Source organism: Caballeronia grimmiae (genome assembly GCF_000698555.1).
Lineage (GTDB): Bacteria > Pseudomonadota > Gammaproteobacteria > Burkholderiales > Burkholderiaceae > Caballeronia > Caballeronia grimmiae.
This window is the reverse complement of sequence record NZ_JFHE01000007.1, coordinates 1-57163: the sequence shown is the minus strand read 5'-3', so window position 1 is coordinate 57163 and position 57163 is coordinate 1. Positions and strand designations below refer to the sequence as shown.

Sequence of the window (57163 nt, the reverse complement as noted above, 5' to 3'; positions counted from 1 at the left end):
ACGGCCACGCCGTCAATCCGCTCACCAAGCAGGAAACGTTGGGCTTTTCCGCCGATGGGCATTTCAGCCGGGCGCAGTTCGGTTTGACGACGTGGTACCCGGCGGTCGGGGATGATGTGCACGTCGCGATTCAGGCGGAGTTCGAGAAGGGGCGCGAGTGAAGGCGAGCGGTGGCCGTGCGTGGCCGCAATGGGTTTCAGGCGCGCTTGCGCGCGTCAGGCCGAGAACATCTTCGGCCCGGGACATGCGCTGCGCAAACCCAATGGCGTGTGCGACGTCGGGCGGAGCATCGCGCCGATTAAAGCTTAAACGCCAGTCCAGTCGAGAACGACCTTGCCGCTGTTGCCGGAGAGCATCGTTTCGAACGCGCGCTGATAGTCATCGACTGGGAAGGTGTGCGTCAGAATCGGCGACAAGTCCAGGCCGCTCTGCAACATGGCGACCATCTTGTACCAGGTCTCGAACATCTCGCGACCGTAAATTCCCTTGATCTCGAGCCCTTTGAATATGACCTGATTCCAGTCGATGGCGGTCTGCGCGGGCGGAATGCCGAGCAGTGCGACTTTGCCGCCGTGGTTCATCGCTTCGAGCATCGACGTGAACGCGCTCGGCACGCCCGACATTTCGAGGCCGACGTCGAAACCCTCGGTCATCCCAAGCTCGTGCATGACGTCGCGGAGGCCCTCGCGCGTTACGTTGACGGCGCGCGTGGCGCCCATCTTGTGCGCGAGGTCGAGTCGATAGTCGTTGACATCGGTGATGACGACGTTGCGCGCGCCGACATGCCGCGCGATAGCCGCCGCCATTACGCCGATGGGACCGGCTCCCGTAATCAGCACATCCTCACCGACGAGGTTGAACGAAAGCGCCGTGTGGGTTGCATTGCCGAAGGGATCGAAGATCGCGGCAAGATCGTCGGAAATGTCGGGTGGAATCTTGAAGGCGTTGAACGCGGGAATGACGAGGTATGCGGCGAAAGCTCCTTCGCGATTGACACCCACTCCTACCGTATTGCGGCAGAGATGTCGCCTTCCAGCGCGGCAGTTGCGGCAAAAGCCGCACGTGATGTGACCTTCGCCCGACACGCGATCGCCAATGGAGAACCCGCGCACTTCCTGCCCGATCTCGACGATCTCACCGACATACTCATGCCCGACATGCATCGGCACCGGGATGGTTTTCTGAGCCCAGTCATCCCACTTCCAGATATGAATGTCAGTGCCGCAGATCGCGGTCTTGCGGATGCGGATGAGGACGTCGTTGTGGCCGACTTCCGGACGCGGTACGTCTGTCAACGTAAGGCCGGGGGCGCGTTCGAGTTTTGCAAGGGCTTTCATGCTGGCGTTCCTGAAGGTTGCTCGTTCACTACTTGGCCGTCCGTCAGGTCGGCCGACTTTATGCGCATAAAGGCCTCAGCGAATGACGCCTTGCGCCCGCCCCACCCGCGCAAACGCGTCCACCGCTCGATCGATATGCTCGGGCGTATGCACTGCACTCATCTGCGTGCGGATGCGCGCGCGTCCCTTCGGTACGACGGGGTACGAGAAGCCGATCACGTACACGCCTTCGTCGAGCAAGGCCTCGGCCATTTTCGATGCGACTTGCGCATCGCCCAGCATGACCGGAATGATCGGATGTTCGCCGGGCACGAGGTCGAAGCCGAGGGAGGTCATCGCCTGCCGAAAGCGCGCGCCGTTCGCGCGGACGCGCTCCCGCAAATCGGCGCCTTCGTCGCTCGCGAGCAGTTCGAGCACCTTCAGCGACGCCGCCGCGATGCTCGGCGCGAGCGTGTTCGAGAAAAGATATGGCCGGCTTCGCTGCCGCAGCAGTTCGACGACTTCCTTGCGAGCCGCGATGTAGCCGCCCGATGCGCCGCCCAGCGCTTTTCCGAGCGTCCCAGTGATGATGTCCACACGATCCAACACGCCACAGTGCTCCGGCGTGCCGCGTCCGTTTTCGCCGATGAATCCAACGGCGTGCGAGTCGTCGACCATCACCAGCGCGTCGTAGCGGTCGGCGAGATCGCATATGCCGGCGAGGTTGGCGATGATGCCGTCCATCGAGAAGACGCCATCCGTCGCAATCAGCTTGAAACGCGCGCCTGCGGCATCGGCTTCCTTAAGACGCGCTTCGAGGTCAGCGAGATCGTTGTTCTTGTAGCGCAGTCGTCGAGCCTTCGAGAGACGAACACCATCGATGATGCTCGCATGGTTCAGTTCATCGCTGATGATGGCGTCTTCGTCAGTCATGAGCGTTTCGAACAGGCCACCGTTCGCGTCGAAGCAACTCGAGTAGAGAATCGCGTCGTCGGTTCCAAGAAAGTCCGCGATCGCGCGTTCGAGTTGCTTGTGCACAGTCTGTGTACCGCAGATGAAGCGCACCGACGCCATCCCGAAGCCGTCCGCATCGAGCCCCGCCTTCGCGGCTTCGACGAGACGCGGATCGTCCGCCAGTCCTAGGTAGTTGTTTGCGCAGAAATTAAGCACTTCTGCGCCGCTGTCCAGCCGAATATCCGACGACTGCGGACTCGCAATTACGCGTTCGGTCTTGTAAAAGCCGGCCGCGCGAATCTCGTCGATGGTCTCGCTCAAATGTCTCAGAAATCGGTCGTTCATCAGCAGCATCCTTTGGTTGCGGGAATCGGTGCGCAGCCCCTAGCCCTGTTATAGTCCATGCATCGCATTGAACGTGTTCGATATTTCGAACACGTTTCCGATATGCCGAACACTGTAAAGGATCGAAGAAGTCATGGCAAGCGTTCGCTCCGCGCACGTGACCGGAGAACCAGCATCGTCCGCGACGGCGCCGCCGCGTGTCGGCGAGCAGATTCAACGGTTGCGAAACGAAAGAAAACTGACGCTCGATGACCTGTCGCGGGCAGCAGGTGTATCCAAATCGATGTTGTCGGAGATCGAACGCGACAAGGCGAATCCGACCATAGCGGTCGCGTGGAGACTGACAAATGCGCTCGGCATCAGCCTCGACCAGTTGTTCGCGCAACAACGGCCACCAGAAGCGATTCGCGTGGCCGGTCCTCACGAAATCCCGACGCTAAGTGGGGATAACGGAGGGTATCAATTGCGCGTCTGGGGACCGATCGAACTGGCAGGCAAGTTCGAATGGTACGAACTCACCTTGCAGGCGGGCGCCGCGCTCAGATCGAACGCACACGAACCGGGCACGCGAGAACACGTGACGGTCCTGAACGGGACAATAGAAGTGGAGGCGTCAGGTACGACGCGGCGTCTGAAGTCAGGCGAGACAGCACGCTACGCCGCAGACGATGGACACGCCATCCGGAATGCGGGCAGGTCAGAAGCGAAGGCGCTGTTGGTGGTCATTCACGGTTGAGCCGGCTGACTGCCGGACTGCGGCTGGCGGAACTTTATGCGCATCAAGTTGAGCGGTGCGCCGCCAAGAAGTAAAAACGGGACGCCACTGGGCGTCCCGTTATAAGCGAAGCGACGTTCGCCGCTTCGCTAACCCATTACGGGTTCTTTTTCACGCTGTCCTTCAGATCCTCGCGGACATCGCCCGCACCCTTTTGGATCTTCCCGGCTGCTTGCTGCATGTCGCCCTTGGCTTCCTGCGCCGGGTCATCGGTTGCGTTACCGACGACTTCGTTGATTTTCCCCTTCACCTGCTTGCCAACGCCTTCGACTTGGTCCTTATTCATCCTGTTTCTCCTTTCGTTTCGCGCTGAGACTGCGCGCGATGCTTCGTTTAAGATGCCCGCGTACTCGACGCGGGATGTCGCGTAAGCATGGCTCTAGAATGCGCCTCCCAAGCGCACCCGCGTAGCGGCGGATGTCTGAATCGCACGTAGGCGGAATCGCACATACACGGCGATCGAACGGCGCGACGCTATTTTCATCGGAGCTAGTACTGTATATTTATACAGTACTAAGAGACCGTTGGAAGGGGTGACTATGGATTCGAATGGCGAACATCTCAGCAAGAAGCAGTTCGAGCGTGCAGTTCGTGACCTCGAGCGCATCACGCGACAGATTGCAGGGCGCTATATCGAGAAGGGCGTGCCGCTCACGTGGCGGCTGCTGCACGCGATCGAGGCCGAAGCCGTTGCGGACCTTGGGTTCGCCGGGCGGCACGAGGCCGCGCTGCGCGAACTCTTCGCTCGGCCAGACGGTTTCCAGTTCCCGGAGACCGACGATGTCGTCGACGTCGCGTCGTCCGATGCATTGCCTGCCGTATTCGCGTTTGCAGTCGATGCCTACGAATGCGCCGCCCGGCAGGGCAAACCGAAACTTTCCATCGCTGCACACTGAGGCGTCACGGCTCGATCGCGCGTTATCGGCCGTCGAGCGACGCCATTAGACGGCGAAGTCGGCGGCCATATCGGCGTCGGTGCGCGCGTGCAGTTCCCCGGTTCGGCATGCGCGGCGGAATCGCTCGTAGTCTTTCTCGACCTGATCCGCATAAGCGCGGCCGTAGGACACGAGCGCTTCCGGCAAACGCGGGCCGTTGCCGATATAGCCCGATATCTCCAGCGAAAGGCCGCTAGCCTTGGCGTGCGCCCGGGCGAGCGCCCAGCCGCATAGCGCGGCGTAACTGCGCAGCGCCTCGTCGTCGAATGTGTCGATCTGGACGGAAAGCTTCATGTCGCGCAGTTGACGGATGTAGAACGTGCGGCCGAGCGCACCGGTTGCGAAGCCGAGAAACGGATCGCTGGCCGCCTGCATCAGGCGTTGCCCGTGCACGACGCGCTGACCATCGTGCTTGTTTTCCTCGGCGGCTCCGTGTGGACGCGTGTAGCGCGCGACGACCGACATCGACGCCTCCTTCAACTGCAGGAACAGCGGCCTGCCATGATGATCCGTGAAGAGCAGCACCACACAGCGCGTGCCGACGCTGCCGACACCGACCACCTTGAACGCAACGTCCTGCAGTTGAAACTGCGAAAGCAGCGCCGCGCGTTCCGGCGTCAGGGACGTCATGTAGTCCGCCATCAGCGATCCGAGAAGCGTCGCCCGATCGCCCGACAGTGCCGCCCACTCGTCCGCGCGGTCGATCAGCGTGCTCTTGCCGCGGATGTGAAATACGGCCGGCGGCGCATCGCGGATGCGCCAGCCATCGCTGTGTTTGTCTGCGAGCTTCAGCAGCACACTGTCGTGCGTTCGGCGCGACGCGCGTTCGATACTTCGACGGATGCGGCGCCGAGCCGCGTCGCTCTGAACCAGACCGTACAGTTGCGCAAAGGTGATCCGCTCGTACCAGAGGTCGAGCACACCCATCTCGGCGTACTCGCGCATGTGCCGCTGATAACTTTCGGCGGCCCGGTACGCGAGTTCGTCCGCGGCCAGGTCGCCCATGCCCAAGTGTCTGCCTGCGACGGTGAAGCTTGCGATCAGGCGCTTGAGATCCCACTCCCAAGGCCCGCGCGCGGTCTCGTCGAAGTCATTGAGATCGAAGATGAGCGTACGCTCGGGCGTCGCGAAGCCGCCGAAGTTGGCGAGATGGCAATCGCCGCAAATCTGGATCGGAATGCCGCTATCGGGTGTGCCGGCCAGATCGTGCGCCTGCACGGTCGCGCTGCCGCGATAAAACGCAAACGGCGATGCGAGCATCCGCCCGTAGCGCAGCGGAACCAGCGTCGCGACGCGTCGTTCGCTGCTGACACGCAGCAATGCGATGGGGTCGCGATCGACGTCTCCAATCATTGCGTGAGCGCCGCGCGAGGTGTGCCGTCGAGCGGCCCGTCCGTTGGCACGCCGTTCCGGCCATGACTGAACGTCCCGTGAATGCGCCATCGATCGCCCCTCGCTGCCCTCGGTCTTGTATCGAACGGAAGCTTCCGCCCAGACAGTAGACGATCGGTCGCGTACGCGGCAAGACAATCCTTCTGACACTTCGACACATTTGCCCGCCGGTGTGCTCTTGACGTCGGCCGCACGAAGCCCGACTCTTTGCCCAATGCAATACGGCGCTGTCAGACGCCTTCCGAACACCATGCCGAACACTTCCGATCTCTTCGACCAACACCGCGCCGACTGGCAGGCCGATCCGCACGCCGCCTTCGATGCATGGCTCGCCCAGCAGGACTTCCGGGCCTCATCGGCCGATGTCTATCGCGCGCAGTGGGGAAACTTCCTCGAATGGCTGAGCGCGAAACGGACGACGCTGCATGCGGTGCAACGGCCCGTCATCGAGCAATTCATATCGCAGCTCGATATCCGGCGCCCGCAGCGCATGCGCTATCTGCGGTTGATCGAGCGCGTGCTGGATTATGTGCGTGAGGTCGAATCGGCGGCAACGAATCCCGCGCGATTCATCGCGCAAGACGGTGATGCTGCTTGGCGCAAGGCGCGCGACAACGAGCCAACCGGATTTCTCACGCATGACGAACGCGGGGCGCTGATCGCGCATCTGTTTTCTCCGCTCGGCGACCTGGCGACCGGCCAGCGCTGGAGGGAGCGGCGGGATCGGGCGCTCGTTGCCGCGTTTCTCGGCGCGGGCGTGAAAACGGGAGAGGCGGCGCAGTTGACCGTCGACTGTTACGCGCCCGGTGCGCCGTACGTCACCGTGGACGCGTCGAACCCGTTGCAGATCCGACAGGCGCGGCTTGCACCGTTCGCCGTCGAGTTGCTGGACGGCTGGATCACGGAACGCAAGGCCGTCGGGCTCGCCGGCACGCTGCTGTTCCCGGCGGCGCCGTCCGGCCGCCCGATGCACAAGGCGACGATGCTGCGCGCCATCGATGCCGTCGTCGCGGCTTCCGGCATCGCGGCATCGCGGGTCGCGCGCGCGAGTCCCCAGACGCTGCGCAATACGTACGCTGCCGAATTATTCGACGATGGCACCGACCCGGAGCGCGTCGGCCAGTGGCTAGGTTTCCAGCAATCGATCTCGGTTCATCGGCTGCATCGGGCTTGGCAAGAGTGGATGGGTGAGCAAATACGGGAGCGCGATGTCGCCCAAGCCCGCGCGGATACGGACGACAATTCGGGTCCCGAAAACGCTCACCTTCCGCATTGACGGCAGCGGCGACCGTCGCAGCGGTACGGATCAGGCTCGCACGGCCGCTGTTTTGAGGAACGCCTGTACCGCAGCCAGCTTAGAGGCCACTGCACCCGAGCTTCGCTCGCAGTTCGGGCACGACAGTTCAAATTCGTCCTCATGCCGCTGCAATTCCGGTTCGGCGCTCTCGCAAGCCGGACAGTCCAGCGGCGCAGCGACGTACGCGTCGACTTGCGTGCCAAGCGTCTCGATTTCGGCTGCAGTCAGCCGGCCATCCAGCGCCAGCGACGCGATCAGGCCGCCCAACTCGGCGCTCATGCCGACGCGGACGCGATGCGCATCGCGTTCACGCGTCAGTGCGTCGATCTCGTTGGATTGCTCCCGCACCTGCGATTCCAGCCGGTTCGCACGCGTTTGTGCCGCACTAATTTGTTGAAGGAAATCGAATTCCTTCTGTCCGGCTTCTCGCACCTTCGTCTGATACGTTGCGGCCATGCCGCGCAGTGAGTCGAGCTCGACGAGCATCGGTTTGACGCGGCGTTCGGCATCCTTCACGGCGTCTTTGATCTGCTGGGCGTAATGCTCGGTGTTGTGTCGCAGTTCGCTTTGTAGTTCGTCGATCCGATCGCGAAGACGCGCGGCATCGGCCTGTTCGCGGGCAATGCGCTCGGACAACGCCTTGTTTTCTGCCTCCAGCCGCATGACGACGTCGCGTAAGTCGTTTTGCACGTGCGACTCGCGGGCACGCGAAGCCTTCAACTCGGCCTCCAGCGAGGCAATCTGTGCGACGGCCGCTTCCGCACGAAGCTCGGCGCGCCGCTGCGCCTGCTCGATGGCCTGGCAACGGATCTCGGCATCACGGGTTGCGGCCTGGGCGGCCACCACGCTTACATCGACCTTGGCTCGGTCGGCGCTTAGTGCGGCATCGGCGTGTCGACGGGCTTCTACGAAGAGTTCAGCGAGCAATTCGCCGGCGCGCTGTCGTAATGCGTCAGGGATTTCGCCGGCTTCCACGCGGACATGCAGCGTCGACCTTACTGTTTCCCAGAAAGATTCGATATCGCGAGGGATATCGCTCGCGCTGCCCGTTTGAGTCAATTCGCGCACGGTAGTGACCGAGGGACGCAGCCCTAGATCAAAAAACAGTCGTTTGCAGGCATGATGCGAGAGTTCTTGGCGACGCGCACCAGCGTTGCGCATGACGTCGAGCTCTTGGCGGAGCGTATCGCGGAGTTGTGTGTCCATAGTCTATCGATGCGTTGAGCGTATCCATCATAACGCTTTACGTTTCGGGGAAGACAGAATTGCTCGTGAACTGTGCGCACTCGGTAGCTTTAGCGCTAGCTTCGATAACAGTTGCAAATCCACCAAAGTTATAGTCGATTTCTGTGAAACGTGTTTAGGTGCTGACGATAAATAGTTGTCGGGGAAGTGTTTTTTCTATAAGCCGTCGCTTTGGAGTTGTTTCACGATCTGCGGACTAGTGTCCTTCCCAGATGAACATGTTGAGGTGGGTTGAATGTTCTGTGATGGGAATCTCGCTGGGCTCCTAGAGAGTAGTAAAAGTTAACACCTTTGAACCTTATTAAAACCGTTAACGCTCTACCACAGCCTTATGCAGCAAGGGTTTCAGAGCCATTAGGTGAGACGCTTCGGGATATATGGTGAGGCGTTGCAGGACACCGCGGTGACGGCTTTCGGGATCATGCGTGAGGACCATCGGGATAGGTAGTGAGCGGATTCGGGGCGCTAGCGTTTTCGATGAGTGAGGAGATCCGGGACGCGCCCGCGCACAGAGCCTTTGCGGGCTTGAGTTGTGATCCTGTGTCTCCGTCCCGGAAGGTGAGCGATTACAGGAAGGTCAATCCGACCGCAAATTACGCCGAAATATCGTCAATTTCACTGGATGGTGAGGCTATTCAGGTAAGAATGCCGACCGGCGGTGAGGTTATTCGGGAAGTGGACCGCCTTATGCCGCATTTCTCGTGTGCTCGAGCCGCTAAAGGTGAGCGTTTGCGGGAGCACTGCCAGAACGTGCCGTGCGTTGAGGAATGGTCGATCTCATTGCAGCTTGTGTTGTGACTTCGAAAGCCCAAAAGGTGAGCCTTTGCAGGAGCCGATTCGGGAGGCAGTCGCCCGACAGGGCCGCTGCAAGCCCTTGGTGAGGTTTTTCGGGACCTCGCGTGCCAATAGATGAAGCCCGTTTTGGGACGACGGGCATTACGGTCAATCGCGCGAGAAACGCACCGCTGACGCAGGTTGGTCGCTTCATAGGTGAGCGAATTCGGGACCCCATCGACTCGGTAACCGTAGAGGTGAAGCTTTTCGGGAAGCTATCGGCCTAGGGCGATGACTAACGATGCGCCTAAGTGGCTGTAAATCATAGCTTTCTGTGGGCGCTTCACGAAAGGTGAGTCTTTTCAGGAGCATATAAGTGAGCTTGTACGGGAACCGCTGGCAGACCCGCTGGGGCGATAAGGTGAGCGTATGCGGGAGCCCACCGTCAGAGCTATTAAACGTTCAAAGGCCGCCAAGAGGTGACGCGGCTATGAACGATGCACGACAACGTGAGCCTTTGCAGGAGAAAGCACGACGGAGAAAGTCTGGTAGCTGTCGGAAGGGATCTCATAGCCATAAGTTCGTGTCTTGCAACTGGCGAAAAAGACAGGCTAAAGGCGGCGTCTTCGCTGCACAACACCTCGAGTTCAACCGAAAAAAATTTTCGGGTGAGCGTTTTCGGGAGCAAATCTCCGCTCCAGAATCAGGCGCGTTAACCATCCAAAACCGTTAACCCGCACGGCTTCTAGGTATATGAGACAGCCGGCTTCGGTGAGCGGTGAGGGTTTACAGGAGCGCACTGCAGTGAGTACAAGCTGTTCCACCACCGTCACCGTCCAATGGTGAACGCGGCCCCGTTTACTCGCTTCACCGCGCCCGGTATGCTCTCTCGCAATATCGTTCCTCTCAGACGCATGGCTACCAAGCGCGCCAAGAAAACCGACGTCGTTAGCCCTAGCTCGGCCGAATTGCGCAAAGCCGTCGAAGCCATTGCCATTCAGCCCAAGAGCGGGAAGATCACGCTGCTGACTCGCAAGCTTTTCAATGTGCTGCTTGCGGTCGCGCAGCAGGCAGATGAGTCGGGCGATACCTATCGCGCGCTACTGTCGGACATTGTCGCCAATTCGGCGTTCGACTCGAACGACACGGCCCTCGTAAAGGAGCACTTGCGCCGGATGGTGTCCGTGCAAGTCGAGTGGAGCACGGGCACGTCGAGCCAGAAGCCGGGGCGCAAGTGGGGCATTTCGACGCTGATCGCCGACGCCGAAATTCTCGAAGACCCGACGACGCGCCGCGTCTGGGTCGAATTCTCGTTCGCGCCGAAAATCAAGAAGAAGCTTCTCGACCCGGTGCAGTATGCGCGCCTTAGCCTTCAGTTCCAGAGTCAGTTGCGCAGCAGCGCGGGCCTCGCGTTGTACGAAATCTGCGTGCGTTATCTGACCAACCCAAGCCATCTGACGATGCGCGAAACGTGGGAGTGGTGGCGGCCGATTCTATCCGGGACGCCCGATACAGAAGCCGGCGACGAGGCCAAGCGCGAGTACAAGTATTTCAAGCGCGACTATCTGCGTCCCGCGATTGCCGAAGTCAACGCGGTGACAAACATCTTCGTGGAACTGGTGGAGCACCGTGAGGGACGTCGTGTTGCCGAAATCCAGTTCCGGGTGACGGAGCGCAAGCAGCCGATGCTCGCGCTCGACGAGCATCCGAACGTCTTCGATAGCACGCTGGTCGATCGCATGGTGAAAATCGGCATCCCGCTCAAGGAAGCGCAGACGCTGTACGCCGATAGCGAGGAAAACCGGATTCGTGCCGCGCTCCAGATGACCGAGCAACGTATGCGCAGCACGACGCTGCCGCCGGTGCGCTCTGCCGCCGCCCTCTTCAAGGACGCGCTCAAGAAGGGCTACGCGCCGCCGGTCGAGGCATTGCCGACTGCCGCAAACGGAGCGCCGGCGCGTGTTGGCGCAACGGGCGCGTCCGCGGCGGACGATCTGAAGGCTCGCTTGTTGAGTGAGTTCTCCGCCTATCGACGCAAGGAAGCGCGGGCGTTATACGACGAGCAGGGTGAGGAAGAGCGGGAAGTCGCACGGCAGACCTTCGAGGAAAGCGTCCTGCCGGAGTTGGGCTCGCACATGCGCGACGACTGGCGCAAGCGTGGTCTGGATTCGAAGTTGGCGGAGACGTCTTTCTTCGACTGGCTCGCCCGAAAAACGTGGGGCGAGCCTACCGATGGTGACTTGCTGGCTTTCACATTGAGTCAGTCGCGCGCCGCCTAGCGTTGGCAGTACGACCGGCAACGTGCTCAATCTTTAGCTTGCTCCGACTGAAGTATCGTCTCGATCTGATGCAGCAATTCGTCCCGTCGCTCCCGAGAGAGTCCGCGCAGACGCAGTTCGAGGCGGTCTTCGCCGTATGACTTCAAGTCGCCGACAGAGACGCCATCGAATTTGATTTCGAGGCGCTGCGCGTACCGCTGGCGACCAGCGGGCTTCGGCGTTTCCTGAGGGCTCGCACGTCCCTTGACGATATCCGCGACCTGACGCGTGCTGAGATCGTCGGAAGTGATCTTGTTGATGAGCCGCAGCGTCGCGTCACTCCCACGAGCCGTGTGATACCGCGAGATCTGATACGCCATATTCGAGCCGAATCGATCCGGTCGGGCGACCATCTCGTGCATCACATTTTCAGGCAGCTTGGCGATCGACAAAGCAACGGCGATCGTGGATTCGTCGAGACCGAGATGATCCGCTAATTCGCGTTGGCTCTGGAAATGCTGTTCGTCGAGGAAGCGCCGCCAGACGACAGCATTGTCGAACACGGTCTGCGAATCGCGTTGGACGTTCAGGTCGTAACCCAGCTTGTAGCTCTCGATGCCCACCGGCAGGTCGACCACCACAGCCTTGACGGTTTCCTTGTTCGCTTCTTTCAGCGCGCGCACGCGTCGGCCGCCATCGCTGACGAAGAAAGTGCCCGGGTTCTCGTAATCCGGAATCACGTGAATCGCCTGCTGCTGTCCTTGCTTTGCAAGATTGACGGCCAGCTCGGCAATCGACGCCTTCAGATAAAAATGGCGGGGATTGAACGGACTAGGTTTGATCGCCTTCAGGGGCAATTCGATGACCTGCCCTGCCGTATAACGATTCGCCCGACGCCAGGCGCGATACTCATCCGACTCCGGGCCAGCCATCGAGTCGACCGGGTCTTCTGCGACGAAAGCGCCGGATCGACCGTTCGCGGCGTTTTGGGAACCGTGCTGTATGTCGACGATACCGTCGATCGCGTTTAGCCGATCGAGCGCAGTCCGTTTTTCGCTGCTGGTCGTGTCCGGGCGAGCCTTGAAGCCCTTGGCAAATTGCGACGGTTTCATTCAGTGTCCTTTATGCGCATAAAGTCGTCAGAGCATGGCAAGGATTTCATCGGCGCAGCTGCGAATCTCTGCCGCAGCCAGCCGTGCTCCCCGATCGCTCATTTGCAAGACGGTCTGGCCGAGAGCCATCGCCTGCTTGTAGCACTCGCGTGTCGGAATCTGCGTCTTGAGCAACGGGAAACCCAGCTCTTCGAGCGCAACTTTGAGCTCGCGCGTCAGCATGCGCTTCTCTTCGGTCTTGTTCAGCAGGAACACAGCACGCAAGTCCTCATTCATGACCTGCGCCTGCTGCACGAGCTTCACCAGTCCAACACTCGACCAATAATCGGCAGGCGATGACGAAGTCGGAATGACCGCGACACTCGCGGCCAACAGCACGACGCCCGACACCTTCTCTGTAATCGACGGCGGACAATCGACCACGATGATGTCGTAATCGTTGACGAACTTCTTGATCTCGCGGTGTATTTGCCCGCCCGCCTCAGAGAGATTGACGACAGGAAACGGGATGCCGCTGTTGTCATCGGATGCAGCGCTCGACCAATGGATAAGCGTATTTTGGCCGTCTGCGTCGACCACGAGCACGCGCTTCTTCTTTTCGTGAAAGGCAGCGCCAAGGTGCATCGCGATGGTGCTTTTGCCCACTCCGCCTTTCTGCTGCGTGATCGCTATGATTTCCGCCGCCACAGTTAGCTCCGAAATTGATTGCGTTTCGAATTCTACATTGCGCGTGATTATTTTCCAGTTGTATTAGTCAAATGTTGCGTACGCTAGCCATTCGGACGAGGCTTTATGCGCATATAGTGGCTGGCTTCCTTGGCGGGATCGCGTCGGACTTTATGCGCATAAAGCGCTGTTGCGACGCCACGACGACCGACCGATGCCCACACATCGCCTATGCTTATCGGTGACCTGCAACGTCAAGAGTCGCCCATGACTGTTCGCAACCTCGACATTCTGTTTTCCCCCAAGTCAATCGCTGTAATCGGTGCGTCGCCGCGCGCCGGGAGCATCGGCGCAATGGTCTGGGAGCGTGCACGATGTGCCGGCTACAAGGGCCCCGTCTGGCCGGTAAATCCTCGGCATGAGTCGCTGAACGGCGCGCGGGTGTACAAGGATGTCGACGACTTGCCGGACGCGCCGTCTGTCGCCGTTATCTGCACGCGCCCCCAGACGTGGCCGTCACTCGTCGAACAGTTGGGGCGCCGAGGAACGAAGGCCGTCGTCATTGTTGGCGAGGCGCGGCCGCGCAGGGGCAGCGAGCATCGCGAAGAGCCTCCCACTTCTGATGCCGCGGCTGATTGGACCGCTCGGACGCTGGCCGCCGCGCGGCCGTTCTTGATTCGCATCGTCGGACCCGCAAGTCTCGGCGTGGTGACGCCATCGATTGGCGCATGTCTCGGTGCTCCCGCGTGCACCGTCGAGCCCGGCGGCGTTGCCTGGGTGTCCGGCTCCAACGCACTGACGAACGGCGTGCTTGGCTGGGCACTCGCGCGGGGCCTTGGCTTTTCGCGAATCGTCGCGCTCGGCGATGAAGCCGACGTCGACTCCGGCGACATGCTCGACTTCCTGGCGAGCGACGCATCGACGCGAGCGATCCTGCTTGCAATCGAACACGTCAGTTCAGCGCGCAAGTTCATGTCCGCTGCTCGCGCCGCCGCTCGGAACAAGCCCGTCCTGGTGTTGCGCACGGGTCGCGACGATCCGTTCGATCGGCTCTACGCCGCCGCTTTCCGCCGCGCCGGATTGGTCCGCGTCGATTCGCTCGACGACCTTCTCGATGAGATAGAAACGCTCGGGATCGGCCGGGTCGCAACGAGCGATGCGGCCACCGTGGTCACGAGCGACCGCGGCGTCGCCGCCTTGGCGATGGACGCGTTCGCCGCCGCCGGCGATGGTCTTGCACCGTGGCCCGTCGCTGCACGCGACGCCGTCGCCGCCGCGTTGCCTCGCGCCCAATCAGGAAATCCGCTGCTGCTTGGCGACGACGCGTCTCCTTCCGACTTCGGCGTCGCGCTCCAGGCGCTCGCGCCGCATCGCGAAACCGGGACAGTGTTCGTCGTGCATGCGCCGACGCACAGTGCGCCGGTCGCCGACGTCGCGCGCGTGTTGATCGCCGAGCGACGACACGCTTATCGTGGTCTGCTTGCGTGCTTCTTCGGTTGTGCGGATGCGGCGACTCGCGACGAACTGCACGCCAACGGCATTCCCGTGCACACGACGCCGCATCGCCTTGCGCGCGGCTTCGCGCGTCTGGTCGATTTCCGGCAAGGACGCGAGTTACTCATGCAGACTCCGGACGGTCTTCCCGCCGATGTCCCCAAAGACATCGACGACGCGCAGCGCGAAATTCGCACCGCGTTGGACCGTGGCATCACGGAGCTGGATGGCGAGCGAGCCGCTCGGATATGCGCTCGCTTCGGCCTTGTGGTGAAGCCCGGCGCGCCGGACCCGACTTCGGGCGATGCCATCGATATCGACACCCGGCTGATCAATCACCGCGTCTTCGGCCCGGCATTCGAATTCAGGGCTGCGGGCGCGCTCGGGCTTGCTGATTCGCTTCACGAATTTGCGCTGCCGCCGCTCAATCCGGTGCTCGCCCGCGACCTCATCGCGACATCGCCGCGCGCGCGCGAATTACCCGCCGAGCTTCTGCTCAACGCACTGACCGCGTTATCGCAACTGGTTTGTTACATCGAGGAAATCGTCGCGTTGAAGCTGACGTTCCGCGTGACGCGCGATTCTGTCGTCGTCTACGAACCGAAACTCACACTCGGCGCGCATCGCAAGCCGCTCGCGATCGTGCCGTATCCGCGTGCGATGGAGGAGACGCTCGACTGGCGTGGCATGCGCATCACGGTGCGGCCGATTCGTCCGGAAGACGAAGACGCGCACCGCGCCTTCGTCGCCGCAAACACCCCCGAAGATTTGCGCTTGCGATTCTTCGGCGCCGTGCGCAGCTTCGACCATTCGCAACTCGCGCGGATGACACACATCGATTACGACCGTGAGATGGCGCTCGTCATCACGCGTGCAAAAGAGGATGGCACGTACGAGACGCTGGGCGTGGCGCGCGCAATCGCCGATCCGGACAACGAGACCGCCGAATTCGCGCTGGCCGCGCGTTCGGACATGAAAGGGCAGGGTTTGGGCTGGCTGCTGCTCTCGCGAATCATCGATTACGAGCGAAAGCGCGGCACCCGATGGATGATCGGCGAAGCGCTGCGGGAGAACACAGGCATGATCGCGCTCGCGCGAAAGGCCGGATTCGAGTTGATCAAAACGGAGGATCCCGGCGTCGTCGGTTTCAGGATGCGCCTCTCCGATGCGCCGGCACCTTCATCGCAAGCCTCGCGGGACTAAGCCGCGAGTTTGGCGAGCGCGTCGTCGACTTGCGCACGCGAGAGCGATAATTCACTCAGCATTGCTTCGGCATACGAACTTCCCGTTTCGCGTTCCAGCCGGGCGATGGTAAGCGCGCAGCGCGCGGCGTCTTTCGGCGTCGCGATGAACGTCTTCACGGACTGCCCCGACGTGAATGCTTCGAAAAGCGGCTCGCGGATCTCATCGGGCAGCGCGCGCGACGTCCACTGATACGGCTTGCCGTTGTACGTCAGTTGCGGCGGAAGGGTGCGCTCCTTCTTCGCAGCGGGAATCAGCCCGTACGTGCGCGCCGCTTCGCCGATCTGCTCGGGCGAGAAAAGCTCGTCCGGGCTGATGTCGAATTGGGCGATATGCGCTTCGATGGCTTGCATCGCTGCGGCGCGGTCATCGCGCTTCTTCTGTGCGCGCGCGACGATATCGCGGAGTTCGTCCGCTTCATCGGCCGAGATTGTGAAGCTTGCCTGCTTTTGCTGAAGTTCGGAAAAACGCTGGAATTCGGAATCGGAAAGAAGTTTCGCCATGAGTGATGCGTAGTAATGCGTCAGATGAGGTCGGCGGCTCACTAATACGATGGCCGTCTTTTTGAGAGGGCCGCTATTCTAACGCGCGATGCTTTCGCCGCTCAGTCGCGCGTCATCGAAAGCGAAGCGGCGGCGTCCTTCAGCAGCGCAGTGACATCGTCGACGGACGGCGCCACGTACTCGTCGATGCGCCGCATATAAGGACAGGTCAGCGCGGCGATGGCCTGCCCCGACGGCCCGAGCAGCGGAAACGCCACGTCGATGACGCCGAAGGTCTGCTGACTGTCCTTCTTCCAGTAACCAAGATCGCGGATGCGTCGATGCTCCGCATCCAGCACCGCATCATCGACTGCAAGTTCGCCCTTCACTTTGGTGTGCTCAGCCAGCATGTGCACGCGCTGTTCGTCCGTCTGGAACGCGAGCATTACGCGGCCCGATCCCGTGTCGATCAGGCCGACGCGAGATCCGAGGCGCACCGAAATGCCCCACGTGCCGGGGCCGTCTACTTGCGCGATGACGAGCAGATTGCCCCGATCGTAGACGGCGAGATGAACGGACTGCTCGGCGGCATCGGCGAAACGCTGCATCACCGGCAACGCCTCCGCGATCAGCCGGTGCGTCGGCGGATGCCGGTGCGCGAGCGCATATAACTTCAGCCCGAGCGAATAGCGGTCGCCCTCGGGGGAGCGCACGACATACTGCCGCGCGACGAGCCGCTCCAGCATGCGATACATCTCGCTCGCATTGCGCCCGAGCATCTTCGTGATTTCAGCGCGCGTGAGTCCTGACTTCTGCTCGGACAGCAATTCGAGAATGTCGAGCCCCTTGTCGAGCGCGGGCGCGCGATAACGGTCGGCGTCGTTCTCTGCGGATTCCAGCGAAATTGGCGTGCGTCGATTCATAAAAAAGGGATGCGCTAGGGGAAATCACCGACAAAGCCGCCCGTCGCGTACCTTGACTTAGCTTTGTGCGAATATGAATAATACGTTCATTGATGAACCGTCACATAGAGGGTTTTCCACCTCGGTAACGTCGAATCAGCCCGCCAGAATCACTCGCCAGCCGCAGAAAGCGGCTCCGCCGCAGCCACCGTATCCTTTGATCGAGGTTTGCAGATGAGCGCAGCAATGCAGGATGTCGTCCTACGCCGACGCACGATCGGGCGCACGCCACTCGAAGTCACGGCGCTATCGCTCGGCACCGCGCCGCTCGGCGGTCTCTACCATGAGTTGACGGAAGAAGAAGCGCGCGCCACCGTCGACGCCGCGTGGCAGGCAGGCATCCGCTTCTTCGACACCGCGCCGCACTATGGGCATACGAAGGCGGAGCATCGTCTGGGCGATGCGTTGCGGCGGTATCCGCGAAGCGATTTCGTGTTGTCGACGAAAGTGGGCCGGCGCTTCGTCCCGCGCACGACGCCGGACGACGGCAGCGAAGGTTGGGCGAATCCGCTGCCTTTTCAGGCGATCTACGATTACACCTACGACGGCATCCTGCGCTCCTTCGAAGACAGCCAGCAGCGCCTCGGCATGATCGACGTCGATATCGTGTTGATCCACGATATCGGCCGATACACGCACGGCGAAAAGAACGCGCATTACTGGCGGCAACTGACGGACGAAGGCGGCTTTCGCGCACTCGATGAGCTGAAGCAATCGCGCGGCGTAAAAGCGGTCGGGCTCGGCGTCAACGAAAGCGCGGCAGTCATGGAAGCGATGGCCGAATACGACATCGACTGTGCGCTGCTTGCCGGTCGCTACACGCTGCTCGAACAGAATCCGCTCGACGACCTGTTGCCTGAATGCGAGAAGCGCGGCGTGAGCATTCTGCTGGGCGGCGCATTCAACTCGGGCATTCTCGCGCGTGGTCTGGACAGCCACGCGCATGGTGATCTCAAGTTCAACTATGGCGACGCGCCGAAGGAAGTCATCGAGCGTGTCGGCAAACTTGAACGTGTGTGTCGGGAACACGGCGTCGCGCTTTCGAGCGCCGCGCTCCAGTTTCCTTATGCGCATAAAGTCGTGGCTACCGTGCTGATGGGCGCGCGCAATGCGGGTGAGGTGCAACAGAACGCTGCATCGTTCGGGACGCCGATTCCGTCTGCGCTCTGGCAGGCGTTGCGCTCGGAGGGCCTGCTTCACGAAAACGCGCCGGTGCCGCAATGAACGTGGACGAAAGAATCGACGCGCATCAGCACTACTGGGACCCGGCGCGCGGCGATTACGGCTGGCTCTCACCCGATCTCGAGCCTCTTTACCGCGTGTTCGGCCCGAATGATCTTGCCCCGTTGCGTCACGGGACGGGCATCGCGCGCACCGTCGTCGTTCAGGCTGCGCCGACCGTCGACGAAACGCGCTATCTGCTGAAGCTCGCGCAAGACGACGATTCCATCGCGGGCGTCGTCGGCTGGGTTCCGCTCGATTCCGTCGACGCCGTTGACCTCATCGAAGAGTTTTCGCGCGACTCGAAATTCAAAGGCGTGCGCCCGATGTTGCAGGACTTGCCCGACGACACCTGGATCGCTCACGTCCCGCGCCCCGAGGCAATCGAGCGTCTGATCGAACACGATCTGGCCTTCGATGCACTGATCTTCGCGCGGCATGTCCCGTCGCTGATCGAGTTCGCGCGTCGTTATCCGACGCTGCGAATCGTCATCGATCACGGCGCGAAGCCGCCTATCCGCGATGGCGTCGATGCAGCGTGGCAACCGTGGGCCGACGGCATCGCGCAGCTCGCCGCGCTGCCGCAGAAACCCTTGTGCAAGCTCTCGGGCCTCGCCACCGAAGCAGCGAAAGGCTGGACCGACGCGACGCTTCAACCGTATGCCGCGCATCTCATCGCGCATTTCGGCCCTGAACGGCTGATGTGGGGCAGCGATTGGCCGGTACTGAATCTCAACGGCGGCTACACTGACTGGCACGCCACCGCGACGCGTCTCACCGCGCATCTCGATAAAGCCGGACAGCAGGCGATCTTCGGCGCGAACGCCCGTGCGTTCTACCGCCTTTGACGTCCTCCTATACCGGGCATGTCTCAAAAACAACTTCGACTGGAGCAGTGGATGGTACAAAGACTGGCAGGCAAGACCGCGCTGATCACGGCGGCGGGGCAGGGCATCGGCCTTGCGACGGCGGAGATGTTCGCGGCGCAAGGCGCGCGCGTGATCGCGACGGACATCCGCGTCGAAGCGCTCGACGGCAAGCCGTTCGAAGTGCGCAAACTGGATGTGCGCGATGCCCAGGCCATCGACGCTCTCGCGAAGGAACTCGGCCCGGTCGACGTGCTGTTCAACTGCGCGGGCTACGTCCACGCCGGCTCGATTCTCGAAGCGAGCGAAGCGGACTGGGACTTCGCCTTCGACATCAACGCGAAGGCGATGTACCGGACGATCCGCGCGTTCCTGCCGGCGATGCTGGAGAAGGGTGGCGGCTCGATCATCAACATGTCGTCGGCGGCGTCGAGCGTGAAGGGCGTGGCGAACCGCTTCGTATATGGTGCGTCGAAGGCGGCGGTGATCGGACTCACGAAGTCGGTCGCGGCGGATTTCGTCACGCGCGGTATCCGCTGCAATGCGATCTGTCCGGGCACGGTCGAATCGCCGTCGCTGAAAGAGCGCATTGCGGAGCAGGCGCAAGCGCAGGGCGCGAGCGTCGATCAGGTGCAGGCCGCGTTCGTCGCGCGTCAGCCGATGGGGCGCGTCGGCCGCGCCGAGGAAATCGCGGCGCTCGCGCTGTATCTCGGCTCCGATGAGTCGTCGTTTACGACGGGTCAGATTCACATCATCGATGGCGGCTGGTCAAATTAACGGACTTGCCGCGCATCGCTTTTCAACTTGCTGCAGAAATACGAGGATCAAACCAGATGAAGCTGCTTCGTTACGGCCCGAAGGGTCAGGAAAAGCCGGGTCTTCTCGACGCGGATGGGCAAATTCGTGACCTGTCGGCAGTCGTGGACGATATCGCCGGCGCGACGCTGACCGAAGCAGGCCTCGCGAAAGTGCGCGCCGCCGATCCGGCATCGCTGCCGGTGGTCGAGGGCAATCCGCGCATCGGGCCGTGCGTCGGCCGCGTGGGCAAGTTCGTGTGCATCGGCCTGAACTATGCGGATCACGCCGCGGAGTCGAATTTGCCGGTGCCGACCGAGCCGGTCATCTTCGGCAAGTGGACGAGCGCGATTTGCGGCCCGAACGACGACGTCGAGATTCCGCGCAATTCAAAGAAAACCGACTGGGAAGTCGAACTGGGCGTGGTGATCGGCCGGGAAGCGAAGTACGTCGATGAAGCCAACGCGCTCGATTACGTCGCGGGCTACTGCGTCATCAACGATGTCTCCGAGCGCGAGTGGCAGCTCGAGCACGGCACGCAGTGGGACAAGGGCAAGGGCTTCGACACCTTCGGACCGATCGGTCCGTGGCTCGTCACGAAGGACGAAATCGCCGATCCGCAGAAGCTCGATTTGTGGCTCGAAGTGGACGGCCATCGCTACCAGAACGGCAACACAAAGACCATGGTCTTCACCGTCGCGCAACTGGTTGCTTACCTGTCCAAAGTGATGAGCCTGCAGCCGGGCGACATCATCTCGACCGGCACGCCGCCGGGCGTCGGCATGGGCGTGAAGCCGAACGCGGTCTATTTGAACGCGGGCCAGACGATGCGCCTCGGCATTCAGGGCCTGGGCGAGCAGCAGCAGAAGACCGTCGCCGCGCAATAAGCGCAGACGAACGAAAAGCCTCGCCGCAGCGGCGAGGCTTTCTCATGGGCGATACAGCCGCGAAATGAATCAGGCGTGATAGAACGCCTCGATCGCGCTATCGCCGATGCGCGCAACGGTTCCCTGCGCGACCGCGACCAGCCGCTCCGTATTGCCATCGGTGACGAAGACATCGCACTGACACGTCGCCTGCGTCATCCCCGCATGAACGACGCGCGCCCGCGCCATCAGCGTGCCTGTCACCGCGGGACGCAGGTGATTGATCTTGTATTCCCCCGTGACCACCTTCGGGCCGAGCCGCAGCGCGCCCGCGAAGGTCAGCGCATTGTCGACCAGATAACTCACCACGCCGCCGTGTACGAAGCCGTGCTGCTGCCTCAGCTCGTCGCGGATCGGCAGACACAGCGTGAGACTCGCTGAATCGACCTGCATCAGCTTGGTGCCGAGCAAGGCGCTGAACGGTTGCGCATTCAGCGCACCGCGTGCGATATCGACGATTTCGGCCATTCAGACACTCCTTCGGTGGGTTCGGCGCAGTCCTGCAAAGACAATAGGTAGCGAATGCGCGGTGCGCAAGCACGTTCGGCGGAATTCGTGCAATGGTGCATTTCGGTGCAGCGAAGCGCCATAGACAGACTTTCCGCCAAACCATTCAAGCTCCCGGTTGCCGCTGCCGTAAACCCGCACTATCGCCGCGAGTTAAAGCGGCTCAATTAGTCAGTCGGGTGAAAGTGATGTTGCGAAAGATCAAGGTTTCATCGGGTTTGCTCGCTGTATTGGTGGTGTTCTGTGTGTTCCAGCTCGTGACCGAAGGGCTCGGCTTCTGGTCGCTCTCGCGCACGCACGACGATGTCGGCAACCTGTCCAACATCGCGCTGAAGCAGGTCAACGCGGTCAACAAGACCACGCAGCACTTGATGGACGCGCGCATCAACCTGTCGCGCGCAGGAACGCGCATGGTGCGCGGCGGCGCCGAGCCGGTCGAGATCGTGCAGCATGCGCGTGAAGAGATCGCACTCGCCGACAAGTCGTTCTCCGCGTTCCTCGATGCGCCGAAGACCGGCAACGAGAACGTCGAGCGCACGGCCGCGCTGAAGGCAAAGTACGCCGAATACGCGAAGGCGCTGTCGGAACTCGTGCAGTACCTCGATTCCAATAACCTCCAGGCGTTTCTGGACCAGCCGACGCAAGGCTTCCAGGACCGCTATCTGGCCGAGCAGCAGAAGTTCGTCGATTTCGGCAATGCGTCGAGCAATGCCTATCTCGAATCGATCGATACGCGCTACGGATTGTTCCGCGCAGTGGGTTTCGCAATCGCCCTGGCGCTCATCGCGGGCGTCGCGCTGGTGCACGTCGCGCTGCGCCGTGGCGTGATCGCGCCGCTCGAGGAAGCGGGCCGTCACTTCGAACGCATCGCGCAGGGACGTCTGGACGAGCGCATCGCGGATCGCGGAACGAACGAAATCGGCCGTCTGTTCGCGGGCTTTGCGGCAATGCAGGCGAGCGTCGCGAGCACCGTGAAGACCGTGCGCGAAACGTCGGAGTCGATCAACTTCGGCGCGGATGAAATCGCAAGCGGCAACGCCGATTTGTCCGCGCGCACCGAGAATCAGGCTGCATCGCTGGAAGAAACCGCATCGAGCATGGACGAGCTGACGGCGACGGTGCGACAGAATGCCGATCACGCCCGCGAAGCCAACACGCTCGCCGGCGATGCGCTCGAAGCCACGTCGCGCGGCTCCAGCGTCGTCGATGACGTGGTCGAGAAGATGCGCGGGATCGCGCAAAGCTCGGACAAGATCGCCGAAATCATTTCGGTGATCGACGGCATCGCGTTCCAGACCAACATTCTCGCGCTGAACGCGGCCGTCGAAGCGGCGCGGGCGGGCGAACAGGGGCGCGGCTTTGCCGTGGTCGCGGGCGAAGTGCGCGGGCTTGCGCAACGCTCGGCGCAATCGGCGAAGGAAATCAAGGAACTGATCGGGGAATCGGTCGCGCAGGTCAGCGACGGCTCGGTGCTCGTCGAGCGGGCCGGCGCAGCCATGCGCGATGTGTCGTCGTCGATTTCGCGCGTGACGCAGATGATGGCGGAGATCAGCGCGTCGTCGCTCGAGCAGAGCGTCGGCATCGAACAGGTGAATCAGGCCGTCACGCAGATGGACGAGATGACGCAGCAGAACGCGGCGCTCGTCGAGCAGGCCGCGGCTGCCGCGTCGTCATTGCACGAGCAGACGCGGCAACTGAAGGCGGCGGTGTCCGTGTTTCAGATCGCCTGAAGTGGCAGGGAGGCGTACGCCGTGACGAGATGATACGGCGTCGTGGAAGGCATGTCCGCGCGGCTGATTTCACCGTCGGCCGAGCGGCACTCGACCCAGCCCCGCTCGTTAAGGAACCGCGCGCGGAAGCGCGCGATTTGCTCGCCGGGCGCATCGCCGCGCGTCGCCAGCGCGCGCAGATATTCGGTCTGCGCCCAAATGCGCTCCGTGCCGTCGATCACGGCGCCGCTTTCGTCCAGCGCGGCGCACACACCGCCCGTCTTCTCGTCGATGCCGTGCTTCTGCGCGAACACGAACGCGCGCTCGAGCCGTTCGTTCAGCCCCGCCGATGCGAACGCCGCGTGCCCGCTGCCGATCGCCAAAAAGTACCATTCGAACTGATGCCCCGGCTCCAGCCGGTTGTCGGCCGCGCCGATCGGCAATTCGGCGATGCAGCCGGTCGGCTCGTGCACGAATGTGCGGGCCACCGATTCGGCGAGCGTCGCGAGCCGTGCGTCGTAGGCGGCGTCGCCGGTGGCTTCGCGCGCCGCGAGCCATGCTTCGGCAAGGTGCATCAGCGGATTCTGCAGCGGTCCTTCGAGCGTCGTCGCGAAGTCCTCGGATAACGCGGCGTTCAGGATCGTGCCGCCCATTGCGAAGCGCGTTTCGACCAGCTTCGACGTTTCTTCCAGCGAGGCCAGCGCATCCGCCGAACCGCTTGTCCGCGCGTAATGCGCGCACGCGAAGATCACGAACGCGTGCGTGTACAAGTCCTTGTGGCGCTCGAGCGGCGCGCCGTTTGCATCGACGCTATAGAACCAACCGCCGTTGTGCGTGTCCCGAAAGTAGTGCCGCAACGATTCGAACAGCGTCTTCGCGTGGTCGAGTTCGCCCGCATCGGCGAAAACGAAAAGCTGACGCGCGCACGCCATCGCGCGATAACGCTTCGGCGGCAACGGCGCATGGCCGGCGGGCGCGACGGCTTCGAAGGGCAGGCGCAGGGCCGTGTTGAAGCCGGGGCCGCGCCATATCGGCAGGACGACGTCCGCGAAATGCGCGCGCAACGCGGCGCCGGAAACCGGATTCGTCGATGGCGTCGCCGGTGCGCCATGCGGGGGTCGATCTTGCATACGACTACTCTGTGAAAATGTTCTGGAAAGCTACCAGTAGCCGCTGAAGCATAGCAAACCCCGCCCCGCGCACCAGGGACTCGCAACGACAGGAGGGAAGAAGATGTTAAGCAACGTCGAACTCGTTTCGCGGCTCATCATGGCCGCGGCGTTGGGCAGCGTGATCGGCTTCGAGCGCGAGCGCCTTTCATGGGCGGCGGGCCTGCGCACGCACATGCTCGTGTGCGTCGGATCGGCGCTGATCATGATGGTGTCGGCGTTCGGTTTCGCGGACGCGCTGAAAGGCGATCACGTCGTGCTCGATCCGTCGCGGGTGGCGGCGCAGGTCGTGTCGGGCATCGGCTTTCTGGGCGCGGGATCGATCCTGATGCGCGGCGAAATCGTCCGGGGACTGACGACGGCCGCGAGCCTGTGGTCCGTCGCGGCGATCGGGCTGGCGGTCGGCGGCGGGCTGTACACGGCGTCGATTGCTGCGACGGCGATCATCCTCGTCATTCTCGCGGGCCTCAAGCCGCTGGAACGACGCTTCATCACCGTGAGACAGCGCCGCCAACTGACGATGCTCGTCGATCGCGGCTCGCTCTCCTTTCACGGCCTGCACGAGGCGCTCGGGCCGGGCAGCGTGCGCGTGAAGCAGTTCGTCGTGCAGCAAAGCGAGGACACGCCCGAACTCGATGAAGTGCAAGTCGAGCTTTCGCGCGTGTCGTCGCAGGAATACCGGGCGATCTGCGAACGTCTGCGGCAACTGCCGGTCGTGCGGGAGTTTCGCGAGGAGGACGCCAATTGAGCGGCGGCACGCGGATTCCTTGCAAATGCCCGCTGGATAAGGCGCGCAGCCGTGCGACAATGCGACCTCTCGAAAATTATCGCCAGACCGCATGACTGCTGCGCGCCGGCCGTCTCGCCGCAGCCTTTCGACCTATGCCAGATCCCGCTGTACCCCGAAATCCGGATGCCGACGCGTCGTCGGCGAAGTCCAGGCAACGCGCCGAGGCCGACGCCGACGCGCAGAAGAAGCTCGCGCGCGCCGCGCGGCCGGCGCAACGCGCAGCGGAACCGGGCGATGGCCCGCGCTACGGCGAGACGCTCGATCTCTTCGCCGAGGACGCCGAACGCGCCACGCTTCAGGCGCTGAACACGGATATCCGTCAGGGCACGTTCGAGGGTTTCGAGTTGCCGGAAGTGTTTCTGGCTGCGGTGGAGTCGTCGGCTAGGCGGCGCGCGGCGCGAACCGAAGCGGCCCCGCGCGAGCCCGCGGACGCGCCGGAGCAGGGCGATCTGATCGCGGATGCGCTCACGATTCCGTCGTCGACGTCGAGCAAAGCCGCGATCGCGCAACAGGCGAGCGTGGCCTGGATCGCCCCGCCCGGTTTGCGCATCAACGGCGAGGTCGATTCCGCGAACGCGCTGGCCCATACCGTCCGCGCGGCGATCGACGAACAAAGCGCGACAGCCGCGGCCCATGCCCGCCGCACCCGGTCGATGCTGACCGTCACGCTCTGCACGATGCTCACGACGCTGGCGGCTGGAATCGCGCAGACGGTCGCGTTGCTGCACGCCGGCCACCAGGCGGCGCTCGCCTTCCAGTCCGACACCGACCCTACCTCGACGCACTGAGCGATTGCCCCGCCGTTGCTGGCGGGCAGGTCATTTCGACCGGTAATGTAGAAAAACTACAACATTTTTGGCCGAGAAATGTTGCATTGCACTAGAAATCCGGGTGGGGTATCCCTATAATGATTGCTAAGGGAAAACCCTCAATCACTAACCGGAGTCAGACATGAGCTACCTCTTCGCCCTGCTGCAAAAATTTGCTTCGATCTTCGAATCGCCGCACCTGCCGATGGACTCGGATTACTCGTATCAAGCGCGTTTCCGCGAAGCAGAGCGCCAACGCAAGGCACGCAGCACCGCATTCGGCATCCGTCTGTAATGCGTCGCTGAGGGCGGCGCGGGTCATACCAAGTCGGCAATATCCGACGGCAAGACGTCGATTACCCCGCCCGCCAGCTTCCACCGTTTCTGTAGTTTTTCTAGCAGTTCTCCTTCGTCGTTGTACGACGAATCCCGCTCCACGCCTCGCAGCGTGCGACGCATCCATTCCTCGCCTGTTCACCGTCCGTTGCCCGATCGGCCGACGCGGTATTCTTTCGTCTCTCCCACTCTGACGCATCGAGCGCCCCTATGACCGGCGACGTCCATTTCTACGACCCCAGCGAAGGCCACGGCCTGCCCCATGACCCGTTCAAGGCGATCGTCGCGCCGCGCGTCATCGGCTGGATATCGAGCCGCGACGCGGACGGCAGCGTGAATCTCGCGCCGTACAGCTTTTTCGGCGCGTTCGCGACTTTCCCTTACGTGATCGGCTTTTCCAGCGAAGGCCGCAAAGACAGCATCAGCAACATCGAGGCAACGGGCGAATTCGTCTGGAACATGTCGACGCGTCCGCTCGCCGAGCGCATGAACCGGACGTCGGCGCCGGTGGCGCGTGGCATCGACGAATTCGAGCTTGCGGGCCTGACCAAAGCGCCGGGGCGCAATGTCGGCGTGCCGCACGTGGCCGAATCCCCTGCGGCGCTCGAATGCCGGCTGCTGCAAGTCGTCCGCCTGCACGACCTGGACGGCCAGCCGATGGACAACTGGCTCGCGCTCGGGCAGGTCGTCGGCGTGCATATCCGCAGCGAGTATCTGAAAGACGGTCTCTTCGATACCGCCGCCGCCCGCCCGATCATGCGCGCGGGCTATCGCGCCGACTATGCCGAAATCGGCGAAATGTTCCAGATGCTGCGCCCGAGCGCCTGAGCATCGAAAAACGCGCCGGGACTTGTTCCGACGCGACACGCCGCAGACTGCCCGCTTTTCGCTTCGCCTTCGCGCAAACCCTTGTCGCACAAGGGTTGCGCCGTCACGCCGGCCGATCCGCCTTTTACCCTTGTCGTATTTCTTCATGTAGCTGTCGCAAATAGTCGGCTCAGAGCACTTTTTTCTGGCAACTATGTATGCACAGCGCGGACGGCGTCCGCCACGCATCATGGAGAACTCAATGAATTCCCCCAAGGTGGTAGTCGAAGGGCTGTGCAAGGTGTTCGGCAATAGCCCCAAACAGGCGATCGACATGCTGGCCGGCGGCGCGACGAAGGAAGAAGTTTTCGCGCGCACCGGGCAGATCGTCGGTGTTCATAACGTCTCTTTCGATGTGCAGGAAGGCGAGATCTTCGTGCTGATGGGGCTGTCCGGCTCGGGCAAGTCGACACTGATCCGGCTCATCAACCGGCTCGTCGATCCGACCGCCGGCAAGGTGCTGATCGACGGACGCGATGTCGCCGCCGTGCCGCGCTCGGAACTGACCGCGCTGCGCCGCAAGGACATGAGCATGGTGTTCCAGTCGTTCGCGCTGATGCCGCAACGCACCGTGCTGTCCAACGCGGCGTTCGGGCTCGAAGTGGCGGGCGTCGGGCGCAAGGAACGCGAAAAGCGCGCGATGACCGTGCTCGAGCAGGTGGGCCTCGCGCCCTTCGCGCAGAAGCTGCCGGCGCAACTCTCGGGCGGCATGCAGCAGCGCGTCGGGCTGGCGCGGGCGCTTGCGGTCAATCCGTCGCTGATGATCATGGACGAAGCGTTCTCCGCGCTCGATCCGCTCAAGCGCAAGGAAATGCAGAACGTCCTGCTCGACCTGCAACGCGAGCAGCGCCGCACGATTCTTTTCGTGTCGCACGATCTGGAAGAAGCGATGCGCATCGGCACGCGCATCGCGATCATGGAAGGCGGCCGGGTGGTGCAGATCGGCACGCCGCAGGAGATCATCACGAATCCCGCCGACGACTACGTGCAGGCGTTCTTCGACGGCATCGACACGAGCCGCTATCTGACGGCCGGCGATCTGATGCAGACCGACGCCGTCCCGCTGATGAAGCACTCGCCGCAAATCGACGCATCGAGCGTCGCCGCGACGCTCAACGGCAGCGCCGACTATGCGTTCGTGCTCGACGCGCAGCGCCGCATTCGCGGCTTCGTCGGCCGCGACGCAAGCGGCAACGCCGTGCCCCAGATTAATCACATCGAATGCATCGAGCGCAGCATGACGCTCGACGACGTCGTGAACCGTGTTGTCGCGAGCCGGGCGCCGCTGCCCGTCGTCGATGCGGACGGTTCATATTGCGGTTCGGTCAACAAGACGAACGTGCTGCAGGTTCTAACGCGCCATCGAGGTTCCCATGTCTGAAATTATTCCGCTCGGTAGCTGGGTCGATCAGGGCGTCCACTATCTGCTCGACCACGACGCGAAAACCTTCGATGCCATCGGCAAGGTCATCGAGAGTTTTGCTGCGGTCATCGAACATGGCTTGCAGGCCATTCCGATGTGGGCGCTCATGGCGCTGTTCGTCGGCATCGGCTTGTGGCGCGTCGGCTGGCGCTTCGCGGCGTTCACGCTGCTGTCGCTTCTGCTGATCTACGCGACCGGCTTCTACGACCAGATGGTCATCACGCTGGGTCTTACGTTATCCTCAACGTTAATCAGCCTGCTGATGGGCATCCCGCTCGGCATCTGGACCGCGAAGAGCAAGTACGTCGAGATGGCCGTGCGTCCCGTGCTCGACCTGATGCAGACGATGCCCGCCTTCGTCTACCTCATCCCCGCCGCGATGCTCTTCGGTCTTGGCCGCGTGCCCGGCATTCTTTCGACCGTCATCTTCGCGATGCCGCCCGCGGTGCGCCTCACGTCGCTCGGCATCAAGCACGTGAATCGCGAGATCGTGGAAGCGGGCCAGGCGTTCGGCTGCACGTCGTGGCAGCTGCTCTACAAGGTGCAGATTCCGAACGCGCTGCCGTCGATCATGACCGGCGTGAACCAGACGATCATGATGGCGCTGTCGATGGTCATCATCGCGTCGATGGTCGGTGCGGGCGGTCTCGGCAACGATGTGCTCGCAAGCATTCAGCGGCTCGATATCGGCCTCGGCTTCGAAAGCGGCTTGTCGGTGGTGCTGCTCGCGATCATCCTCGATCGCATCACGGAGAGCTTCGGCCGTTCGCCGGGCATGGCGCGCGCTCCGCTGTTCTCGGGTCTGCGCAACGTGATGCGCGTGCGCCGCGCGCCGGCTGCGCAACAGGGTTGATGCGCCCATGAAGCGTGATGCGATCGTCCCGGCGGCAGCGGAATCGCCTCTTGCGAATCTCGCGCACTTCGGCTTCCTGACGCTGCCGAACTTCTCGATGATCGCATTCACGAGCGCGGTCGAAGTGCTGCGCATGGCTAACTACGTGGGCCGCGCGCAGCACTACACGTGGTCGGTGATCACGCCGGACGGCGAGCCGGCGCGAGCGAGCAACGGCATCACCGTGAAGCCGACGACGACGCTCGACGAGGCCGGCATGCCCGATGTGCTGATCGTCTGCGCGGGATGGCACGTCGCCGATTATGTCGACGACACCGTCATCGCCCTGTTGCAGCGTGCGCACGACGCGGGCATTCCGCTCGGCGGCATCTGCACCGGTCCTTATGCGCTGCTCGCGGCCAAGCTGCTCGATGGCTATCGCTGCACGGTGCATTGGGAAGACATGTCGCCGTTGAACAAGCGCTTTCCGCATGTGCGTTTCGCCGACGAACTCTTCGTGATCGACCGCGATCGCGTGACGTGCACGGGCGGCACAGCACCGCTCGATCTGATGCTTAACCTCGTCGGCCTGAGACTCGGTCAACCGGTAGCTGCTCAGGTGTCCGAACAATTCATCGTCGAGCGCATACGCGGTTCGAGCGACTATCAGCACATACCTGTCGATGCGCGCGTCGGCTTCTCGCGTGCGGAGCTGGTTGAAGTCGTCCGGCTGATGGAGGCCAACATCGAAGAACCGCTATCGCTCGATGAGCTTGCGCGGCTCGTGCATCTGTCGCAACGTCACTTGCAGCGCATGTTCAAGATGTTCCTCAACGTGTCGCCGACGCATTACTACCTGACGCTGCGCCTGCGACGCGCCCGCGATCTGTTGCGCAACACCGATGCATCGATTGCGCGCGTGACGAGCATCTGCGGATTCCATTCGCCTTGCCATTTCAGCAAGGCGTATCGCGCGCAATACGGTCATGCGCCGAGCATGGAGCGACGTCTTTCCGCGTGACGCCCGTCGAACGCTAGGTTCGATAGTCCGTCTTGCCACCCTCGATCATCCGCAATGCGGCCTGCCATTGCAGCGCGGTCACGCCTTCGATTTCGTCGCTGCGATACTGCGCGGCGGTGATTTCGCACACTCTGGCAGACGGGATATTCAGTTCCACGCCGCCCGCGAGCGCCCGCAACTGGATCTCGCATGCGCGCTCCAGAAAGTACATCTCCTGAAACGCAGTCGGAATCGATTTGCCGCACGCGAGCAGGCCGTGGTTGCGCAGGATCATCGCGTTGTGCGGGCCGAGATCGTTGACCAGACGGTCGCGTTCGGCGAGATCGAGCGCGATGCCCTCGTAGTCGTGATACGCGAGATGCCCGTAGTACTTCAGCGCGTGCTGGCTGATCGGCAGGAGGCCCTGCTTCTGCGCCGATACCGCGGCGCCGGCGGGCGTATGCGTGTGCACGACGCACACCACATCGGGCCGCGCCATGTGAATCGCGGAGTGAATCGTGAAGCCCGCCGGATTGACGAGATACCGCTCGGGATGCGCGGCATCGGCATTCACGGGGCGGCCTTCGCTGTCGATACGCACGAGGTCCGACGCGCGCATTTCATCGAACAGCACGCCGTATCGGTTGATGAGGAAGTGATGCTCCGGTCCCGGCACGCGCGCGCTGATGTGCGTGAAGATCATGTCGGTCCAGCGGAAATGCGCGATCACGCGATACAGCGCCGCCAGATCGCAACGCAATGCCCATTCTTCCTGCGAATAACCTTGAGTCTCCATGCCGCTTCTCCTATAGGTGAGGCCGCGGGCAACGTGGGACAGGTGCGCTAGATCGCTTGCGCGCGGCCGGGGAAAGTCTCGTCGTAGTCCATTGTGTGATGCGCTGTCTCCTCGGCGTCCTGTGCGCCGCGCTGCTCACGATACATCATCGGCGGAAGGCCGAATTGCTTGCGGAACTCGCGGCCAAGATGCGATGCATCCGAGAAGCCGCAACTCGATGCGATATCGGCCACGGTTTTATCCGAGCTCGTCAGCAGCCACGCGGCCGTGCGCAGACGCACCTGCTTCGCGTACGCCTGCGGCGCCTTGCCCGTCTCGGCCTTGAAGAGGCGTTCGAGCTGACGTGTGGACATGTCGAGCTTGTGCGCGAGTTCGTCGAGCGTCAGCGTGCGGCCAACGTGCTGTTCCATCAGCAGAATTGCGCGCTTGACCTTCGGATGCGTAGCCGGCGCGAGACCCGGCGGATGCGGCTGCGGCGCGTTGCCCTTCTGCATGTCGTCGACGAGCAGGATGCGCAGCGCCTTCTGCACCGTCGCGGTCTCGAAGTGACGCAGCAGAATGGCGGCGGCCACGTCGATGGACGCGCGCCCGCCCGAACACGTGATGCGCCTTCTGTCGATGACGAAGAGCCGGTCCGCGACGAGCATCTGTTCGTCCGCGTGCGGGAAGCGCTCTACGAAGTCCCAGTAGTGGAACCAGCTCACGCACACGCGATGGCCGTCGAGCACGCCCGCGCGCATCAGCGTGAACACGCCCGTGCACATGCCGACGATCGTCGCGTTCGCTGCGGCGGCGCGGCGGATGAACTGCAGCGTGACTTCACTCGCGGACGGTCCCGAGTGCAGCAAGCCGCCGACGACGACCACGTAATCGTACGGTTCCGCCTTCTCGAAAGTTTCCCACGGCGTGATCTGAATGCCGCAGCTCGCGCGCACGGGCGCAAGCGTTTCGCCTATCACGCTCCATGAGCAGCGTACCGGACGGCTGAAATCGCCTTCGTCGGCGGACAGACGCAGCAGATCGACGAAACCCGAAAACGCGGTCAGCGTGAAGTTCGGCAACAGCACGATGCCGAAGCGAATACGTGATTTCGACTGGCCGTCGATAGAGAGCGGCGGAAGGGAATCGGCGGGGTTCATGCGTGTGACGTGCGGCGGCTGGACGTTATGCAGCGAGCATAACACCGGGCGCGCGCCAGGCACGCATGATCAGAAATGGGAGAGCGCCACGCTGCGTGGCGTGGCGTAGAGGAAGATTCAGCCGCCGAGAACGGCGAAGGCCCAGGCGAACACGCCGCCGAGAAGCGCGCCCGTCGAACGGCCGAGCAGACTGGCGATGGTGTAATCGCCCCAGCGCTGCTCGATTTCGGCCTTCAATACGCCGAAGTAGCGCAGGGCGGGATCGACGGAGCACGCGACGACCAGCGCGCCCCAGAGCGGGGCGTATCGCGTGAGGATGTGATCCGGGGAGAGCAGGCCGACCGCCTGAAGCGCGCCGACGACACTCGCGCCGATCACGAACGCGAGAACCCAGGACTTGAAGAACTGATCGGGAAGAGCGTGACTATCCATTGCTGTGAACCGGTGAGCTGGGAAGATCAAGAAAGAGAGGCCTGCGGGTCTTGGCTCGGCGGCCTCTCGCGGACCTAGGGAATATACCGAGACGCGCCTTTTCAGCCTCTCGGACCAGTCTCAAAAACATCCGGTTTTGCAACGAAACGGCGCAGGAACGCGCCGCGTTCGAATCGCTCTGTTACGCGCCGACCTTCGATGACGCGTCGGGAATCGTCGGAAATCCGTCACGCGCAGCGCTTCCAGAAATCGGCTGACGCCGCCATCCCATTTCGATGCCGTTTTTGTTCTATCAGCCGGAATTGCGGTTTGGTGCAATGTGCCCATGGCGTGATCGGGTCTTCGCCCGGTCACGCAACCGAACCGCCAACCCTGAGGGCACGCCATGAATGTCAGCGTTTTCGATCTGTTCAAGATCGGCATCGGTCCTTCCAGCTCGCACACGGTCGGCCCGATGATCGCGGCATGCCGCTTTGCATCGCATATCGAAGACGCGAATCTGCTGGGTTTCGTCACGCGCGTGCGGGCGGAACTGTTCGGCTCGCTCGGTGCGACCGGCAAGGGCCACGGCACGGACAAGGCCGTGCTGCTCGGCCTCGAAGGAAATCTGCCCGATCTGATCGATCCCGACATGATCGCGCCGCGTCTCAAGGAGATCCGCGAAACGCGGCGCCTGATGCTGCTCGGCAAGCACGCCGTTGCATTCGAGGAGCGCGAGCACATCGGCTTCTATCGGAAGCTGATGCCGGGTGCGGCGGGATCGAGCATCGTGCATCCGAATGGCATGCGCTTTCAGGCTTTCGACGAACACGGCCAGTTGCTCGTGGAGAAGGAGTATTACTCGATCGGCGGCGGCTTCGTGGTGAATCGCGAAGGCGATCGCGTGAACGGCGTGCGCGCCGGCGGCAACGTGCCGTATCCGTTTCGCACCGGCGACGACCTGATGCGCGTCTGCCGGGAGACAGGTTTGTCTATCGCCGATATCGCGATGCAGAACGAATGCGCGAATCGCAGCGAAACCGAGGTGCGCGAAGGCATGCTTGCCGTGTGGCGCGTGATGGCCGCGTGCGTCGAGCGCGGCTGCAAGGAACGCGGCGAATTGCCCGGCCCGATGCACGTGAAGCGCCGTGCGGCCGATCTGAGCGCGCAATTGCGTTCGCGCTCCGAGGAATCGCTGCGCGATCCGCTTTCGATGCTCGACTGGGTCAATCTCTATGCGATGGCCGTCAACGAAGAGAACGCATCGGGCGGGCGTGTCGTGACCGCGCCGACCAATGGCGCGGCTGGCGTGATTCCCGCCGTGCTGCACTACTACGTCAAGTTCATGCACGGCTCGAACGACGAAGGCATCGTGCGCTTCCTTCTCACGGCGGCGGCGATCGGCATCATCTACAAGGAGACGGCGTCCATCTCCGGCGCGGAAGTGGGCTGCCAGGGCGAAGTGGGCGTCGCGTGCTCGATGGCCGCCGCCGCGCTCGCAGCCGTGATGGGCGGCACGCCCGCGCAAGTCGAGAACGCCGCTGAAATCGGCATGGAGCACAACCTCGGCATGACCTGCGATCCGGTCGGCGGCCTCGTGCAGATTCCATGCATCGAGCGTAACGCGATGGGCGCGATCAAGGCGCTCAACGCCGCGCGCATGGCGATGAAGGGCGACGGCACGCATTACGTGTCGCTCGATTCGGTCATCAAGACGATGCGCGAAACCGGCGCCGACATGAAGACGAAATACAAGGAGACGTCGCGCGGCGGGCTGGCCGTGAACGTCATCGAGTGCTGAAACACCGCTACGAAACAAGGGAAACACCATGAGCCGCTATTCGATATTCAGCCTGCTGCGCAACGGCATGTCGTATCACGAGAACTGGGAGCGTCAGTGGCGCAGTCCCGAGCCGAAGCGCGAATACGACGTGGTGATCGTCGGTGGCGGCGGGCACGGCCTCGCGACTGCTTACTACCTCGCGAAGGAGCACGGCATCACCAATGTGGCGATCCTCGAGAAGGGGTGGATCGGCGGCGGCAATACGGCGCGCAATACGACCATCGTGCGTTCGAACTATCTGTGGGACGAGTCCGCTGCGCTGTACGAGAAGGCGATGAAGTTGTGGGAAGGGCTGTCGCAAGACCTCAACTACAACGTGATGTTCAGCCAGCGCGGCGTGATGAATCTCGCGCACACGCTGCAGGACGTGCGCGATACCGAGCGCCGCGTGAACGCGAACCGTCTCAATGGCGTCGATGCCGAATTTCTCACGCCGGCGCAGATCAAGGAGATCGAGCCGACGATCAACCTCAATAGCCGTTATCCGGTGCTGGGTGCGTCGATTCAGCGTCGCGGCGGCGTCGCGCGTCACGATGCGGTCGCGTGGGGCTATGCGCGCGGCGCGGACCAGGCGGGCGTCGACATCATTCAGAACTGCCAGGTCGTGGGCATCCGGCGCGAAGGCAATCGCGTGACCGGCGTCGATACGACCAAAGGCCATATCAAGGCGAAGAAGGTCGCGGTCGTCGCTGCGGGCAACACGACGACGATCGCCGACATGGCGGGCGTGCGTCTGCCGATCGAAAGCCATCCGTTGCAGGCGCTGGTATCGGAGCCGATCAAGCCCGTGGTCAACACTGTCGTGATGTCGAATGCGGTGCACGCGTACATCAGCCAGTCCGACAAGGGCGATCTCGTGATCGGCGCGGGCGTCGATCAATACACGGGCTTCGGGCAGCGCGGCAGTTTCCACATCATCGAAGGCACGCTGGAAGCCATCGTCGAGATGTTCCCCGTGTTCTCGCGCGTGCGGATGAACCGGCAGTGGGGCGGCATCGTCGATGTGTCGCCGGATGCATGCCCGATCATCAGCAAGACCGACGTCAAGGGCCTGTACTTCAATTGCGGCTGGGGCACGGGCGGCTTCAAGGCGACGCCCGGTTCGGGCTGGGCGTACGCGCACACCATCGCGAAGGACGAGCCGCATGCGCTCAACGCGCCGTTCTCGCTGGATCGTTTCTATACGGGTCACCTGATCGACGAACACGGCGCTGCCGCCGTCGCGCACTAAAGGGAGTTGCAAACATGTTGCTGATCGAATGCCCCTGGTGCGGGCCGCGCGCCGAAACCGAGTTCTCCTGCGGCGGCGAAGCCGACATTGCGCGTCCGCTGGATACCGAGAAGCTCACCGACAAGGAATGGGGCGACTACCTCTTCATGCGCCGCAATCCGCGCGGCGTGCATCGCGAGCAATGGATGCACGCGCAGGGCTGCCGCCGCTGGTTCAAGGCTCAGCGCGACACGGTGTCATACGAGATTCAGGGCTACGAGACGTTCGACCGTCCGCTGGCTGCGATGGACAACAAGGAGGGAGCGTCGAAATGAGCCAGACAGACCGACTCGCCACGGGTGGGCGCATCAATCGCGCGATCGCGCTGACGTTCACGTTCAACGGCAAGACGTATCAGGGCTATCAGGGCGATACGCTAGCTTCCGCGCTGCTCGCGAACGGACAGCACTTCGTCGCGCGTAGCTGGAAGTATCACCGGCCGCGCGGCATCGTGACGGCGGGCGTCGAAGAGCCGAATGCAGTCGTGCAGCTCGAAACCGGCGCTTATACGGTGCCGAACGCGCGCGCCACGGAAGTCGAGCTGTATCAGGGTCTCGTCGCATCGAGCGTGAATGCGAAGCCGAACATCGAGAACGATCGCATGGCGGTCAATCAGAAGATCGCGCGCTTCATTCCCGCAGGCTTCTACTACAAGACGTTCATGTGGCCGCGCAAGCTGTGGCCGAAGTACGAAGAAGTGATTCGCGATGCAGCCGGTCTCGGCAAAGCGCCCGAAGAGCGCGATGCCGACCGCTACGACAAGTGCTTCGCGCATTGCGACGTGATGGTGGTCGGCGGCGGGCCATCGGGGCTTGCCGCAGCGTATGCGGCGGGCATGTCCGGCGCACGCGTGATCCTCGTCGACGATCAGCCGGAACTCGGCGGCTCGCTGCTGTCGTGCCGCGCGGAGATCGACGGCAAGCCGGCGCTGCAATGGGTTCAAAAGATCGAAGGCGAACTGCGCAAGATGCCCGACGTGAAGATTCTTTCGCGCAGCACGGCGTTCGGCTATCAGGATCACAACCTCGTCACCGTGACGCAGCGCCTGACCGAGCATCTGCCCGTATCGACCCGCAAGGGCACGCGCGAACTGATGTGGAAAGTGCGCGCGAAACGCGTGGTGCTCGCGACCGGCGCACACGAACGTCCCATCGTGTTCGGCAACAACGATCTGCCGGGCGTGATGCTGGCGTCGGCGGTATCGACGTATCTGCATCGGTATGCGGTGCTGCCGGGGCGCAACGCGGTGGTGTTCACGAATAACGACGACGCCTACCAGTGCGCGCTCGATCTGAAGGCCGCGGGCGCGAACGTCACGGTCGTCGATCCGCGTCCGATGGAGTCGAAGGGCGCATTGCCCGCCGCCGCGCGACGCTATGGTGTGCGCGTGCTGAACGACGCGGTGATCACGGCTGCGCATGGCAAGCTGCGCGTGTCGTCGGTGGAAGTCGCTTCGTTTGCGAAGGGGCAGGTCGGCGCCAAGCAAACGGACCTGCAATGCGATCTGGTCGCGATGTCGGGCGGCTGGAGCCCGGTGCTGCATCTGTTCGCGCAATCGGGCGGCAAGGCGCACTGGCACGACGAGAAAGCGTGCTTCGTTCCCGGCAACGCGATGCAGGCCGAAAGCAGCGTCGGCGCATGCGCGGGCGAATTCACGCTGGCGCGCGGCATTCGCTTCGGTCTCGATGCCGGCGCGGAAGCGGCGCGTGCGGCGGGTCATATCGTTGCGCGGCCTGCGCCGGTGAAGGTCGCGGAAATCGCGGAAGCGCCGCTCTTGCCGCTGTGGCTCGTCGGCGGCCGCGAACTTGCGACGCGCGGTCCGAAGCAGTTCGTCGACTTCCAGAACGATGTCTCCGCCGCCGACATCTTCCTCGCGGCGCGTGAGGGCTTCGAATCGGTGGAGCACGTCAAGCGCTATACGGCGATGGGCTTCGGCACGGATCAGGGCAAGCTCGGCAACATCAACGGCATGGCGATCCTCGCGCAGGCGCTCGGCAAGACCATTCCCGGGACGGGCACGACGACGTTCCGCCCGAACTACACGCCTGTGACCTTCGGCACGTTCGCGGGCCGCGAGCTCGGCGAGTTCCTCGATCCGGTGCGCAAGACCGCGATCCACGAATGGCATGTGCAGAACGGCGCGATGTTCGAGGATGTCGGCAACTGGAAGCGCCCGTGGTATTACCCGCGCGGCAACGAGGACATGCACGCGGCGGTCGCGCGTGAATCGCTGGCGGTGCGGCAGAGCGTCGGCATTCTCGATGCATCGACGCTCGGCAAGATCGACATTCAGGGTCCGGACAGCGCGAAGCTGCTCAACTGGATGTACACGAATCCGTGGAGCAAGCTCGAAGTGGGCAAGTGCCGTTACGGTCTGATGCTCGATGAGAACGGCATGATTTTCGACGATGGCGTAACCGTGCGCCTTGCCGAACATCACTACATGATGACGACGACCACCGGCGGCGCGGCGCGCGTGCTGACGTGGCTCGAACGCTGGCTGCAAACGGAGTGGCCGGACATGCGCGTGCGGCTCGCATCCGTGACGGATCATTGGGCGACGTTCGCCGTCGTCGGCCCGAACAGCCGCAAGGTGCTGCAGAAGGTGTGTCAGGACATCGACTTCGCGAATGCCGCGTTCCCGTTCATGAGCTACCGCGATGGCACGGTGGCGGGCGCATCGGCGCGTGTGATGCGCATCAGCTTCTCGGGCGAGCTTGCCTACGAAGTGAACGTGCCGGCCAACGTGGGCCGCGCGGTGTGGGAAGCGTTGATGGAAGCGGGCGCGGAGTTCGACATCACGCCGTACGGCACGGAGACGATGCACGTGCTGCGTGCGGAGAAGGGCTACATCATCGTCGGCCAGGATACCGACGGCTCGATGACGCCCTACGACCTCGGCATGGGCGGGCTCGTCGCGAAGTCGAAGGACTTCATCGGCAAGCGTTCGCTCACGCGCTCGGATACGGCGAAGGCCGGGCGCAAGCAGTTCGTCGGGCTGCTGACGGATGATCCGTCGGTCGTGCTGCCGGAAGGCGCGCAGATCGTCGCGGGTCCGTTCCAGGGCGATACCGCGCCGATGCTCGGTCATGTCACGTCGAGCTATTTCAGCCCTGTTCTAAAGCGTTCGATTGCGTTGGCCGTCGTGAAGGGCGGTCTCGACAAGATCGGCGAAGCGGTCATGATCCCGCTTGCGAACGGCAAGCAGGTCAATGCGAAGATCACCAGTTCTGTGTTCTACGACAGCGAAGGAGCACGTCAGCATGTTGAATGAGATCAAAGGTTCCTCGACCGTCGTCGATCGCGTGACGGTCGGGCAGGGTGTGTGGCAGGAGTCGCCGCTGGTGGGTGCGGATGCGTTGTTGAAGGCGCATCAGGCGGGCGCGTCGAAGGCGTTTCGCTTAACGGAGCGGCCGTTCCTTCAGCTCGTGAACGTGCGCGGCGATACGCGCGATGCCGCCTTCTTGCGCGCCGTCGAGGCCGTGATTGGATGTGCACCGCCGGAGAAGCCGAACACGGTTGCGAAAGGCAACGGCTATGACGTGCTGTGGCTCGGCCCGGACGAGTGGCTCGTGGTTTCCGAAGCCGCGCACGACGCATCGCGTGCCGCGCCGCTGGAAGCGCGCTTGCGTGAAGCGTTCGCGGGCGCGTTCGCAGCGGCGGTGGACATCGGCAGCGGCTACACGGTGCTCGACATCGACGGACCGCGCACGCGCGAGGTCCTGTCGCGCGGCTGTCCGCTCGATCTGCATCCGAAGATATTCGGTGCGGGCCAGTGTGCGCAGAGCCATTACTTCAAGGCGTCGCTGACGCTGGTGCCGCTCGGTGGCGATCGCTTCGAACTCATCGTGCGCCGCAGCTTTGCGGATTACTTCGTGAAGATCATGCTCGATGCCGCCGAGCCGCTGTTGTCGTGAAGCCCTTCGAGCCTTTGAATGCCGGCGGGCAGGGCTGGCGCGTCGTCGTGGATGAACTCGTCGTGATGACGCGCATTGGCCTGCACGAGCATGAGCATCGCGCGCCGCAGGCTGTGTCGATCGATGCGAGCCTGCGGTATCGTGGCACGCCGCATGAAGACAGCGATGGTCTCATCGATTACGAAGCGTGGTGCAATCGGGTCACCGCGTATCTGCATGAGAAGCCGCATACGCGGCTGCTCGAGACGCTGGCGGTGGAGATTGCGGCGTTGTCGTTCGACGCATGGCCCGCGCTCGATGCGCTCACGCTGACGCTGCATAAGCCGAAGATTCGCGAGGGCACGCGGCGGCTTGCGCTGGAGCTTGATTGGCGGCGGGGGGATTTTGATGCGTGGGTTGCGCGGCGGGCGGTGGATGCGGTGAGGGGGTGAGGGCGGTGGGGGGGGGCGGGATGTGCATGTGGGGTCTATCTTCGCGCATGCGGAGGAACCCAAGTACGCAGTACAAACGATTTATTCACTTTGGGTCTATCTCCGCGCATGCGGAGGAACCGCCAGCACCTGATCGATTAGAAAGCGCGTGGCGGGTCTATCTCCGCGCATGCGGAGGAACCCCATCCATAGCAGGAAACGCCGGTCCGCCGTTGGGTCTATCTCCGCGCATGCGGAAGAACCTGACATTCGATTTTCCCGAGAGTGGCTCGCCCGGGTCTATCTCCGCGCATGCGGAGGAACCCTTGTCGCGGCAGATTTCATTGAGACCGCCCGCGGTCTATCTCCGCGCATGCGGAGGAACCGACTTTACGGAAATGGGCGGGGACCTCCTCCGGGGTCTATCTCCGCGCATGCGGAGGAACCGGCTACCGTGGCAGGTGGGCAACTACCCGCTGGGGTCTATCTCCGCGCATGCGGAGGAACCATGCGCACGACTATCGACGCGGCAGAGCCTCAGGGTCTATCTCCGCGCATGCGGAGGAACCTAGCCGCCTCGCGGGCGCACTGGACGGGTCTTGGGTCTATCTCCGCGCATGCGGAGGAACCGCCGACGTCGACGGGGAAACTGAAGAGGATTGGGGTCTATCTCCGCGCATGCGGAGGAACCGCCGCGTAAGTGGGATAGCGCGCGGGCGTCCCGGGTCTATCTCCGCGCATGCGGAGGAACCTGACACGTGAGCGTCATCGTGACCCCCGTGCTGGGTCTATCTCCGCGCATGCGGAGGAACCAGCTGTTGCCCCCACTTGCCCTTCGTCTCGAAGGGTCTATCTCCGCGCATGCGGAGGAACCGACGAAATCCTCGACTCCAATCCGCTTGCCGGGGGTCTATCTCCGCGCATGCGGAGGAACCGGTACGCGCCATGCTCCGCTAGCGCCCGTTTCGGGTCTATCTCCGCGCATGCGGAGGAACCTTACCAGTACATCTAGAACCGATCACCCACCAAGGTCTATCTCCGCGCATGCGGAGGAACCTGGAAGGGAGCGGATTCATTGCGCTCGGCGAGGGGTCTATCTCCGCGCATGCGGAGGAACCGACGTTTGGCGGTGCGCGGCATGCGGATGCTGGGGTCTATCTCCGCGCATGCGGAGGAACCATGCGGCTGCGCACGATGTGAGCGCCTCATTGAGGTCTATCTCCGCGCATGCGGAGGAACCTTGACGTTCCGGTTGTCGCCAAAGCTCGTCATGGGTCTATCTCCGCGCATGCGGAGGAACCGGTAGCGCAGTCACCGCAGTGGGTAGCGCAATGGGTCTATCTCCGCGCATGCGGAGGAACCTACCCGTATCGTGATGACGTATGGATTGAAGACGGTCTATCTCCGCGCATGCGGAGGAACCCGTTTGCCGAGAACGCACAGCGCATGATATTCGGGTCTATCTCCGCGCATGCGGAGGAACCGCGATAGGCGATCGCAGCGTAGGAACCGCGCTGGGTCTATCTCCGCGCATGCGGAGGAACCCAGCGAAGGCTCGAAGCGATGCCGCCCGCGATGGGTCTATCTCCGCGCATGCGGAGGAACCGCGCATACCTTGCCTTCAGGCGATAGTCTGAAGGGTCTATCTCCGCGCATGCGGAGGAACCCCGTACCCGGCGCCGGGCAAGCTGGCCCACACGGGTCTATCTCCGCGCATGCGGAGGAACCCTCAACGAACCGAGTCCGGTATTTTGTCTCCGGGGTCTATCTCCGCGCATGCGGAGGAACCCGCATCAGCTGACGCCTGTTTCGTCTGGCGCAAGGTCTATCTCCGCGCATGCGGAGGAACCTCCTCGCGCATCTATGGGCCGCCGTGTCGGCGGGGTCTATCTCCGCGCATGCGGAGGAACCCGAAGTGTCACGTGGTATTGCTCCGCGTACAGGGGTCTATCTCCGCGCATGCGGAGGAACCTCTACCACCTAACATCGTGTTGTAAAAGAACAAACATCGATTTCGATGTTCAGGATGTGAAGCAAGTCGCGAGTATGGTTACGCGAAGATTCGTCGTCAAGCTCTGCCGTCGAGCGGCGCGAGCGCAGGTGGCCGCAACCCCGGCCTACAAGCAACTATCGCAATCTCGATTCGAATAACCACCGCCTCACAATCCTGCTCATTATCATTGATCAACTTTGACACTCGAACCGCCGTCAAACGATCGATCCTAGTGATAATCTAAGCATAGCGAAGTAAATGATTTAGGCAAAAAACTCGGCATCCAGACCACACGACGCAACAATGGAAACGGTAGCGCATCAACTACAGGCTTGGGGAAAGCTGCGTACCAGCGACTGTGGCCGCGAGACCATGCATCCCCTCGGCGACCACATGCTGGACGTCGCCGCCTGTTTCATCGAAGCCGTCAAAGAACGCACGCGCTTGCGCCATGCCTTCCAGACCGTTGCCGGTCGAGCATTGAACGAGCAAGACATCGAGCGTCTCGCGGTCATCGTCTATCTGCATGACATCGGCAAGGCAAACAGCGGCTTTCAGGCAAAACGCTGGAAAGGTTCCGCCCCGGCTGGTTGGCCGCATCGTGCGGGGCACGGCGCGGAAGCCATCATGCTGCTTGGCGACGAAGACATCAAATTCCGCTTGCCGCTCGAATCCATCAAAACCTGGGGCGCTGACGTCTTTTCTCTGCTGCTGGCAAGTTTCGCGCATCATGGCCGTCCGGTCTCGAAACCATTGGGGCAAGACGCCATCATCTGGAAGCCGGTGCGCGACCGTGAGGGCGCCGCACTATACAGCCCCGAAGATGCAATAGCGAAAATCGGCGAACAGTTGAAGCAGGCTTTTCCGCTCGCGTTCGAATCTTCCGGTGAGCGGCTGCCGTCGAAACCTGCGTTTGTCCATCTGTTTGCGGGCGTCGTCCAGTTCGCGGACTGGCTGGGATCGACCCGTCTATTCTTCCCGTACAGTGACTCTGGCACATCTCGAACCCGCACGCGGGCGGCTGAACTCGCGGCAGACGCCATAGCGAGCATCGACCTCGATGCGTGCATCGCGCGCACGAAACTCGCGCAACGCCCGTTCTCCTTCGAAGCCGCATTCAATGTCAAAGCGCCGCATCCCATGCAAAGCATGCTGGGCGACAAGGAACTCGGACCCTTGCTGATCCTCGAGTCCGAAACCGGCAGCGGCAAGACCGAAGCCGCGCTATGGCGCTTCCTGCACCTATTCAGCGAGCGCAAGGTAGATTCGCTCTACTTCGCGTTGCCCACGCGTGCCGCTGCCACACAGGTCTATGAGCGCGTGCGAAGGTGCGTCGACCGCCTTTGGCCGTCGGATGCACCGGTCGTCGTTCGTGCGCTTCCGGGCTATCAAAGTGCCGATGGCAATCACATCATCTCGATGCTCGATTTCGAGGCGCAGTGGTCCGACAATCCCGACGACGCCAAAGCCGCCACGCGCTGGGCGGCCGAATCGCCGAAGCGGTTTCTGGCGGCAACCATCGCGGTAGGCACGATCGATCAAGTGCTGCTCGCCGGACTCATGCGGCGCCATGCACATATGCGCCACGCATTGCTGAGCCGTTCGTTGCTCGTCGTGGATGAAGTGCACGCGTCCGATATTTACATGTCGCAATTGCTGGAGCAGGTGTTGAGCGCGCACCTCAACACGGGCGGCCACGCGCTGCTGCTGTCTGCAACGCTCGGCTCGCGGCAGCGAGCGCGCTTTCAGCGACTCGCGCCGAATTCCTCGACGCTCATCGCGTCGCTCCCGGTCGATCAGGCTTGCGCGTCGCCTTATCCCGCACTGACTGACGGCGCTGTCATTCATGCATTGCCTGACAATGGCGCGCCCAAAATCGTCCATTGGTCGACGCTCGATGCAATCACAGATTCGGCTCACAATTTCGAGCGCATCGCACGTCTTGCGATCGATGCCGCGAAGCAGGGCGCACGCGTGCTCATCGTTCGCAACACCGTGCCGACCGCAGTCGAGACGCAAAAGGCCATCGAGCGTCTTATCGACGAATTCGACGATCACGCGCTTCTCTTCAGGGTCGGTGACGTCGCAACGCTGCATCACGGTCGCTTCAGCCGCCAGGATCGACCGCTGCTCGACGCCGCCGTTGAGGCGCGTCTCGGCAAGACTCGCGAGTCGCGGGAGGGATGCATTGTCGTCGGCACGCAGACGCTCGAGCAGAGCCTGGATATCGACGCTGATTTGCTGATTACCGACCTATGCCCGATGGACGTGCTCTTGCAACGCATCGGGCGTCTGCATCGGCATAAGCGCGAGGCGAGTGAACGGCCCGAAGGTTTCCGGAAGGCGCACGCATGGGTGCTCACGCCCGTCGGCAAGTCGCTCGAGGAATACATCGAAAAGCCGCGCAACGGGCTCGGGCGACGCGAAAATGGCAGCGGCGTCTACACCGATCTGCGCATGATCGAAGCGACTCGCCGACTCATCGACGAAGCGCCATACCGCGTGATTCCCCGCGATAACCGCCTGCTGGTCGAACGGGCGACGCATCCCGACTGCCTGCTGACCATCGAGAACGAACTCGGACCAAAGTGGAAGAAACATGGTCAAGAGCTCGAAGGCGGGCAGGGCGCGGAGCGGTCCCTCGCACGCACACAAGCACTGGACTACAGCAAGCCTTTCCCCGACGTTCCGTTCCCGGATGACGAACGTCGTATCGCGACGCGGCTCGGTACGGACGACCGCCTCATCAAGTTTGATCCACCCGTACCCGGCCCTTTCGGCGTCGATGTAGAGGAGATCGTGATACCTCAATACCTTCTGCGCGGCGACGTGAGTGCAGACGCGCAACCATCGGCCATTACGCACGATGCGGACGGTTTTGCATTCTCGCTCGATGCTATCCAGCTGCGCTATGGCCGATATGGCGTCGAGAATCCGAAACGTCTCGCGCAAGGAAGAGGGCTGATATGAGTCTTCAACACCGCTTGCTGGACGATCCGGTACTGCGCTATCGCGATCCCTCAGGACAGCAACACGATGTCACCTTGCCCGAGCTTTTCGTCGCTCTGACCGATGACGCCGTGCGCGACTTCCCCGCGCTGAGACCGCATCAGCGGCATCCGTGGCATGCGTTCCTGACGCAACTCGCGGCGATAACCCTGCATGGCGCCGGTCAGACTGCGCCGTTCGGCACCGCAAAACAATGGCGCGCGGCGCTTCTCGCGCTGACACCGGATGATCCCGACGGCGCCGCGTTCTCGCTCGTCGCGCCCGACGATCGTCCGGCCTTATTGCAAGCGCCTTGCAAACCAGGCGAGCCGCGCACATGGAAGAAAAGGCCGCGTTTGGCGCCCGATGCGCTGGATATGCTGGTGACATCCAGAAACCATGACGTGAAGGCCGCACGGATGATTCACGCGCGGCCGGAAGACTGGCTCTACGCACTCGTCAGCTTGCAGACGCAAGAAGGTTTTCTCGGCGCGGGGAACTACGGCATTTCCCGCATGAACGGCGGCTTCGCCAGCCGGCCGGCGTTCGGCGCGGTCCCGCAGGGCGGCTTGGGCAAGCGGTGGCAAAGAGATGCGCGGCGGCTGCTCGATCATCGTCAGGAAATCGTCGACGACAAGGGGTTCAAGGAAGAGAACGGCGTTGCGCTCGTCTGGCTGCGCGCCTGGGATGGCGCAGGCAGTCTCTCGTTCAGCGAACTCGACCCGTTCTACATCGAAATCTGCCGGCGAGTCCGGCTGAACGCGGTCAATGGAACACTGCGTGCGCTCACCACCACGAGCAAGACGACACGTATCGCGGCCAAGGAACGTTTGGGCGCAACCGGCGACGCGTGGACGCCAGTCGCCGTGGTCGAGGGCAAAGCACTGTCCATCGGGGCGAGAGGTTTTGATTACAAGCTGCTGACAAAACTGGCGTTCACCGGCGAGTTCGCTCCGACCATCACGCGCGAGATTAGCGACGACGATGGCAAAGAGGGCATCGTGCTCCTTGCGCAAGCCATCGCCCGCGGGCAGGGCAAGACCGAGGGCTATCAAGAAAGACGCATACCGGTCTCGCAAGCCATGCGCCAGGCGTATCTGAGCGGCGAGACTGATCCGCTTGCTCAGGCTGCCGAACGGCGCATTGCGATCATCGGGGCAGTACGCAAGGTTCTATGGAGTGCGCTCTGCGGCTTGTTCGGCAACGGCGAGAGCGCCGCCTCGGATCACATAAAAGATAAGGCTGACCGGTTCGCGAGTCCGTTCGAGCAGGAGGAAGACCGGCGCTTCTTCGAAGACCTGATCGTGGAAATCGATGCCCCCACGACCGAAGCACGGCAACTCGCGCACGAGCAATGGCTTGCCGGCCTCGCCGAGCGCGCGGAGCACGTATTGACTCGTGCGTTTGTCGACGGTCCGCGCGCCAGTCTGCGGCGGTACCGTGCGCAGAGCGCGGCATTGGCGCGGTTTTTCGGTGGACTGCACGCGGGTAAGAACCCTCTTCAGACCCTGGCGCGCGTGCTCAAGGAGAAGGGACACGGCCACTTTTGGAACAGAGTACTCAATGAGGTTTGAATGGACTCAACGACCGATACTCCACCGTCGCCCGGAAGTTCCGGCTTCGGCTACCGGATGCAGGCAATCGCTGCTTTCCTGAAAGACGCGCGCGAGGGAGTCAAGGCTTCGAAGCAAGATTACGTCGCGCTGAAGCGGCTCAATCCGGACGCGCAGACACTCACCGCCGCGCAGGTCGCCGCAATCATGCAAGTCGCAGCGCGCGCAAAGCTGAACTGCGCGAACTGGACCTACGATGAATGGCGGCGCTGGGCATTCATCGCTTATGGCATTGCGCTTGCCGGACACGATCGCGGGAACGGCGCTCGCAGCAGCCTTGGGCGGCAACTGTTCAGCGCCGGGGTAAAGGAGGCGCGCCTGAACAGGCTGCTCGACGCACGGGGCGCTGCGTTCTTCCAGATACTGCGACGCGTGCTTCGCTTAATGAACAGTCAAAACGTTGCGCCGAACTGGGCGCAGCTTGGCAGACTCGTGTTGAACGAAGGGGCGCGCGATGCGAGGCGCCAGCGCATCGCGGAGAAGATGCGGCTGGACATTGCGTATGGATTCTTCTCTGCGGGCGAGAGCGCACCGCGGACAGAGTGAACCGTACATCGGCGAAAGAAGAAAGCAGGACAATAATCAGGAAGGCAAAACATGGCGCATCCGCGTTTCATCCAGATTCATACGCTGCACAGCTACTCGGCGGCGCTGCTCAATCGCGACGACTCGGGCCAGGCAAAACGCTTGCCCATGGGCAATGCCATGCGCACGCGCATCTCGTCGCAGTGTCTCAAGCGACACTGGCGCGTCGCGGAGGATCATCACGCGCTGTCCACGCTCGGCGTGCCGATGGCGGTCCGCTCTCGCATCACGTTGACGCGTATGCGCGATGACATCGTCGGGCATGGCGTTTCCGAGGAGCTTGCGCAAGCAGCCGTCGAAGCCTTGCGCTTCGGCGGGCTGCTCGACAAGGCGGGGAAGGATCGCAAGGGCAAGGATGCGACCGAAACGGGCCAGGCGGTGCTGCTCGGCAAAGCGGAAATCGACTACCTCGTGAAGCACTGCGTGGCGCTTGCCCGCGATCATAAGGATGAAGATGGACTGAAAGCGGCAGTCGCGGCGTTCCTCAAGGAAGAGTCGGACAACATCAAGGCGCTCAAGCATGGAAGCGGCCTCGAATCGGCGCTCTTCGGGCGCATGGTGACGTCGGATGTGCTTGCGCAGCGCGATGCCGCCGTCTACGTCGCGCATGCGTTCACGGTGCACGAGGCGCAGGTGGAGAACGATTACTTCACTGTCGTCGATGACTTGCGGCGTGAAGCGGGCGAGCTAGGTTCGGCCGGTATCTTCGACACCGAACTCGCTTCGGGTCTTTACTACGGGTACGTCGTGGTCGACGTGCCGCAACTGGTGGCGAATCTCGAAGGCATCGCGGCGGGCGAGTGCTTCGAAGCGCCGTCCGAGCGGCGTGAGCTTGCGGCTGAGGTGGTTCATCACTTGTTGCATCTGATCGCGACAGTCAGCCCCGGCGCCAAGCGCGGTTCCACTGCGCCGTTCGGCCACGCGAGTCTCATGCTGGTGGAGACAGGTGACTGGCAGCCGCGCAGCCTGAGCGGCGCATTCGAGACTGCGTTGCGGCTGGCGGACAAAGAGATCCGCACCGACGCCATCGAGCGCCTCGCGCAGGAAGTGAAGAAGCACGACGCCGCCTACGGCAAGCTGGATCGCGCCTACCTCGCGCTGGACGATGCGGATATTCCCAACGCGGAGCACATGTCACTCGACAGGCTCGCCAAGTGGGTGCAAACGCGCATCGTGAAGGGTGCGTGACATGCGGCGTCACTTGCTGATGCGCTTGCGTGCGCCGCTTATCGCGTTCGGCGGCGAGGTAGTCGACAACTATGGCGTGATCCGCGATTTCCCGGCCATGTCGATGATCACGGGACTCATCGCGAACGCGCTCGGCTGGGATCGCGGCGATAGCGAGCGTCACAACCGTCTGCAGGCGCGCATGGTGATGGGCGCGCGGCTCGATCGTTCCGGCGAGCGCCTGCGGGACTTTCAGACGGCTCAGCTCGGCGCGAACGATAGCGGCTGGACGACGCTCGGCTATCCCGAGTCCCGCGAAGGCAGCGCGGAGACCTACAAGAGCCCGCACCTGCGCTACCGCGACTATCACGCCGGCCTCGACGCGCTCGTGGCGCTGCGGCTCGACCCGGCGAACGAAACGCCGACGCTCGACGACATTGCGCGCGCACTGGATCGGCCCATGCGTCCGCTGTTCATCGGACGCAAGCCGTGCCTGCCGTCGGCGCGGGTGTTCGCGGGCTTCATCGATGCGGCCAATGTGCTCGAGGCATTGCGGCACGCGCCGCTGCCCGCAGGCTTCGACAATGCCACATTCCACATGCAGTGGCCAACGAACGAAGGCGCGATGCCGGACGGGCGCGCACAGGCTCGCGGCATCTGCGACGAGCGCGACTGGAGGACCAACGTGCACGGCGGATCGCGTCCGGTTCTGGAGGCAAGCGCGAAGCGGGCATCGTTCGCGCATCCATCGACTTCGCCGGAATTTCCGTATGACCGCCCTTAATCTGATTCATTGCCAGCCCGATCCGAAGAAGTTCGTGATGTGGGCGTCGCGGCATGGCTTGCTACCGCCCGGCGGCGACCTGGGCTACGCCTTTCACGCGGCGTTGAGCGCGGTGTTCGGCTCGCTTGCGCCGAAGCCTTTTTACTATCGGGACGAGCGAGCCGGACTGCTCGCATACACGGCCCATTCCGGCGATGCGCTGCGCGAGGCGAGCGGGCTATGCGCCGCGCCGGACCTCGCGGATGCGCTCGGACTCGACGCAGGCCCGCATAGCCCCGGTCTCAACATTCGCTCGTTTCCGGCGCAATGGCAGGCTGGGCGCGTGTTGGGTTTCGACGTGCGCGTGCGACCGGTCCGGCGCAGCAAGGACGCGCAATGCAAGCATGGACGGGAACGGGATGCCTTCCGAATTCCGATCGACGAAGAAGCCGATGAGCACGTGCTGCGTCGCGAAGCGGCTTATGTCGAATGGCTCGGCGAACGGCTGCAATCGAGCGGAGCGGCGAGTCTGGTCGAAGCGCGCATGACGCGGTTTCGACTCACGCCCGTGATTCGCCGCACGCAAGCTGGTTCGGGCGACGGTAGCGGCAATGGCAATGGCAACGGCAAGCCGAGACAGCCGCGCGTCATCAATGGCCCGGACGCGGTTCTCAGCGGCCATTTGCGCGTTGAAGATTCCGATGCGTTCGCGAATTTGCTCAGGCACGGAATTGGGCGGCATCGGGCGTTCGGGTTTGGCATGCTTTTGCTGAAGCCAGCGTCCGTGGACAACTGATCGTCGAGGCCCGCGCGTGCTCAAGGGGCGGCTAGGGCTCGACACATCCCGCGTGCCTCATGCGGATTGTCATGGATTGGTGTGGCTGGAGCGAGGCGAACTCGGCGTCATTGACGGATGCCTGCATTTCACGAGTGGGCAGTACGTCGATCAGATCCCGCACCAGTCGGTATCGATGATGCTGCTCGGCCCCGGCGGCAGCGTGACCCATGATGCGCTGCGTCTGCTCGCGCGTCATGGCACGTTGCTCGCGGCGGTCGGCGCGAGCGGTGTGCGCAGTTACACGGCGCCGCCGCTGATGCCGGATCGTTCCGATGTCGCGCGGCGGCAAGCGGAGCTGTGGGGCAGTGCGCGACGCCGCGTGGCTGTCGCGCGGCACATGTATGCACTGCGCCTCGGGGAAGTGCTTCCGCATCGCGATTTGGACACGCTGCGGGGCATAGAAGGGGCGCGCGTGACGGCGATTTATCGGCTGCGCGCGCAGCAATTCGGCATCGACTGGCAGGGGCGGCGTTACGATCGCGCGAACCCCGACGCCGCCGACATGGCGAATCGCCATCAATCATGCGGCGACGGCTGTGCAGGCGGCGGCGATCGCCGTTCACGCGCTTGCGGCTGTGCCTCAGCTCGGCTTTATTCACGAGGATTCCGGCCAGGCTTTCGTGCTCGATATTGCCGATCTTTTCCGCGATAACGTGACGCTTTCGATCGCCTTCGCCGCAGTCAAGGAGGCGCAGCGCAGCGACAAGACGATCGACCGGCTCGTTCGACGCGAGGCGGCGCGCGTGTTTCGCAAGCAGCAGATCATTCCCGCGATGATCGATCGCATCAAGCAGGTGTTGCGGCTCGAGGAAAAGCTGGAGGAGGCGGATGGCGCTGGTCGTGGTGGTGACGCGTGACGTGGCCGACAGGTTTCGCGGGTACTTGGCGTCGGTGATGCTGGAGGTGTCGACGGGCGTGTACGTCGCGCCACGGATGAACAAGGGCGTGCGCGAGCGGACGTGGTCGGTGCTGGCTGACTGGCATGGACACGAACCGAGGGGCAGCATCGTGATGGTGTGGCGGGAACTGGACGCCGTCGGTGGCGTTGGTATCGCGCAATTGGGCGCGCCGGTGAGGGAACTGGTGGATGCGGACGGGATGTATCTGGTTAGACGCGGGTTGAGGTAGGCGGTTGGCGTTCTTCAAAAATTAGCGATTCTTGGTGGATCGGGTGGCGGGTTTCGGGGTTGGTTTCATGGGGTTATGTGGGAGAGGTTCCTCCGCGTGCGCGGAGATAGACCCGGCCGGCGGCCGAGCTGTAGCCGTAGCTCGTCGGTTCCTCCGCGTGCGCGGAGATAGACCCGCGCTGTGCCGGTCCCTCAAGTGCTCAAGCCGGGTTCCTCCGCGTGCGCGGAGATAGACCCATCGAACATGCGGACTCCCGCCTTGCGGAGCGGGTTCCTCCGCGTGCGCGGAGATAGCCCCGCGATGGCCCATAAGGACCAGTATCGGCTCGGGGTTCCTCCGCGTGCGCGGAGAAAGACCCTGCTGCTGTGCATTCATGCGGTCCTTCTCGTGGGTTCCTCCGCATGCGCGGAGATAGACCCTGGTAAGCCCGATTGATGGCATCACGGAAATCGGTTCTTCCGCGTGCGCGGAGATAGACCCCCTGAACGAGAGGGATGCCGGAACCGGAGGGGGGGTTCCTCCGCGTGCGCGGAGATAGACCCACTAGGGCCGCTTGGTCCCGAGACATAGCACCGGTTTCTCCGCGTGCGCGGAGATTGACCCGTCAGATAAGCCCCGGGCGGCACTTTCGCGTAGGTTCCTCCGCGTGCGCGGAGATAGACCCTGAAGAAGTGCGGCGGCTTCACGAGACATGACGGTTCCTCCGCGTGCGCGGAGATTCACCCCAAGTGGAAGCCGTCAAGGAGACGGTCAAGCCGGCTTCCTCCACATGCCCGAAGCCAGCCCCTTCGTCGTCTGATTTGTATCAGCCGATACTGGACCGGACAGACAGTGACCGATGCATCGCCGTCTGTTTCGTCCCTCGTGGCATCACTTCTTGAAGTCTCATGGGCTTCCCTGGCCGGCTAAAAGCAGCTTGCAAGAAAGGGGGGCGACCGAGACTGAACAAGAAGTCATCGGACGTTGTCTGTCGAGTCAAATCCTGCTGGCTACATCTGATTCGCTCCATCGCTGATCCCGATTCCCCCAACCGCACCGCAACAGCCCCAACCTCACCACAACCGCAAGCAAAAGCGACCAATCCACGCCCTCAAAAAGTCGCTCTCAACCAACCCCGCGTCGCATTCCCCCCATCGAACGCCGCTGAAACCCCCTACTCTCCCTTCAGGGCCGCGAGCATCGCACGCAGAGAGAAAGCCCGCGCCTGCCGTTCACGAATCCAAGGAGACGTATCAATGAGCACCAATCGCGGCGTCGTATATCTCGGTCAGGGCAAGGTCGAGGTCCAGTCCATCGACTATCCAAGAATGGTCGATCCCCGTGGCCGCGACATCGGCCACGGCGTCATTCTCAAAGTCGTCAGCACCAACATCTGCGGGTCCGATCAACACATGGTCCGCGGCCGCACCACCGCTGAAGTCGGCCTCGTGCTCGGACACGAGATCACCGGCGAAGTCATCGAAATCGGGCGCGACGTGGAAACGCTGTCCATCGGCGATCTCGTCTCCGTGCCCTTCAACGTCGCATGCGGACGCTGCCCCACCTGCAAGGCGCAACACACGGGCGTGTGCCTCAACGTGAACCCGTCGCGCGCGGGCGGTGCGTATGGCTACGTCGACATGGGCGGCTGGATCGGCGGACAGGCCGAGTACGTCATGGTCCCGTACGCGGATTTCAACCTGCTCAAGTTCCCCGATAAAGCTCAGGCGATGTCGAAGATTCGCGACCTCACCTGCCTCTCGGACATCCTTCCTACCGGCTACCACGGTGCGGTCATGGCAGGCGTGAAGCCGGGCGCAACGGTTTATATCGCGGGCGCCGGGCCTGTCGGGATGGCGGCGGCGGCATCGGCGCGTTTGCTGGGCGCGGCATGCACGATCGTGGGCGACATGAACGAGGAGCGCCTCGCGCATGCACGCAAGATGGGCTTCGAGACGATCGACCTGTCGAAGGACGCGACGCTCGCCGAACAGATCGAGCAGATTCTCGGCAAGCCCGAAGTCGATTGCGCCGTCGATTGCGTCGGCTTTGAAGCACATGGCCATGGCAACGAGCATAACGAGGAAGCACCGGCCACGGTCCTCAATTCGCTGATGGAAATCACCAAGGCAGCAGGCGCGATCGGCATTCCGGGTCTCTACGTGACCGACGATCCCGGCGCCGCCGATGCCGCCGCCAAACGAGGCAGCCTGAGCATCCGCTTCGGTCTCGGCTGGGCGAAGTCGCATTCGTTCCATACGGGCCAGACGCCAGTGATGAAGTACAACCGCAACCTGATGCAGGCGATTCTGTGGGACCGTCTGCCGATCGCGGATATCGTGAACGTGTCGGTGATTTCGCTCGAAGAAGCGCCGGATGGCTATCGCAAGTTCGATGGCGGCGCGCCGCGCAAGTTCGTGCTCGATCCGCACGGCTTGCTCAAGGCGGCCTGAGAACGCAAAAGCGCCTCTGAAAAGAGGCGCTTTTTTTGCAGCAGAGCAAGTCGTCAGGCAGCCATTACCGGCACCGCGCTCAGGGACGGCGCCTGCTTCCTTCGCTCGCGCGTCGGTGCAGTGCCGAACGCATCGCGATAACTCTTCGAGAAATGGCAAGCTGACTGAAACCCGCAAGCCATCGTGATGTGCATGATGGACATATCCGTCTGCAGCAGCAACTCGCGCGCGCGGCGCAGGCGCAGCGTCAGATAGTAATGCGTCGGCGTCATGCCGAGGTGTTCGCGGAAAAGCCGCTGCAATTGCCTTTGCGACATGCCGGCCAGCCGCGCGAGTTCTTCGCGCGAGAGCGGCTCTTCGATGTTGTTCTCCATCAGCGAAATGACTTCGAACAATGACTTGTTCGCCGATCCCAACCTTGCGACCAGCGGCATGCGTTGCTGCGCGCTCGTATCCCGCACGTGTTCGACGATGAACTGCTCTGCAATCTGCGTCACGCGCGCCGTGCCGACGCGCGCCGCGATCAGGTTCAGCATCATGTCGAGCGGTGCAACGCCGCCCGTGCACGTCACGCGATCACGGTCGATGACGAACAGTTCCTTCAGGAAACGCGTATCCGGAAACTCTTCCTTGAGCGCGGACATGTTCTCCCAATGAATCGCGCACGCGTAACCCGCCAGCAAGCCGGCGCGGGCGAGCGCATACGTTCCGGTGCAAAGGCTGCCGAGCATGCTGCCCGTACGCGCAAAGCGTCGCAATGCGGACAGATGCGCGGGCGTCGTCGCACGCTGCACGTCGATGCCGCCGACCACGAACACGATATCCGGCTGTCCCACGCATTCCACCGGCCCCGTATCGACGGATAGCCCGTTGCTGGCCGTCACCGGCCCGCCTTCGGGACTGACGATGGACCACCGATACAACGGCTGCCCCGTCAGATAGTTCGCCATGCGAAGCACTTCGATCGCGTTGGTAAACGCCATCATCGTGAAGTTGGGCAGCGGCATGAACGCGAAGTGCGTCAGTGCCGCCGTGCGATCGGAAGACATGGGGAAATTGATTCCTTGGAATCTATTGTTTAACGCCGTGGCTGCGGCCTTGTGCCACTCCTGCATTGTGATAACGAGTGCAACTTGCATGCCATCGGGCTAAACCCTGAATAGGCGGGGCGGCGCCTGCGCTTCGCTGAAACCGACGCACTAGGGCGGCGCGTACGGTCGTGCACAAGCACTGACTCGGCGCACGATCGTCCCGCCAGCGTGCAGCGCGAGCGTACTAAAAAACGCCACTACACCCAAAGCCGATTCGGCACTTGTCGAAAACAGACGCGCATGTCGGAAAAGGTAAAGAACGCGTCTAAATTCATAAATTGACCGGGAAGACGAAGGTCAAGAATAGACGCAACGATGAAAGCGCGAGCTTCATCCACCGACCGTCCTTCTACTGACCCCGGACCTCTCAATGTCTAACTCGAATCCCTTCTTCGACGCGCCGCTCGCCACGCGGGACGTCTCGGTGCGCGGTGCGATCCTGCGCGAGCTGGAACGACAGCAATCGCAAGTCGAGCTGATCGCGTCGGAAAACATCGTGTCGCGCGCCGTGCTGGAAGCGCAAGGTTCCGTGCTCACGAACAAGTACGCGGAAGGGTATCCGGGCAAGCGCTATTACGGCGGCTGCGAATTCGTCGATGAAGTGGAAACGCTCGCGATCGACCGCATCAAGCAACTGTTCAACGCGAAGTTCGCCAACGTGCAGCCGCATTCGGGCGCGCAGGCCAACGGTGCGGTGATGCTCGCGCTCACGAAGCCGGGCGATACCGTGCTCGGCATGTCGCTCGATGCAGGCGGCCACCTGACGCACGGCGCGAAGCCGGCGCTCTCTGGCAAGTGGTTCAACGCGGTGCAGTACGGCGTGAATCGCGACACCATGCTGATCGACTACGAGCAGATCGAAGAGCTCGCGCAGCAGCACAAGCCGTCGCTCCTGATCGCGGGCTTCTCGGCGTATCCGCGCAAGCTGGACTTCAAGCGCCTGCGCGCCATCGCCGACGCGGCGGGCGCGAAGCTCATGGTCGATATGGCGCATATCGCAGGCATCATCGCAGCGGGCCGCCATGACAACCCGGTCGATCATGCACACGTAGTGACTTCCACGACGCACAAGACGCTGCGCGGCCCACGCGGCGGCTTCGTCCTGACGAACGACGAGGACATCGCCAAGAAGATCAATTCAGCCGTGTTTCCGGGGCTGCAAGGCGGTCCGCTGATGCACGTGATCGCAGGCAAGGCCGTCGCGTTCGGCGAAGCGTTGCAGCCTTCATTCAAGACTTATATCGACGACGTGCTCGCCAATGCACAGGCGCTCGGCGAAGTGCTGAAGGCAGGCGGCGTCGATCTCGTCACGGGCGGCACCGACAACCACTTGCTGCTCGTCGATCTGCGTCCGAAGGGCCTGAAGGGCAATCAGGTGGAACAGGCGCTGGAACGCGCGGGCATCACGTGCAACAAGAACGGCATTCCGTTCGATACGGAAAAGCCCACGGTCACATCGGGCATTCGCCTCGGCACGCCCGCCGGCACGACGCGCGGCTTCGGCGTGAACGAATTCCGCGAAACCGGCCGCCTCATTCTCGAAGTATTCGACTCGCTGCGTGAGCATCCGGAAGGCGATCCGCAAGCCGAACAACGCGTGCGCCGCCAGATCTTCGCGCTGTGTGAGCGCTTCCCCATCTACTGAGAACACGGAGCAACAAGCGATGAGCACTTTGCACGACGACAGCATCATCATCGACGGTCTCAACATCTCGAAGTTCGAGCGCTCCGTGTTCGAGGACATGCGCAAGGGCGGCGTCACGGCCGTCAACTGCACGGTCTCGGTATGGGAAGACTTCCAGAAGACCATCGACAACATCGCGGAAATGAAGCAGCAGATCCGCGAATACAGCGAGATTCTCACGCTGGTGCGCACGACCGACGACATCCTGCGCGCGAAGAAGGAGAACAAGACCGGCATCATCTTCGGCTTCCAGAACTCGTATGCGTTCGAGGACAACCTCGGCTATATCGAGGTGTTCAAGGAACTGGGCGTGAATGTCGTTCAGCTTTGCTACAACACGCAGAATCTCGTCGGCACCGGCTGTTATGAGGCCGACGGCGGTCTCTCGGGCTATGGCCGCGAAGTGATCCAGGAGATGAACCGCGTGGGCATCCTGGTGGATCTCTCGCACGTCGGCGCGAAGACGTCGTCGGATGCAATCGCGTGTTCGAAGAAGCCCGTGACGTATTCGCACTGCTGCCCGTCGGGGCTCAAGGAACATCCGCGCAACAAGACCGACGAGCAACTCAAGGAAATCGCCGATGCCAACGGCTTCG

At 62.7% G+C, this 57163-nt stretch carries 50 protein-coding genes, 2 pseudogenes and 1 CRISPR repeat array (1 of these 53 cut by a window edge); of the genes and pseudogenes, 35 read left to right on the top strand and 17 right to left on the bottom strand.

Translation table 11 applies throughout. The features are described 5' to 3' along the window. Positions 1–161, top strand: the final stretch of a protein-coding gene (locus BG57_RS10540) for a YceI family protein (RefSeq protein WP_035963034.1). 472 nt of this gene lie to the left of the window's left edge; 161 of the gene's 633 nt are visible here — the last part of the coding sequence; the start codon falls outside the window, past its left edge; its stop codon occupies positions 159–161. A 144-nt stretch (positions 162–305) separates the two neighbouring features. Here BG57_RS10540 and tdh read toward each other — a convergent pair whose 3' ends face one another. Both tdh and BG57_RS10530 read right to left on the bottom strand, forming a co-directional pair. Then, positions 306–1337, bottom strand: coding sequence for an L-threonine 3-dehydrogenase (gene tdh, locus BG57_RS10535; RefSeq protein ID WP_035962852.1), 1032 nt, complete (start codon positions 1335–1337; stop codon positions 306–308). A 75-nt stretch (positions 1338–1412) separates the two neighbouring features. After that, entirely contained in the window at positions 1413–2615 is a 1203-nt protein-coding gene (locus BG57_RS10530; RefSeq protein ID WP_035963033.1) for a glycine C-acetyltransferase, read from the bottom strand. A gap of 133 nt (positions 2616–2748) precedes the next feature. On the opposite strand from BG57_RS10530, the gene BG57_RS10525 reads away from it, so the two are divergent. Next, positions 2749–3351, top strand: coding sequence for a helix-turn-helix domain-containing protein (locus BG57_RS10525; RefSeq protein WP_035962851.1), 603 nt, complete (start codon positions 2749–2751; stop codon positions 3349–3351). Positions 3352–3487: 136 nt separating this feature from the next. Here the strand turns inward: BG57_RS10525 and BG57_RS10520 are convergent, their stop codons facing one another. Then, a complete protein-coding gene (locus tag BG57_RS10520) occupies positions 3488–3676 on the bottom strand; it encodes a CsbD family protein (protein WP_035962850.1) in 189 nt (62 codons plus the stop codon). A gap of 253 nt (positions 3677–3929) precedes the next feature. On the opposite strand from BG57_RS10520, the gene BG57_RS10515 reads away from it, so the two are divergent. Further along, positions 3930–4286, top strand: a complete 357-nt coding sequence (locus tag BG57_RS10515; protein WP_035962849.1) for a DUF2471 family protein — start codon at positions 3930–3932, stop codon at positions 4284–4286. Positions 4287–4331: 45 nt separating this feature from the next. Here the strand turns inward: BG57_RS10515 and BG57_RS10510 are convergent, their stop codons facing one another. Next, positions 4332–5768, bottom strand: a complete 1437-nt coding sequence (locus BG57_RS10510; protein ID WP_035962848.1) for a DUF2252 domain-containing protein — start codon at positions 5766–5768, stop codon at positions 4332–4334. 199 nt (positions 5769–5967) lie between these two features. On the opposite strand from BG57_RS10510, the gene BG57_RS10505 reads away from it, so the two are divergent. Then, positions 5968–6993 carry a tyrosine-type recombinase/integrase gene (locus BG57_RS10505; protein ID WP_052005722.1) on the top strand — a complete coding sequence of 342 codons (1026 nt, stop codon included), beginning with the start codon at positions 5968–5970 and terminating at the stop codon, positions 6991–6993. A 30-nt stretch (positions 6994–7023) separates the two neighbouring features. Here the strand turns inward: BG57_RS10505 and BG57_RS10500 are convergent, their stop codons facing one another. Beyond that, positions 7024–8220 carry a DNA-binding protein gene (locus tag BG57_RS10500; RefSeq protein WP_035962846.1) on the bottom strand — a complete coding sequence of 399 codons (1197 nt, stop codon included), beginning with the start codon at positions 8218–8220 and terminating at the stop codon, positions 7024–7026. A gap of 1727 nt (positions 8221–9947) precedes the next feature. Between BG57_RS10500 and BG57_RS10495 the strand changes: the two genes are divergently transcribed. After that, positions 9948–11312, top strand: a complete 1365-nt coding sequence (locus BG57_RS10495) for a replication initiation protein (protein WP_035962845.1) — start codon at positions 9948–9950, stop codon at positions 11310–11312. Positions 11313–11338: 26 nt separating this feature from the next. On the opposite strand, the pseudogene BG57_RS10490 reads toward BG57_RS10495, so the two are convergent. From BG57_RS10490 to parA, 3 genes and pseudogenes are all read right to left on the bottom strand, one after another. Continuing rightward, a pseudogene (locus tag BG57_RS10490) lies at positions 11339–12220 on the bottom strand (ParB/RepB/Spo0J family partition protein); the annotation flags it as partial. Positions 12221–12297: 77 nt separating this feature from the next. Next, a pseudogene (locus BG57_RS34290) lies at positions 12298–12403 on the bottom strand (ParB/RepB/Spo0J family partition protein); the annotation flags it as partial. Between the two features lie 27 nt (positions 12404–12430). Next, positions 12431–13090, bottom strand: coding sequence for a ParA family partition ATPase (gene parA / locus BG57_RS10485; protein WP_035962842.1), 660 nt, complete (start codon positions 13088–13090; stop codon positions 12431–12433). 246 nt (positions 13091–13336) lie between these two features. Here parA and BG57_RS10480 point away from each other — a divergent pair, with 246 nt between their 5' ends. Next, positions 13337–15766: a bifunctional acetate--CoA ligase family protein/GNAT family N-acetyltransferase gene (locus tag BG57_RS10480; RefSeq protein WP_035963031.1), complete on the top strand. Its 2430-nt coding sequence runs from the start codon at positions 13337–13339 to the stop codon at positions 15764–15766. On the opposite strand, the gene BG57_RS10475 is transcribed toward BG57_RS10480, so the two are convergent. Next, positions 15763–16308: a hypothetical protein gene (locus tag BG57_RS10475; protein ID WP_035962841.1), complete on the bottom strand. Its 546-nt coding sequence runs from the start codon at positions 16306–16308 to the stop codon at positions 15763–15765. The genes BG57_RS10480 and BG57_RS10475 overlap by 4 nt on opposite strands. A gap of 101 nt (positions 16309–16409) precedes the next feature. After that, on the bottom strand, positions 16410–17210 hold the full coding sequence (locus BG57_RS10470; RefSeq protein WP_174447208.1) for an IclR family transcriptional regulator: 801 nt from the start codon (positions 17208–17210) through the stop codon (positions 16410–16412). Positions 17211–17423: 213 nt separating this feature from the next. Here BG57_RS10470 and BG57_RS10465 point away from each other — a divergent pair, with 213 nt between their 5' ends. From BG57_RS10465 to BG57_RS10450, 4 genes are read left to right on the top strand one after another with little or no spacing between them, the layout of a single operon-like run. Next, entirely contained in the window at positions 17424–18473 is a 1050-nt protein-coding gene (locus tag BG57_RS10465) for an aldo/keto reductase (RefSeq protein WP_035962839.1), read from the top strand. After that, positions 18470–19318, top strand: coding sequence for an amidohydrolase family protein (locus BG57_RS10460; RefSeq protein WP_035962837.1), 849 nt, complete (start codon positions 18470–18472; stop codon positions 19316–19318). Before BG57_RS10465 ends, BG57_RS10460 begins: the two co-directional genes overlap by 4 nt. A gap of 51 nt (positions 19319–19369) precedes the next feature. Further along, positions 19370–20113 carry an SDR family oxidoreductase gene (locus tag BG57_RS10455; protein ID WP_035962836.1) on the top strand — a complete coding sequence of 248 codons (744 nt, stop codon included), beginning with the start codon at positions 19370–19372 and terminating at the stop codon, positions 20111–20113. A gap of 56 nt (positions 20114–20169) precedes the next feature. After that, a complete protein-coding gene (locus BG57_RS10450) occupies positions 20170–21018 on the top strand; it encodes an ureidoglycolate lyase (protein ID WP_035962835.1) in 849 nt (282 codons plus the stop codon). A gap of 69 nt (positions 21019–21087) precedes the next feature. On the opposite strand, the gene BG57_RS10445 is transcribed toward BG57_RS10450, so the two are convergent. Further along, a complete protein-coding gene (locus BG57_RS10445; RefSeq protein WP_035962834.1) occupies positions 21088–21525 on the bottom strand; it encodes a PaaI family thioesterase in 438 nt (145 codons plus the stop codon). Between the two features lie 227 nt (positions 21526–21752). Here BG57_RS10445 and BG57_RS10440 point away from each other — a divergent pair, with 227 nt between their 5' ends. Then, on the top strand, positions 21753–23294 hold the full coding sequence (locus BG57_RS10440; protein ID WP_035963028.1) for a methyl-accepting chemotaxis protein: 1542 nt from the start codon (positions 21753–21755) through the stop codon (positions 23292–23294). Here the strand turns inward: BG57_RS10440 and BG57_RS10435 are convergent. Next, positions 23282–24403: an AGE family epimerase/isomerase gene (locus tag BG57_RS10435; protein ID WP_035962833.1), complete on the bottom strand. Its 1122-nt coding sequence runs from the start codon at positions 24401–24403 to the stop codon at positions 23282–23284. The two genes, BG57_RS10440 and BG57_RS10435, sit on opposite strands and share 13 nt — an antisense overlap. 103 nt (positions 24404–24506) lie before the next feature. Here BG57_RS10435 and BG57_RS10430 point away from each other — a divergent pair, with 103 nt between their 5' ends. From BG57_RS10430 to BG57_RS10405, 7 genes are all read left to right on the top strand, one after another. Then, entirely contained in the window at positions 24507–25190 is a 684-nt protein-coding gene (locus tag BG57_RS10430; RefSeq protein WP_035962831.1) for an MgtC/SapB family protein, read from the top strand. Between the two features lie 134 nt (positions 25191–25324). Beyond that, on the top strand, positions 25325–26020 hold the full coding sequence (locus BG57_RS10425) for a hypothetical protein (protein ID WP_052005710.1): 696 nt from the start codon (positions 25325–25327) through the stop codon (positions 26018–26020). A 163-nt stretch (positions 26021–26183) separates the two neighbouring features. Further along, on the top strand, positions 26184–26336 hold the full coding sequence (locus tag BG57_RS33335) for a hypothetical protein (protein WP_167569254.1): 153 nt from the start codon (positions 26184–26186) through the stop codon (positions 26334–26336). Between the two features lie 251 nt (positions 26337–26587). Next, on the top strand, positions 26588–27205 hold the full coding sequence (locus tag BG57_RS10420; RefSeq protein ID WP_035962829.1) for a flavin reductase family protein: 618 nt from the start codon (positions 26588–26590) through the stop codon (positions 27203–27205). A gap of 241 nt (positions 27206–27446) precedes the next feature. Then, positions 27447–28625 carry a quaternary amine ABC transporter ATP-binding protein gene (locus BG57_RS10415; RefSeq protein WP_035962827.1) on the top strand — a complete coding sequence of 393 codons (1179 nt, stop codon included), beginning with the start codon at positions 27447–27449 and terminating at the stop codon, positions 28623–28625. Further along, positions 28618–29520 carry a choline ABC transporter permease subunit gene (choW, locus tag BG57_RS10410; protein WP_035962825.1) on the top strand — a complete coding sequence of 301 codons (903 nt, stop codon included), beginning with the start codon at positions 28618–28620 and terminating at the stop codon, positions 29518–29520. Before BG57_RS10415 ends, choW begins: the two co-directional genes overlap by 8 nt. A 7-nt stretch (positions 29521–29527) precedes the next feature. Next, a complete protein-coding gene (locus tag BG57_RS10405; RefSeq protein ID WP_035962824.1) occupies positions 29528–30520 on the top strand; it encodes a GlxA family transcriptional regulator in 993 nt (330 codons plus the stop codon). A gap of 13 nt (positions 30521–30533) precedes the next feature. On the opposite strand, the gene BG57_RS10400 is transcribed toward BG57_RS10405, so the two are convergent. The 3 genes from BG57_RS10400 to BG57_RS10390 form a co-directional block, all read right to left on the bottom strand. Further along, positions 30534–31295, bottom strand: a complete 762-nt coding sequence (locus BG57_RS10400) for a class II aldolase/adducin family protein (protein ID WP_035962822.1) — start codon at positions 31293–31295, stop codon at positions 30534–30536. A gap of 47 nt (positions 31296–31342) precedes the next feature. Further along, positions 31343–32434: a GlxA family transcriptional regulator gene (locus BG57_RS10395; protein WP_035962821.1), complete on the bottom strand. Its 1092-nt coding sequence runs from the start codon at positions 32432–32434 to the stop codon at positions 31343–31345. A 117-nt stretch (positions 32435–32551) separates the two neighbouring features. Continuing rightward, on the bottom strand, positions 32552–32866 hold the full coding sequence (locus tag BG57_RS10390; protein ID WP_035962820.1) for a hypothetical protein: 315 nt from the start codon (positions 32864–32866) through the stop codon (positions 32552–32554). A 385-nt stretch (positions 32867–33251) separates the two neighbouring features. Here BG57_RS10390 and BG57_RS10385 point away from each other — a divergent pair, with 385 nt between their 5' ends. From BG57_RS10385 to cas6e, 12 genes are all read left to right on the top strand, one after another. After that, on the top strand, positions 33252–34646 hold the full coding sequence (locus BG57_RS10385; protein WP_035962818.1) for an L-serine ammonia-lyase: 1395 nt from the start codon (positions 33252–33254) through the stop codon (positions 34644–34646). Positions 34647–34674: 28 nt separating this feature from the next. Further along, positions 34675–35919, top strand: coding sequence for a sarcosine oxidase subunit beta family protein (locus BG57_RS10380; protein ID WP_035962815.1), 1245 nt, complete (start codon positions 34675–34677; stop codon positions 35917–35919). 14 nt (positions 35920–35933) lie between these two features. Beyond that, complete coding sequence (locus BG57_RS10375; RefSeq protein ID WP_035962813.1) at positions 35934–36233, top strand: sarcosine oxidase subunit delta; 300 nt, start codon at positions 35934–35936, stop codon at positions 36231–36233. Beyond that, on the top strand, positions 36230–39232 hold the full coding sequence (locus BG57_RS10370; RefSeq protein WP_035962811.1) for a sarcosine oxidase subunit alpha family protein: 3003 nt from the start codon (positions 36230–36232) through the stop codon (positions 39230–39232). The genes BG57_RS10375 and BG57_RS10370 overlap by 4 nt, the downstream gene beginning before the upstream one ends. Further along, entirely contained in the window at positions 39222–39875 is a 654-nt protein-coding gene (locus BG57_RS10365) for a sarcosine oxidase subunit gamma (RefSeq protein WP_035962810.1), read from the top strand. The genes BG57_RS10370 and BG57_RS10365 overlap by 11 nt, the downstream gene beginning before the upstream one ends. Then, positions 39872–40306 carry a dihydroneopterin aldolase gene (locus tag BG57_RS10360; RefSeq protein ID WP_035962809.1) on the top strand — a complete coding sequence of 145 codons (435 nt, stop codon included), beginning with the start codon at positions 39872–39874 and terminating at the stop codon, positions 40304–40306. Before BG57_RS10365 ends, BG57_RS10360 begins: the two co-directional genes overlap by 4 nt. Before the next feature lie 31 nt (positions 40307–40337). Continuing rightward, a CRISPR array of direct repeats spans positions 40338–42257; the repeat unit is 29 nt; unit sequence GGGTCTATCTCCGCGCATGCGGAGGAACC. Positions 42258–42581: 324 nt separating this feature from the next. Further along, entirely contained in the window at positions 42582–45248 is a 2667-nt protein-coding gene (locus tag BG57_RS10355; RefSeq protein WP_035962808.1) for a CRISPR-associated helicase/endonuclease Cas3, read from the top strand. Between the two features lie 374 nt (positions 45249–45622). Beyond that, positions 45623–46840, top strand: a complete 1218-nt coding sequence (locus BG57_RS10350) for a type I-E CRISPR-associated protein Cse1/CasA (protein ID WP_229754030.1) — start codon at positions 45623–45625, stop codon at positions 46838–46840. Further along, positions 46841–47425 (top strand): type I-E CRISPR-associated protein Cse2/CasB, encoded by a 585-nt coding sequence (gene casB / locus BG57_RS10345; protein WP_052005708.1) that lies wholly within the window; start codon positions 46841–46843, stop codon positions 47423–47425. A gap of 51 nt (positions 47426–47476) precedes the next feature. Then, positions 47477–48652 carry a type I-E CRISPR-associated protein Cas7/Cse4/CasC gene (gene cas7e, locus BG57_RS10340; protein WP_035962807.1) on the top strand — a complete coding sequence of 392 codons (1176 nt, stop codon included), beginning with the start codon at positions 47477–47479 and terminating at the stop codon, positions 48650–48652. A gap of 1 nt (position 48653) precedes the next feature. Next, positions 48654–49415 carry a type I-E CRISPR-associated protein Cas5/CasD gene (cas5e, locus tag BG57_RS10335; protein WP_035962806.1) on the top strand — a complete coding sequence of 254 codons (762 nt, stop codon included), beginning with the start codon at positions 48654–48656 and terminating at the stop codon, positions 49413–49415. After that, entirely contained in the window at positions 49402–50190 is a 789-nt protein-coding gene (gene cas6e, locus BG57_RS10330) for a type I-E CRISPR-associated protein Cas6/Cse3/CasE (RefSeq protein ID WP_035962804.1), read from the top strand. Before cas5e ends, cas6e begins: the two co-directional genes overlap by 14 nt. Before the next feature lie 31 nt (positions 50191–50221). Here cas6e and BG57_RS33705 read toward each other — a convergent pair whose 3' ends face one another. After that, positions 50222–50749, bottom strand: coding sequence for a hypothetical protein (locus BG57_RS33705; protein ID WP_229754029.1), 528 nt, complete (start codon positions 50747–50749; stop codon positions 50222–50224). 19 nt (positions 50750–50768) lie between these two features. On the opposite strand from BG57_RS33705, the gene BG57_RS33700 reads away from it, so the two are divergent. The 3 genes from BG57_RS33700 (at position 50769) to fdhA (ending at position 53792) form a co-directional block, all read left to right on the top strand. Next, a complete protein-coding gene (locus BG57_RS33700) occupies positions 50769–51089 on the top strand; it encodes a CRISPR-associated endonuclease Cas1 (RefSeq protein WP_229754028.1) in 321 nt (106 codons plus the stop codon). After that, positions 51061–51360: a type I-E CRISPR-associated endoribonuclease Cas2e gene (gene cas2e, locus BG57_RS10320; RefSeq protein WP_035962802.1), complete on the top strand. Its 300-nt coding sequence runs from the start codon at positions 51061–51063 to the stop codon at positions 51358–51360. The genes BG57_RS33700 and cas2e overlap by 29 nt, the downstream gene beginning before the upstream one ends. A gap of 1235 nt (positions 51361–52595) precedes the next feature. Then, complete coding sequence (gene fdhA, locus BG57_RS10315) at positions 52596–53792, top strand: formaldehyde dehydrogenase, glutathione-independent (RefSeq protein ID WP_035962801.1); 1197 nt, start codon at positions 52596–52598, stop codon at positions 53790–53792. A gap of 53 nt (positions 53793–53845) precedes the next feature. Here fdhA and BG57_RS10310 read toward each other — a convergent pair whose 3' ends face one another. Beyond that, positions 53846–54841 (bottom strand): GlxA family transcriptional regulator, encoded by a 996-nt coding sequence (locus BG57_RS10310; RefSeq protein ID WP_035962800.1) that lies wholly within the window; start codon positions 54839–54841, stop codon positions 53846–53848. A gap of 412 nt (positions 54842–55253) precedes the next feature. On the opposite strand from BG57_RS10310, the gene BG57_RS10305 reads away from it, so the two are divergent. Both BG57_RS10305 and BG57_RS10300 read left to right on the top strand, forming a co-directional pair. After that, positions 55254–56528: a serine hydroxymethyltransferase gene (locus tag BG57_RS10305; RefSeq protein WP_035962797.1), complete on the top strand. Its 1275-nt coding sequence runs from the start codon at positions 55254–55256 to the stop codon at positions 56526–56528. 19 nt (positions 56529–56547) lie between these two features. Next, the coding region (locus BG57_RS10300) for a membrane dipeptidase (RefSeq protein WP_035962796.1) at positions 56548–57163 on the top strand (616 nt) is incomplete at its 3' end.

Excerpts from the sequence above, each read along its gene's own strand:
- BG57_RS10530 (WP_035963033.1), bottom strand. The coding sequence starts at position 2,615 with ATGAACGACCGATTTCTGAGACATTTGAGCGAGACCATCGACGAGATT.
- BG57_RS10440 (WP_035963028.1), top strand. The coding sequence starts at position 21,753 with ATGTTGCGAAAGATCAAGGTTTCATCGGGTTTGCTCGCTGTATTGGTG.
- BG57_RS10370 (WP_035962811.1), top strand. The coding sequence starts at position 36,230 with ATGAGCCAGACAGACCGACTCGCCACGGGTGGGCGCATCAATCGCGCG.
- tdh (WP_035962852.1), bottom strand. The coding sequence starts at position 1,337 with ATGAAAGCCCTTGCAAAACTCGAACGCGCCCCCGGCCTTACGTTGACA.
- BG57_RS10450 (WP_035962835.1), top strand. The coding sequence starts at position 20,170 with ATGAAGCTGCTTCGTTACGGCCCGAAGGGTCAGGAAAAGCCGGGTCTT.
- BG57_RS10520 (WP_035962850.1), bottom strand. The coding sequence starts at position 3,676 with ATGAATAAGGACCAAGTCGAAGGCGTTGGCAAGCAGGTGAAGGGGAAA.
- BG57_RS10395 (WP_035962821.1), bottom strand. The coding sequence starts at position 32,434 with ATGAACCCCGCCGATTCCCTTCCGCCGCTCTCTATCGACGGCCAGTCG.
- choW (WP_035962825.1), top strand. The coding sequence starts at position 28,618 with ATGTCTGAAATTATTCCGCTCGGTAGCTGGGTCGATCAGGGCGTCCAC.
- BG57_RS10500 (WP_035962846.1), bottom strand. The coding sequence starts at position 8,220 with ATGGACACACAACTCCGCGATACGCTCCGCCAAGAGCTCGACGTCATG.
- BG57_RS10405 (WP_035962824.1), top strand. The coding sequence starts at position 29,528 with ATGAAGCGTGATGCGATCGTCCCGGCGGCAGCGGAATCGCCTCTTGCG.
- BG57_RS10380 (WP_035962815.1), top strand. The coding sequence starts at position 34,675 with ATGAGCCGCTATTCGATATTCAGCCTGCTGCGCAACGGCATGTCGTAT.
- BG57_RS10310 (WP_035962800.1), bottom strand. The coding sequence starts at position 54,841 with ATGTCTTCCGATCGCACGGCGGCACTGACGCACTTCGCGTTCATGCCG.
- BG57_RS10510 (WP_035962848.1), bottom strand. The coding sequence starts at position 5,768 with ATGGCGCATTCACGGGACGTTCAGTCATGGCCGGAACGGCGTGCCAAC.
- BG57_RS33335 (WP_167569254.1), top strand. The coding sequence starts at position 26,184 with ATGAGCTACCTCTTCGCCCTGCTGCAAAAATTTGCTTCGATCTTCGAA.
- BG57_RS10480 (WP_035963031.1), top strand. The coding sequence starts at position 13,337 with ATGACTGTTCGCAACCTCGACATTCTGTTTTCCCCCAAGTCAATCGCT.
- BG57_RS10400 (WP_035962822.1), bottom strand. The coding sequence starts at position 31,295 with ATGGAGACTCAAGGTTATTCGCAGGAAGAATGGGCATTGCGTTGCGAT.
- BG57_RS10445 (WP_035962834.1), bottom strand. The coding sequence starts at position 21,525 with ATGGCCGAAATCGTCGATATCGCACGCGGTGCGCTGAATGCGCAACCG.
- cas7e (WP_035962807.1), top strand. The coding sequence starts at position 47,477 with ATGGCGCATCCGCGTTTCATCCAGATTCATACGCTGCACAGCTACTCG.
- BG57_RS10430 (WP_035962831.1), top strand. The coding sequence starts at position 24,507 with ATGTTAAGCAACGTCGAACTCGTTTCGCGGCTCATCATGGCCGCGGCG.
- BG57_RS10505 (WP_052005722.1), top strand. The coding sequence starts at position 5,968 with ATGCCGAACACTTCCGATCTCTTCGACCAACACCGCGCCGACTGGCAG.
- BG57_RS10470 (WP_174447208.1), bottom strand. The coding sequence starts at position 17,210 with ATGAATCGACGCACGCCAATTTCGCTGGAATCCGCAGAGAACGACGCC.
- BG57_RS10425 (WP_052005710.1), top strand. The coding sequence starts at position 25,325 with ATGCCAGATCCCGCTGTACCCCGAAATCCGGATGCCGACGCGTCGTCG.
- BG57_RS10390 (WP_035962820.1), bottom strand. The coding sequence starts at position 32,866 with ATGGATAGTCACGCTCTTCCCGATCAGTTCTTCAAGTCCTGGGTTCTC.
- casB (WP_052005708.1), top strand. The coding sequence starts at position 46,841 with ATGGACTCAACGACCGATACTCCACCGTCGCCCGGAAGTTCCGGCTTC.
- BG57_RS10495 (WP_035962845.1), top strand. The coding sequence starts at position 9,948 with ATGGCTACCAAGCGCGCCAAGAAAACCGACGTCGTTAGCCCTAGCTCG.
- BG57_RS10515 (WP_035962849.1), top strand. The coding sequence starts at position 3,930 with ATGGATTCGAATGGCGAACATCTCAGCAAGAAGCAGTTCGAGCGTGCA.
- BG57_RS10525 (WP_035962851.1), top strand. The coding sequence starts at position 2,749 with ATGGCAAGCGTTCGCTCCGCGCACGTGACCGGAGAACCAGCATCGTCC.
- BG57_RS10375 (WP_035962813.1), top strand. The coding sequence starts at position 35,934 with ATGTTGCTGATCGAATGCCCCTGGTGCGGGCCGCGCGCCGAAACCGAG.
- cas2e (WP_035962802.1), top strand. The coding sequence starts at position 51,061 with ATGGCGCTGGTCGTGGTGGTGACGCGTGACGTGGCCGACAGGTTTCGC.
- BG57_RS10455 (WP_035962836.1), top strand. The coding sequence starts at position 19,370 with ATGGTACAAAGACTGGCAGGCAAGACCGCGCTGATCACGGCGGCGGGG.
- fdhA (WP_035962801.1), top strand. The coding sequence starts at position 52,596 with ATGAGCACCAATCGCGGCGTCGTATATCTCGGTCAGGGCAAGGTCGAG.
- BG57_RS10365 (WP_035962810.1), top strand. The coding sequence starts at position 39,222 with ATGTTGAATGAGATCAAAGGTTCCTCGACCGTCGTCGATCGCGTGACG.
- cas6e (WP_035962804.1), top strand. The coding sequence starts at position 49,402 with ATGACCGCCCTTAATCTGATTCATTGCCAGCCCGATCCGAAGAAGTTC.
- BG57_RS10465 (WP_035962839.1), top strand. The coding sequence starts at position 17,424 with ATGAGCGCAGCAATGCAGGATGTCGTCCTACGCCGACGCACGATCGGG.
- BG57_RS33705 (WP_229754029.1), bottom strand. The coding sequence starts at position 50,749 with ATGGCGATTCGCCATGTCGGCGGCGTCGGGGTTCGCGCGATCGTAACG.
- BG57_RS10415 (WP_035962827.1), top strand. The coding sequence starts at position 27,447 with ATGAATTCCCCCAAGGTGGTAGTCGAAGGGCTGTGCAAGGTGTTCGGC.
- BG57_RS10475 (WP_035962841.1), bottom strand. The coding sequence starts at position 16,308 with ATGGCGAAACTTCTTTCCGATTCCGAATTCCAGCGTTTTTCCGAACTT.
- BG57_RS10355 (WP_035962808.1), top strand. The coding sequence starts at position 42,582 with ATGGAAACGGTAGCGCATCAACTACAGGCTTGGGGAAAGCTGCGTACC.
- BG57_RS10305 (WP_035962797.1), top strand. The coding sequence starts at position 55,254 with ATGTCTAACTCGAATCCCTTCTTCGACGCGCCGCTCGCCACGCGGGAC.
- BG57_RS10420 (WP_035962829.1), top strand. The coding sequence starts at position 26,588 with ATGACCGGCGACGTCCATTTCTACGACCCCAGCGAAGGCCACGGCCTG.
- cas5e (WP_035962806.1), top strand. The coding sequence starts at position 48,654 with ATGCGGCGTCACTTGCTGATGCGCTTGCGTGCGCCGCTTATCGCGTTC.
- BG57_RS10460 (WP_035962837.1), top strand. The coding sequence starts at position 18,470 with ATGAACGTGGACGAAAGAATCGACGCGCATCAGCACTACTGGGACCCG.
- BG57_RS10385 (WP_035962818.1), top strand. The coding sequence starts at position 33,252 with ATGAATGTCAGCGTTTTCGATCTGTTCAAGATCGGCATCGGTCCTTCC.
- BG57_RS10435 (WP_035962833.1), bottom strand. The coding sequence starts at position 24,403 with ATGCAAGATCGACCCCCGCATGGCGCACCGGCGACGCCATCGACGAAT.